The sequence below is a fragment of the Pseudomonas sp. KB_15 genome (genome assembly GCF_052114525.1).
Classification (GTDB): Bacteria; Pseudomonadota; Gammaproteobacteria; order Pseudomonadales; family Pseudomonadaceae; genus Aquipseudomonas.
This window is the reverse complement of record NZ_JBFREX010000001.1, coordinates 112,235-169,355: the sequence shown is the minus strand read 5'-3', so window position 1 is coordinate 169,355 and position 57,121 is coordinate 112,235. Positions and strand designations below refer to the sequence as shown.

At 59.6% G+C, this 57,121-nt stretch carries 51 protein-coding genes (2 of these 51 cut by a window edge); 33 read left to right on the top strand and 18 right to left on the bottom strand.

Annotated elements, in window-relative coordinates; all coding sequences use genetic code 11:
- Positions 1-345, top strand: the 3' end of a protein-coding gene (locus tag AB4Z35_RS00780; RefSeq protein ID WP_442095687.1) for an isocitrate lyase/PEP mutase family protein. It extends 477 nt beyond the left edge of the window; the window shows 345 of its 822 coding nt (coding positions 478-822); the start codon falls outside the window, past its left edge; the stop codon is at positions 343-345.
- Between the two features lie 28 nt (positions 346-373).
- Here AB4Z35_RS00780 and AB4Z35_RS00775 read toward each other — a convergent pair whose 3' ends face one another.
- Positions 374-994: an energy transducer TonB gene (locus AB4Z35_RS00775; RefSeq protein ID WP_442095686.1), complete on the bottom strand. Its 621-nt coding sequence runs from the start codon at positions 992-994 to the stop codon at positions 374-376.
- Between the two features lie 93 nt (positions 995-1,087).
- On the opposite strand from AB4Z35_RS00775, the gene AB4Z35_RS00770 reads away from it, so the two are divergent.
- Positions 1,088-1,870 (top strand): class I SAM-dependent methyltransferase, encoded by a 783-nt coding sequence (locus tag AB4Z35_RS00770; protein WP_007995774.1) that lies wholly within the window; start codon positions 1,088-1,090, stop codon positions 1,868-1,870.
- Positions 1,871-2,008: 138 nt separating this feature from the next.
- On the opposite strand, the gene AB4Z35_RS00765 is transcribed toward AB4Z35_RS00770, so the two are convergent.
- Complete coding sequence (locus AB4Z35_RS00765; RefSeq protein WP_116265094.1) at positions 2,009-2,647, bottom strand: TetR/AcrR family transcriptional regulator; 639 nt, start codon at positions 2,645-2,647, stop codon at positions 2,009-2,011.
- A gap of 93 nt (positions 2,648-2,740) precedes the next feature.
- Between AB4Z35_RS00765 and AB4Z35_RS00760 the strand changes: the two genes are divergently transcribed.
- The 5 genes from AB4Z35_RS00760 to AB4Z35_RS00740 all read left to right on the top strand — a co-directional run bounded on the left by AB4Z35_RS00760 (position 2,741) and on the right by AB4Z35_RS00740 (position 9,380).
- Positions 2,741-3,841 carry an efflux RND transporter periplasmic adaptor subunit gene (locus tag AB4Z35_RS00760; protein ID WP_442095685.1) on the top strand — a complete coding sequence of 367 codons (1,101 nt, stop codon included), beginning with the start codon at positions 2,741-2,743 and terminating at the stop codon, positions 3,839-3,841.
- A gap of 6 nt (positions 3,842-3,847) precedes the next feature.
- Positions 3,848-6,913, top strand: a complete 3,066-nt coding sequence (locus tag AB4Z35_RS00755; RefSeq protein WP_442095684.1) for an efflux RND transporter permease subunit — start codon at positions 3,848-3,850, stop codon at positions 6,911-6,913.
- A gap of 321 nt (positions 6,914-7,234) precedes the next feature.
- On the top strand, positions 7,235-7,540 hold the full coding sequence (locus AB4Z35_RS00750; protein ID WP_442095683.1) for a hypothetical protein: 306 nt from the start codon (positions 7,235-7,237) through the stop codon (positions 7,538-7,540).
- A 76-nt stretch (positions 7,541-7,616) separates the two neighbouring features.
- Positions 7,617-7,892, top strand: a complete 276-nt coding sequence (locus tag AB4Z35_RS00745; protein WP_442095682.1) for a DUF6124 family protein — start codon at positions 7,617-7,619, stop codon at positions 7,890-7,892.
- A 144-nt stretch (positions 7,893-8,036) separates the two neighbouring features.
- Positions 8,037-9,380, top strand: coding sequence for a Fic family protein (locus tag AB4Z35_RS00740; RefSeq protein ID WP_442095681.1), 1,344 nt, complete (start codon positions 8,037-8,039; stop codon positions 9,378-9,380).
- Between the two features lie 50 nt (positions 9,381-9,430).
- Here AB4Z35_RS00740 and AB4Z35_RS00735 read toward each other — a convergent pair whose 3' ends face one another.
- The 4 genes from AB4Z35_RS00735 to plsB form a co-directional block, all read right to left on the bottom strand.
- Positions 9,431-10,120, bottom strand: a complete 690-nt coding sequence (locus AB4Z35_RS00735) for a DUF4197 domain-containing protein (RefSeq protein ID WP_007995770.1) — start codon at positions 10,118-10,120, stop codon at positions 9,431-9,433.
- Between the two features lie 29 nt (positions 10,121-10,149).
- The gene (locus tag AB4Z35_RS00730; RefSeq protein ID WP_442095680.1) at positions 10,150-10,548 is read right to left on the bottom strand and encodes a YbaY family lipoprotein; all 399 of its coding nucleotides are present in this window, start codon (positions 10,546-10,548) and stop codon (positions 10,150-10,152) included.
- 99 nt (positions 10,549-10,647) lie between these two features.
- Positions 10,648-10,989 (bottom strand): YbaY family lipoprotein, encoded by a 342-nt coding sequence (locus AB4Z35_RS00725; RefSeq protein WP_442095679.1) that lies wholly within the window; start codon positions 10,987-10,989, stop codon positions 10,648-10,650.
- A 169-nt stretch (positions 10,990-11,158) separates the two neighbouring features.
- A complete protein-coding gene (plsB, locus tag AB4Z35_RS00720) occupies positions 11,159-13,651 on the bottom strand; it encodes a glycerol-3-phosphate 1-O-acyltransferase PlsB (protein ID WP_442095678.1) in 2,493 nt (830 codons plus the stop codon).
- A gap of 236 nt (positions 13,652-13,887) precedes the next feature.
- Between plsB and AB4Z35_RS00715 the strand changes: the two genes are divergently transcribed.
- Entirely contained in the window at positions 13,888-14,097 is a 210-nt protein-coding gene (locus tag AB4Z35_RS00715; protein WP_007954750.1) for a cold shock domain-containing protein, read from the top strand.
- Between the two features lie 145 nt (positions 14,098-14,242).
- On the opposite strand, the gene AB4Z35_RS00710 is transcribed toward AB4Z35_RS00715, so the two are convergent.
- The 4 genes from AB4Z35_RS00710 to AB4Z35_RS00695 all read right to left on the bottom strand — a co-directional run bounded on the left by AB4Z35_RS00710 (position 14,243) and on the right by AB4Z35_RS00695 (position 19,479).
- Positions 14,243-14,620 carry a hypothetical protein gene (locus AB4Z35_RS00710; RefSeq protein WP_007978418.1) on the bottom strand — a complete coding sequence of 126 codons (378 nt, stop codon included), beginning with the start codon at positions 14,618-14,620 and terminating at the stop codon, positions 14,243-14,245.
- An 84-nt stretch (positions 14,621-14,704) separates the two neighbouring features.
- Entirely contained in the window at positions 14,705-15,514 is an 810-nt protein-coding gene (locus AB4Z35_RS00705; RefSeq protein WP_442095677.1) for a putative RNA methyltransferase, read from the bottom strand.
- Entirely contained in the window at positions 15,514-16,665 is a 1,152-nt protein-coding gene (gene dapE / locus AB4Z35_RS00700) for a succinyl-diaminopimelate desuccinylase (RefSeq protein ID WP_007995764.1), read from the bottom strand. The genes AB4Z35_RS00705 and dapE overlap by 1 nt, the downstream gene beginning before the upstream one ends.
- 222 nt (positions 16,666-16,887) lie before the next feature.
- Positions 16,888-19,479 (bottom strand): glycosyltransferase, encoded by a 2,592-nt coding sequence (locus tag AB4Z35_RS00695; protein ID WP_442095676.1) that lies wholly within the window; start codon positions 19,477-19,479, stop codon positions 16,888-16,890.
- 264 nt (positions 19,480-19,743) lie between these two features.
- Here AB4Z35_RS00695 and tcdA point away from each other — a divergent pair, with 264 nt between their 5' ends.
- Entirely contained in the window at positions 19,744-20,562 is an 819-nt protein-coding gene (gene tcdA, locus AB4Z35_RS00690) for a tRNA cyclic N6-threonylcarbamoyladenosine(37) synthase TcdA (RefSeq protein ID WP_419711775.1), read from the top strand.
- Between the two features lie 104 nt (positions 20,563-20,666).
- On the opposite strand, the gene AB4Z35_RS00685 is transcribed toward tcdA, so the two are convergent.
- The 7 genes from AB4Z35_RS00685 to map form a co-directional block, all read right to left on the bottom strand.
- Positions 20,667-21,071, bottom strand: a complete 405-nt coding sequence (locus tag AB4Z35_RS00685) for a SufE family protein (RefSeq protein WP_008000061.1) — start codon at positions 21,069-21,071, stop codon at positions 20,667-20,669.
- Complete coding sequence (locus AB4Z35_RS00680) at positions 21,068-22,273, bottom strand: aminotransferase class V-fold PLP-dependent enzyme (protein WP_442095675.1); 1,206 nt, start codon at positions 22,271-22,273, stop codon at positions 21,068-21,070. The genes AB4Z35_RS00685 and AB4Z35_RS00680 overlap by 4 nt, the downstream gene beginning before the upstream one ends.
- A 160-nt stretch (positions 22,274-22,433) precedes the next feature.
- Positions 22,434-23,468 (bottom strand): 2,3,4,5-tetrahydropyridine-2,6-dicarboxylate N-succinyltransferase, encoded by a 1,035-nt coding sequence (gene dapD / locus AB4Z35_RS00675; RefSeq protein ID WP_008000057.1) that lies wholly within the window; start codon positions 23,466-23,468, stop codon positions 22,434-22,436.
- Between the two features lie 32 nt (positions 23,469-23,500).
- On the bottom strand, positions 23,501-23,863 hold the full coding sequence (locus AB4Z35_RS00670) for an ArsC family reductase (RefSeq protein ID WP_008000055.1): 363 nt from the start codon (positions 23,861-23,863) through the stop codon (positions 23,501-23,503).
- 367 nt (positions 23,864-24,230) lie between these two features.
- The gene (dapC, locus tag AB4Z35_RS00665; protein WP_442095674.1) at positions 24,231-25,427 is read right to left on the bottom strand and encodes a succinyldiaminopimelate transaminase; all 1,197 of its coding nucleotides are present in this window, start codon (positions 25,425-25,427) and stop codon (positions 24,231-24,233) included.
- Between the two features lie 121 nt (positions 25,428-25,548).
- Positions 25,549-28,251 carry a [protein-PII] uridylyltransferase gene (locus AB4Z35_RS00660; RefSeq protein WP_442095673.1) on the bottom strand — a complete coding sequence of 901 codons (2,703 nt, stop codon included), beginning with the start codon at positions 28,249-28,251 and terminating at the stop codon, positions 25,549-25,551.
- Between the two features lie 41 nt (positions 28,252-28,292).
- Positions 28,293-29,075 (bottom strand): type I methionyl aminopeptidase, encoded by a 783-nt coding sequence (gene map, locus AB4Z35_RS00655; RefSeq protein WP_442095672.1) that lies wholly within the window; start codon positions 29,073-29,075, stop codon positions 28,293-28,295.
- Between the two features lie 371 nt (positions 29,076-29,446).
- Here map and rpsB point away from each other — a divergent pair, with 371 nt between their 5' ends.
- The 23 genes from rpsB to ispD all read left to right on the top strand — a co-directional run bounded on the left by rpsB (position 29,447) and on the right by ispD (position 55,738).
- Positions 29,447-30,184, top strand: a complete 738-nt coding sequence (gene rpsB, locus AB4Z35_RS00650) for a 30S ribosomal protein S2 (protein WP_116262106.1) — start codon at positions 29,447-29,449, stop codon at positions 30,182-30,184.
- 190 nt (positions 30,185-30,374) lie between these two features.
- Positions 30,375-31,238 carry a translation elongation factor Ts gene (gene tsf / locus AB4Z35_RS00645; protein ID WP_008000045.1) on the top strand — a complete coding sequence of 288 codons (864 nt, stop codon included), beginning with the start codon at positions 30,375-30,377 and terminating at the stop codon, positions 31,236-31,238.
- Positions 31,239-31,448: 210 nt separating this feature from the next.
- Positions 31,449-32,192 carry a UMP kinase gene (gene pyrH, locus AB4Z35_RS00640; protein WP_008000043.1) on the top strand — a complete coding sequence of 248 codons (744 nt, stop codon included), beginning with the start codon at positions 31,449-31,451 and terminating at the stop codon, positions 32,190-32,192.
- Positions 32,189-32,746 (top strand): ribosome recycling factor, encoded by a 558-nt coding sequence (gene frr / locus AB4Z35_RS00635; RefSeq protein WP_008000041.1) that lies wholly within the window; start codon positions 32,189-32,191, stop codon positions 32,744-32,746. Before pyrH ends, frr begins: the two co-directional genes overlap by 4 nt.
- A 13-nt stretch (positions 32,747-32,759) precedes the next feature.
- Complete coding sequence (uppS, locus tag AB4Z35_RS00630) at positions 32,760-33,515, top strand: polyprenyl diphosphate synthase (protein ID WP_442095671.1); 756 nt, start codon at positions 32,760-32,762, stop codon at positions 33,513-33,515.
- Positions 33,515-34,321, top strand: a complete 807-nt coding sequence (locus tag AB4Z35_RS00625; protein ID WP_442095670.1) for a phosphatidate cytidylyltransferase — start codon at positions 33,515-33,517, stop codon at positions 34,319-34,321. Before uppS ends, AB4Z35_RS00625 begins: the two co-directional genes overlap by 1 nt.
- Positions 34,318-35,508: a 1-deoxy-D-xylulose-5-phosphate reductoisomerase gene (ispC, locus tag AB4Z35_RS00620; RefSeq protein ID WP_442095669.1), complete on the top strand. Its 1,191-nt coding sequence runs from the start codon at positions 34,318-34,320 to the stop codon at positions 35,506-35,508. Before AB4Z35_RS00625 ends, ispC begins: the two co-directional genes overlap by 4 nt.
- 53 nt (positions 35,509-35,561) lie before the next feature.
- Positions 35,562-36,914 carry a sigma E protease regulator RseP gene (gene rseP / locus AB4Z35_RS00615; protein WP_442095668.1) on the top strand — a complete coding sequence of 451 codons (1,353 nt, stop codon included), beginning with the start codon at positions 35,562-35,564 and terminating at the stop codon, positions 36,912-36,914.
- A gap of 74 nt (positions 36,915-36,988) precedes the next feature.
- The gene (gene bamA, locus AB4Z35_RS00610; protein WP_442095667.1) at positions 36,989-39,364 is read left to right on the top strand and encodes an outer membrane protein assembly factor BamA; all 2,376 of its coding nucleotides are present in this window, start codon (positions 36,989-36,991) and stop codon (positions 39,362-39,364) included.
- Positions 39,365-39,409: 45 nt separating this feature from the next.
- Complete coding sequence (locus tag AB4Z35_RS00605; RefSeq protein ID WP_008000031.1) at positions 39,410-39,913, top strand: OmpH family outer membrane protein; 504 nt, start codon at positions 39,410-39,412, stop codon at positions 39,911-39,913.
- Between the two features lie 3 nt (positions 39,914-39,916).
- Positions 39,917-40,972 (top strand): UDP-3-O-(3-hydroxymyristoyl)glucosamine N-acyltransferase, encoded by a 1,056-nt coding sequence (gene lpxD, locus AB4Z35_RS00600; RefSeq protein WP_108227914.1) that lies wholly within the window; start codon positions 39,917-39,919, stop codon positions 40,970-40,972.
- A gap of 108 nt (positions 40,973-41,080) precedes the next feature.
- Positions 41,081-41,521, top strand: a complete 441-nt coding sequence (gene fabZ / locus AB4Z35_RS00595; RefSeq protein ID WP_007978374.1) for a 3-hydroxyacyl-ACP dehydratase FabZ — start codon at positions 41,081-41,083, stop codon at positions 41,519-41,521.
- Positions 41,518-42,294 (top strand): acyl-ACP--UDP-N-acetylglucosamine O-acyltransferase, encoded by a 777-nt coding sequence (lpxA, locus tag AB4Z35_RS00590; protein WP_008000026.1) that lies wholly within the window; start codon positions 41,518-41,520, stop codon positions 42,292-42,294. The genes fabZ and lpxA overlap by 4 nt, the downstream gene beginning before the upstream one ends.
- Positions 42,295-42,296: 2 nt before the next feature.
- Positions 42,297-43,427 (top strand): lipid-A-disaccharide synthase, encoded by a 1,131-nt coding sequence (lpxB, locus tag AB4Z35_RS00585; RefSeq protein WP_442095666.1) that lies wholly within the window; start codon positions 42,297-42,299, stop codon positions 43,425-43,427.
- A gap of 11 nt (positions 43,428-43,438) precedes the next feature.
- The gene (rnhB, locus tag AB4Z35_RS00580; protein ID WP_008019543.1) at positions 43,439-44,065 is read left to right on the top strand and encodes a ribonuclease HII; all 627 of its coding nucleotides are present in this window, start codon (positions 43,439-43,441) and stop codon (positions 44,063-44,065) included.
- Positions 44,066-44,142: 77 nt separating this feature from the next.
- Complete coding sequence (dnaE, locus tag AB4Z35_RS00575; protein ID WP_442095665.1) at positions 44,143-47,664, top strand: DNA polymerase III subunit alpha; 3,522 nt, start codon at positions 44,143-44,145, stop codon at positions 47,662-47,664.
- A 139-nt stretch (positions 47,665-47,803) separates the two neighbouring features.
- On the top strand, positions 47,804-48,751 hold the full coding sequence (locus AB4Z35_RS00570; protein ID WP_103394434.1) for an acetyl-CoA carboxylase carboxyltransferase subunit alpha: 948 nt from the start codon (positions 47,804-47,806) through the stop codon (positions 48,749-48,751).
- Positions 48,752-48,898: 147 nt separating this feature from the next.
- A complete protein-coding gene (tilS, locus tag AB4Z35_RS00565; RefSeq protein WP_442095664.1) occupies positions 48,899-50,227 on the top strand; it encodes a tRNA lysidine(34) synthetase TilS in 1,329 nt (442 codons plus the stop codon).
- Between the two features lie 274 nt (positions 50,228-50,501).
- The gene (locus tag AB4Z35_RS00560) at positions 50,502-52,133 is read left to right on the top strand and encodes a CTP synthase (RefSeq protein WP_007996939.1); all 1,632 of its coding nucleotides are present in this window, start codon (positions 50,502-50,504) and stop codon (positions 52,131-52,133) included.
- 5 nt (positions 52,134-52,138) lie between these two features.
- On the top strand, positions 52,139-52,984 hold the full coding sequence (gene kdsA, locus AB4Z35_RS00555; protein ID WP_007970708.1) for a 3-deoxy-8-phosphooctulonate synthase: 846 nt from the start codon (positions 52,139-52,141) through the stop codon (positions 52,982-52,984).
- 156 nt (positions 52,985-53,140) lie between these two features.
- Entirely contained in the window at positions 53,141-54,430 is a 1,290-nt protein-coding gene (gene eno / locus AB4Z35_RS00550; RefSeq protein WP_007990244.1) for a phosphopyruvate hydratase, read from the top strand.
- A 325-nt stretch (positions 54,431-54,755) separates the two neighbouring features.
- Complete coding sequence (gene ftsB, locus AB4Z35_RS00545) at positions 54,756-55,034, top strand: cell division protein FtsB (RefSeq protein WP_007970710.1); 279 nt, start codon at positions 54,756-54,758, stop codon at positions 55,032-55,034.
- A complete protein-coding gene (gene ispD, locus AB4Z35_RS00540) occupies positions 55,031-55,738 on the top strand; it encodes a 2-C-methyl-D-erythritol 4-phosphate cytidylyltransferase (protein WP_442095663.1) in 708 nt (235 codons plus the stop codon). The genes ftsB and ispD overlap by 4 nt, the downstream gene beginning before the upstream one ends.
- Positions 55,739-55,916: 178 nt before the next feature.
- On the opposite strand, the gene AB4Z35_RS00535 is transcribed toward ispD, so the two are convergent.
- The gene (locus tag AB4Z35_RS00535; protein ID WP_277535141.1) at positions 55,917-56,813 is read right to left on the bottom strand and encodes a LysR substrate-binding domain-containing protein; all 897 of its coding nucleotides are present in this window, start codon (positions 56,811-56,813) and stop codon (positions 55,917-55,919) included.
- Between the two features lie 106 nt (positions 56,814-56,919).
- Here AB4Z35_RS00535 and AB4Z35_RS00530 point away from each other — a divergent pair, with 106 nt between their 5' ends.
- Positions 56,920-57,121: the 5' end (the start) of an S-(hydroxymethyl)glutathione dehydrogenase/class III alcohol dehydrogenase gene (locus AB4Z35_RS00530; RefSeq protein ID WP_007996933.1), read on the top strand. It continues 911 nt past the right edge of the window; only the first 202 of its 1,113 coding nucleotides appear in the window; its start codon is at positions 56,920-56,922; the stop codon falls past the right edge of the window.

The window sequence follows — 57,121 nt, the reverse complement described above, 5'->3', positions numbered from 1 at the left end:
GGTAATCCCGATCTGGCCGACACCATCCGCCGCTTGCAGGCATTCGCCGAGGCCGGTGCCGACGTGCTCTACGCACCGGGCCTGCGCAGCGCCGAGGATGTATTGGCGGTGGTGCGGGCAGTGGCGCCAAAACCGGTGAATGTGTTGATGTCGGGCGGTTTGAAGCTGACAGTCGCGCAGTTGAGTGAAATGGGCGTCAAGCGCATCAGCGTGGGCTCGGCGCTCGCACTGGCGGCGTATGGCGAATTCTTTCGCGCCGCCGAAGAAATCCAGACATCGGGCACGTTCGGTTTCACGTCCCGGTCGATGCCGTACCAGAAGGCCAATCAGTTCTTCAAAGGCTGAGAGATGCGCAAGAGGGCGCGGCTGAAGATCAGGCGGCGATACGCAGGTTCTGCAGGATGATCGGGCGGGCCCAGCCGTTATCGAAATCGAGTTGTTTCTGTTGTTCCCGCAGTTCTTCTGGCGAGAACGGCGGGAACGGCTTGTCGAGCAGGTCGAGTTCGAACTCGGCGATGGGCAGGTGCAGCGGACGCGGTTGCGGGGCAGGACCGGCTTGCGGCACCGACTGATCGGCATTCAATACGATCGGGCGGACCCAGCCGCTTTCGAAGGCCTGCTGTTTTTGCTGGGCGACGATTTCATCCGCCGGGAACGGTGGGAATGGTTTGTCGGCCAGGTCCATTTCAAATTCGGCAATCGGCAGGAACAGCGGCTCGGGTGGACGTACCTGAATGTCCTTCACATCGCATTCACGCTGGGACACGATGTGCTCCAGCAGCTCGCTGCCGACGGTCGGCTCGACCGGGCTTTCTAGATCGACCGGTGGGAAATTCAGTGATTCAGGCAGCACATCACCCGCCTGTTCGGCCAGCGCCCGGGCAAAGAAATCCTGCCAGATGTGACTGACACCGCTCAGTGCCTGGGTATTTCGCAGGTTGTAGTCGCCGTAGGGCGAGATAAAACCTGTGATTGTGGGTTGAATGTCTGACATTTCTCTCGGTCGACGCTCAGCTCTGGCAAAATGCTCGATAGTTTTGTTATCGGCCGTTTTTGCCGATCATTAATTTTTTGAGCGTGTTTTCCGATGATTGATCAACCCGCGGCCTGCCGCATCCATGTCCAGGCCCTGGACGCGGCTTTCGAGCCACAAGCCGAGCAATGGGCCGAGCGCCTGGGCTTGCCGATGCAAGTGGCGGACGGCGAATTTGCCTTGCAGGTGGGTGACCAGGGTTTGCAGTTGCAACAGCTGGGGCCGGATGCGCCGGGGCCGGTGCGGGTGGACTTCGTCGAGGGCGGCGCGGCCCATCGCCGGTTGTACGGCGGCGGCAGCGGGCAGATGATTGCCAAGGCTGTTGGCGTCGCCCAAGGCGTGCGCCCACGGGTACTGGATGCCACGGCCGGGCTGGGCAAGGATGCGTTCGTGCTGGCCAGCCTCGGTTGCGAGATGAGCCTGATCGAGCGTCAGCCGCTGATTGGTGCCTTGCTGGAGGATGGCCTGGCCCGTGGCGCGGAAGATTTCGACGTGGCGCCGATCGTGGCGCGCATGCGCTTGCTCAAGGGTAACTCGATCGAGGTGATGCGCAATTGGGAAGGCGAACCGCCGCAGGTGATCTATCTCGACCCGATGTTCCCGCACCGTGAGAAAACTGCGTTGGTGAAGAAGGAAATGCGCCTGTTCCGGCCGCTGGTGGGCGATGACCCGGATGCGCCGGCATTGCTCGAAGCCGCGTTGGCCCTGGCCAGCCACCGGGTGGTGGTCAAGCGCCCGCGCAAGGCGCCGTGCATCGACGGGCCGAAGCCGAGCCATGCGCTGGATGGCAAGTCGAGCCGGTACGATATTTATCCGAAGAAGGCTTTGAAGCCTTAAGACCGAGTCGCCTTCATCGCGGGCAAGCCACGCTCCCACAGGTTTTGTGCCGGGTTCAAAATTCGAGTACACCTCGGACCCTGTGGGAGCGGGCTTGCCCGCGAAGGCGTCGGTACAGTCAACGCAATACTGTCAGGCTCACTCAGGCCGATAAGCCCGCATAAACAACCCCACCACTTCCCGCACATGGCTCTCTGCCGCCTCGCCAACCGGCGGCTCGCCGCAGCCATACAGCAAGCGGAAATTCCCGGCGCCCTTGATCAGGCAGAAGAAATGCTCGGCCGCGTTGTGCGGCTTGTCGATGCGCAACACGCCACTTTCATCGATCTTGATCAGCAGGCGCTCCATGCCATGGAGCATGCGTTGCGGCCCGGCCTCGAAGAAGATTTGCGCGAGTTTCGGATCCTGGCTGCCCAGGGTCATCATCAAACGGTGCAGATTCACGGACTCATCACTGTTGATCAACTGATGAAAACCCCGCGCGATGTTCAGCAGCACGGTTTCCACTGCCACACCTTCCGGCAATTCGAAGAACAGCGGTGGCAACTGCTCCTCGCACTTGGCCATCACGGCGGCGGAGAACAGCGTCTCCTTGTCGTTGAAATGGCTATAGACCGTCAGCTTTGACACACCGGCCTCGGCTGCGACGGCATCCATGCTGGTATTGGCATAACCCTTACTCAGAAACAGCGTTTTCGCCGCATCGAGAATTGCCTGGCGCTTGACCAAATCCTTGGGTCTGCCTGGGCCATTGGGTGCTGAAAGATTGTTTGGCATATTCGTTTTTATTACTGGACTGGTGAGTTTGCTATTAATAACATACTGCTCAGTATAATTATTCAAAGCACCATTAGCGAAAGGTCCTTTACCATGTTCCGCTATGCCTTGTCCCTCGCGTTGCCAGTCACCCTGGCTTTTTTATTGTCTGCGTGTGGTCATGAAGAAGCGCCGCCAGTCAGCGTGCGCCCGGCCATGGTGGTCCAGCCAGAGCCTTCGGCGCAGTCCATGGAAAGCTATCCCGGTGAAGTTCGCGCGCGTTATGAGCCGGACCTGGCGTTCCGTATCGGCGGTAAAGTCAGCCGACGACTGGTTGAGGAAGGGCAACGGGTCAAGGCCGATCAACCCTTGGCAGAGCTCGATCCCCAGGACGTGCGCTTGCAGCTGGAGGCCACTCGCGCCCAGGTCGCTGCCGCTGAGGCCAACCTGAACCTGGTGCGTTCCGAGCGTGATCGCTACAAGACCCTGATGGAACGCCAGCTGGTCAGTCGCTCGCAGTACGACAACGCCGAAAACCTCTACCGCTCCGGCGAAGCCCGCCTCAAGCAAATCAAAGCCGAATTCAACGTTTCCAATAACCAGGCCAGCTACGCCGTGTTGCGTGCGCCGCAGGACGGCGTCGTGGCCAAGCGTCTGGTGGAAGTCGGGCAAGTCGTGGCCGCCGGACAAACGGTGTTCACGCTGGCGACCGATGGCGAGCGTGAAGTGTTGATCAGTCTGCCGGAGCAGAATTTCGGCCGCTTCAAGGTCGGTGAACCGGTGACGGTGGAGCTCTGGACCCAGCCCGACCAGCGTTTCGCCGGGCGAATCCGTGAACTGTCGCCGTCAGCCGACCCCAAGTCGCGTACCTTTGCGGCGCGTATCGCCTTCAACACCGGCAACGTTCCTGTCGAACTGGGCCAGAGCGCCCGAGTGTTCGTGCAGGCCGCCGACGTGGTCCCACTGTCCGTTCCACTGTCTGCGCTGACCGCCGAAAACGGCGTGACCTATGTCTGGGTCGTCAGCGCCAACAACACGTTGAAGAGAACCCCGGTGCGCGTTGGTGCCTTCGGCGAGAAAACCGTACCGGTGCTTGAAGGGCTCAACGCCAGCGACTGGGTCGTGGCCGCCGGTGTCCATGTGCTTCTCGAAGGGCAGCAGGTGCGCCCGGTGGATCGTTCCAATCGCGTGGTCAATTTGGCGGACAAGGAGTAAGCCCCGATGCGCTTCAACGTTTCCGAATGGGCGCTGCGTAATCGCCAGATCGTCCTGTTCCTGATGCTGTTGCTGGCCATCGTCGGCGCACTTTCCTACACCAAGCTCGGCCAGAGTGAGGACCCGCCATTCACCTTCAAGGCCATGGTGATTCGCACCAACTGGCCGGGAGCGACTGCCCAGGAAGTCTCGCGCCAGGTCACCGAACGCATCGAAAAGAAACTGATGGAAACCGGCGAGTACGAGCGCATCGTGTCGTTCTCCCGTCCGGGCGAATCCCAGGTGACTTTCATCGCGCGCGACTCTATGCACTCGGTGGAGATCCCGGAGCTCTGGTATCAGGTGCGCAAGAAGATCAGCGACATTCGTCATACCCTGCCGCCGGGGATTCAGGGACCGTTCTTCAACGATGAGTTCGGCACCACCTTCGGCAATATCTACGCCCTGACCGGCGAGGGTTTCGACTACGCCGTGCTCAAGGATTACGCCGACCGCATCCAGATCCAGCTGCAGCGGGTCAAGGATGTGGGCAAGGTCGAACTGCTGGGGTTGCAGGACGAGAAAGTCTGGATCGAACTCTCCAACGTCAAGCTCGCCACCCTCGGCATGCCGCTGGCGGCTGTCCAGCAAGCCCTTGAAGAGCAGAACGCGGTGTCTACGGCGGGTTTCTTCGAAACCAGCAGCGAGCGATTGCAGCTACGGGTGACGGGGAATTTTCAGACGGTCGACGAGATCAAGAACTTCCCGATCCGCGTCGGTGATCGCACCTTCCGCATCTCCGATGTGGCCGACGTACGCCGTGGTTTCAATGATCCACCGGCACCGCGCATGCGCTTCATGGCGCAGGACGCCATTGGCCTGGCGGTGGCGATGAAGGATGGCGGTGACATTCTGGTGCTGGGCAAGGCGCTGGAAGTCGAGTTCGCCCGCATCCAGAAAAACCTCCCTGCCGGCATGCAGCTGCGTAAAGTCTCCGACCAGCCGGCAGCGGTGAAAACCGGTGTTGGCGAGTTCGTGCAAGTGCTGGTCGAGGCGCTGGCCATTGTGTTGCTGGTGAGCTTCTTCTCCCTCGGCGTGCGCACCGGCATGGTGGTGGCGCTGGCGATTCCGCTGGTGCTGGCGATGACATTCGCCTGCATGTATTACCTCGGCATCGGCCTGCACAAGATCTCCCTCGGCGCGCTGGTACTGGCCCTGGGCTTGCTGGTGGACGACGCGATCATCGCCGTGGAAATGATGGCGATAAAGATGGAGCAGGGCTTCGACCGGGTCAAAGCGGCGAGTTATGCCTGGACCAGCACCGCGTTCCCGATGCTCACCGGTACGCTGATCACCGCGGCCGGCTTCCTGCCGATTGCCACGGCGCAATCGGGCACGGGCGAATACACCCGTTCGATCTTCGAGGTGGTCACCATCGCGCTGCTGGCGTCCTGGGTGGCCGCGGTGGTCTTCGTGCCGTACCTGGGGGAAAAACTCCTGCCGGACCTGGCGAAGATTCACGCCGCCAAGCACGGTGCCGGCCAGCCCGATCCGTATGGCACACCGTTCTATCAGCGCGTCCGGCGTCTGGTGGAGTGGTGCGTGCACTGGCGCAAAACCGTGATCCTGGCGACCGTGCTGTTGTTCATTGCCTCTATCGTGCTGTTCAAGTTTGTGCCGCAGCAGTTCTTCCCGGCATCGGGTCGCCTGGAGTTGATGGTCGACCTGAAACTGGCCGAAGGCGCTTCGCTGAGCAACACCGCCGACGAGGTCAAACGTCTCGAAGCGCTGCTCAAGGACAAGGCCGGGATCGACAATTACGTGGCCTATGTCGGTACCGGTTCGCCGCGTTTCTACCTGCCGCTGGATCAGCAACTTCCTGCGGCGAGCTTCGCCCAGTTTGTCGTCCTGGCGAAAACCATCGAAGAACGGGAAACCCTGCGCACCTGGTTGATCTCGACCCTCAACGAGCAATTCCCGGCGCTGCGCTCGCGGGTCACGCGTCTGGAAAACGGTCCGCCGGTTGGCTACCCGGTGCAGTTCCGTGTGACCGGAGAGCACATCGAAGAGGTGCGGGCGCTGGCACGTAAAGTCGCGGCCAAGGTTCGCGAGAACCCGCATGTGGTCAACGTCCACCTTGATTGGGAAGAACCGAGCAAGGTGGTGTACCTGAACATCGATCAGGATCGCGCGCGGGCGCTGGGCGTGAGCACGGCGAACCTGTCGAGGTTCCTGCAAAGCTCCCTGACCGGTTCCAGCGTCAGCCAGTACCGTGAAGACAACGAGTTGATCGAGATCCTGTTGCGCGGCACCTTGCATGAGCGTACCGAGTTGTCGTTGCTGCCGAGCCTGGCGGTGCCGACCGATAACGGGCGCAGTGTCGCGCTGTCGCAGATCGCGACCCTGGAATATGGCTTCGAGGAGGGCATCATCTGGCACCGTAACCGCCTGCCTAACGTGACGGTTCGCGCCGACATCTATGACAAGGAGCAACCGGCGACGCTGGTGCAACAAATCATGCCGACCCTAGATCCGATCCGCGCCGAACTGCCCGACGGCTACTTGCTCGATGTCGGTGGCACGGTGGAAGACTCGGCGCGCGGACAGAACTCGGTGAAGGCCGGCGTGCCGTTGTTCATCGTGGTGGTGTTGACCTTGCTGATGCTGCAACTGCGCAGTTTTTCGCGCACGGCGATGGTGTTTCTGACGGCGCCGCTGGGGTTGATCGGGGTGACGCTGTTTCTGTTGGTGTTTCGCCAGCCGTTCGGTTTCGTGGCGATGCTGGGGACTATCGCCTTGTCGGGGATGATCATGCGTAACTCGGTGATTCTGGTGGATCAGATCGAGCAGGACATTGCTGCTGGTTTGAAGCCTTGGCAGGCGATTATCGAGGCGACGGTGCGGCGGTTTCGGCCGATTGTGTTGACGGCACTGGCGGCTGTTCTGGCGATGATTCCTCTGTCGCGCAGTGTGTTCTTTGGGCCGATGGCGGTGGCGATCATGGGGGGGTTGATCGTTGCTACGGCGTTGACGCTTTTGTTTTTGCCGGCGTTGTATGCGGCTTGGTTTCGGGTCAGGAAGGAGCCGGTTTGACCGGGTACATATCCATTTTTTTGGTTGCGGCGGCTGGCGGTTTCGCCCTTACGGCGACTTACTTTTTTACAAGCGCCTAAAAAAGTAAGCAAAAAACGCTCGCCCCGAACGTACGGCCCCTCGCCTGGGCTCGGGGTTCCTTCGCTCCGGTATTCATCCGGGGGCATCGCCTCCGGTCGGCTTCGCTCGACCTCCTCTCGATGTGTTCGGCTGCGCCGAACGGCGCTGCGCGCCCGCCCCCGGATGAACACCTCCACTCAGCCTCCCGAGGGGGCGGGTGGATCAAGATCAAGAGCTGCAGGCGAGCTAACGCTCGACCTGATGAGTGGTGAGAAGCGGGTGTTCGCAACTCTGCTGTTCTGTAGGAGCTGGCTTGCCAGCGATGGCGGCCTGCCAGCCGACCTGATTCTCTCGGATGCCCACCATCCCTGTGGGAGCGGGCTTGCCCGCGAAGGCGGCCTAACAGCCAATCAATCCATCACAGATGTACCCGATCCAATTGTAGGAGCGAGCCTGCTCGCGATGGCGGCTTATCAGTCAGCAGAGTTTATCGCCCAAGCCAACCATTCAGACCATTCCCACAAGACTTTCAGGTTGCCTGTCGGAAGCACGATCACTAGCCTCTGACGGTCGCTGCCAATTCAGCGACCGGGACTGCAAGCCCGCCAATAGTTTGTTAGGCGCCTACTTTGTGAGCTTCGCAATGATCAAAGACAGTCCTGATCCCTCCGCCTCTGAATCCGAAATACAAGTGTCACGCCGCCCCTGCCCAATTTCCTCCATCCACCCAGGCGTCGACTCCGAAACCCTGCTGGTCCATGCCTATGAAACTCTCGCTTCAGCCAATGTAATGGCAACCGAACTGTCGTCCATCCTGAGCGGCCCAGCCTGCAATCTGGCACTCGGCATTCAGCAGATGATTGTCCTCGCGCAACTATCAGTGAATCGCGTCCTCGATCAGTTGGATCAACAGCAATAGCAATAGGAAGAAGCCCGCTGAACCTGTACCAATCAGTGGGCCCTCATTGTTCCTGCATTTATCTCAGACCCGTCTGATATTGAGGCTCAAGAGCCCAGGTGTTGTACTCAAAACCCGGTTTTATGAATGTTTGAGACAGTGCGTATGAAGAATCCACCCAAGTTGCGGGGACGGACCGACCCGGTGTTTGATCGGCTAGGGCAGTCGCCTCACAAGGAACGCCTCTCGGATTACTTGGCTCTGCTCAAGCCCCTGGACGATCAGGGGCGTTATCTGCCATTCGATGCATTGCGCTACCGCTGGGCGCCGGGTCTGGATTCCAATTTGTGCTGGGCCTTGGTCAAGAAAGCCCGGACGGCGCAGTATTCGAGTCTTTTGCCATTGGGTGATCCGGTGCGGTGGCTGCAATTCGTGCTGACGCCGCTGGCGCAAAAGGCTATTTCCGCGGTAGACCGGCAAACCACTACGGCCGTGTTGGAGTACATGACCAGCCAGATTGGCGAGCGCGCTCATTTCAGCTACTTGCTCAATGATCTGATCGAAGACGAGGCCATCAGCAGCAGCCAGCTTGAAGGTGCAGCCACCACGACACGTGTGGCCAAGGACATGCTCAAGCGTCATCGCCTGCCGCGCACGCCGGACGAGCGAATGGTCATCGGTAATTTCAAGATGATGAACTTCGCCTGGGAGCAGCGTTATGAGCCTCTGAGCGTTGAGTTGATCGCGGCGATGCACCGCGTTGGCGTCGAGGGCATCGATGATCCGCAGTATTCGCCGGGGGTGTTCAGAGGCCGTGATGATGTCGTGGTGCAGGATGGCGAGGGCAACACTGTTCATACGCCGCCCGCAGCAGGCATTGGGTTGCGTTTGCAGTCGCTGGCGGAATGGATCAACCATTCCCATGACAACCTCCATCAAGCGGATTACCTTCATCCTTTGATCAAAGGCATCGCTCTGCATTTTGCCCTGGGGTACGAGCATCCTTTTCGCGATGGAAACGGTCGGGTCGCGCGGGCGCTGTTCTACTGGTTCATGTTCAAAAATGACTTCTCGGGGTTCCGCTACATCGCGATCAGCGTCTTGTTACGCAATGCGCCGGTGAAGTACGGGCGCTCATACCTGGATACCGAGGCGGATGATCTGGATCTGACGTATTTCATCGATTTCCAGTGTTCGGTGGTGCTGCGTGCCGTGGGCAGTTTTACCGAGGCGTATCGGAAAAGTCTGGTTGATGCCGAGTGCTTTGATCGATGGTTGCGGGAAAGTGGTTTTCTCGAGCAACTCACGGAGAATCAGCGAGCCGTGTTTCAAGTGGCCAAGAGCGGAATGGCCAAGGAATTTACCGCGGTCAATGTGAAGGAAAACCTGGGATGCTCTTACAACACGGCATCAGCCACATTGAATGGGCTGGTCGAGTTGAAGTTATTTGAGAAACGGAAGATGGGACAGGAGTGGGTGTTTTTTCTACGACCTGCCTCCGCGACCTGAACCAATGTGGGAGCGAGCAGGCCCACTCCCACAGGGTTTTGTGTTGTGGCTTAGAGCGTGCCGAATACCTTCTTCGCCAAACTGGTCGCCGCAGCCGCCGGGTTCTGGCGGATGGTTTCTTCCTGTTTGCCGATCATCTCAAACAAGCCATTCAACGCCTGCTCGGTGACGTAGTTTTCGACGTTGGCATTCTTTGCATCCACTACGCCCATTGTTGCGGCTTGTCCGGCGAACGAGTTGTACTGCTGGGCCAGGCCGACCTTGTCGGTGGCTTGCTTGACGATCGGCAGGAACTTGGCGCGGATTTGCTCGCGGCTGGTCTTGTTCAGGTATTGGGTGGCCGAGTCGTTGCCGCCGCTGAGGATGCCCTTGGCATCTTCCACGGTCATTTTCTTCACGGCATCGATGAGGATTGGCTGGGCCTGGGTCACGGCGGTTTCCGCCGCCTTGTTCATGCTGGCTTCCAGTTCATCGACCTGATCACCCATGCCGAACTGTTTCATCTTGCTCGCGACCTTGCCCAGTTTGCCCGGCAGTTCGATTTTCACGTCGGGGTTGTTGCTGAAGCCGCCCGGGGTGCCGAGTTGTTTCACGGCCAGTTGCGCGCCTTGGGTCAGTGCGTCCTTGAGTCCGCCAGTGGCGTCTTTCTGCGACAGGTCGCTGAGGGACAGTGCCAGGGCGTTGGCGCAGATCATCAAACCTGCGCACAGGCCGGCAAAACGAAGAGTAGGGCGGAGCATGGCAGCTTCCTTGTTCAAAATAGAGTGAATTAGCGAACGGCGTCGACGCGGATTTTCAGCGGTTGCGGGTCCTCGCCATCAAGACGCACGGCATGGTTTTCGGTGGTGATGAACATCAGCTTGCCATCGACTTCGATGCGCGCGCTGACCGAGTAACGATGACCCGGCTTGACCTGCGCCGGATCGTAACTCAGATGAAACGGCAGTGGCACCTGGCCTTTGACCTGACCTTTCTGTTCGTCGAGGACAATCGCCGGTGCATCGGCCAGGGACACGTCCTGCAAGCTCACGCTCAGGGTAGCGGTGGGCGGCAGGGCGCTGCGTTGCAGGTAAAAAACTTCACCGTCGAGGCTGGCTTTCGGGGCAGGTTGCATGGATTGGCAGGCGCCGAGCAATGCGGCAAGGCCAAGCAGAGAGAGTTTTTTCATGAGGCAAATCCTTGTCATTGGCGCCCGAAGAAGACCGGCGCCAACGACAATTTAACGGATTTTACCGAGGATATCGCCCAACTTGCCTCGGAGGTGTTCTCAGACGAGGCTGACCAGCACTTTCTGCCCTTCTACATGATCGGCACCCAGTTCCACCTGATGTTGTTGAGTGGTGGCGAAGATCAGGCGGTCTTCGTGGGTGATGCTCGCGCTGATTGCATAGGTATGGCCGGGCAGGACATCAGCAAAGCTGTACGTCAGGTTGAAGTTCAGCCCGGTTTTTTCTGCATTGGGAGTGATCTGTACGGCCAGCTCCTTCGCGATGACATCTTGCAAGCTGACATCCAGCAGTCGGACATAAAGAGTCGAGTTAGGCAACAGCCCAATCTTTGGCAGGTAATACACTTTGCCGCTGATGGTCTTTACGGTTTCGTTGTTCATATTGATTTCCTTATCAATTGATCGTCGGTAGTGACGAGTGCCTAGCATAGGATTGAGGTGGCGATTTAAATGTAGGGATATTCCTACTGGCATGGGCGAAAAGGAGGTGGCATGAGTCAGAAGCGTCCTTGCTTCTGCCATGAAACCTCCGCGCAGAGATGTGAGTGAGTCAGAGGGGCGTGACCAGCTCCGCCGCATCTTCACTGCGATGCAACGCCACCTGCCGGATCGACAACCGAATCTCCGCGGGCAGCACTCGTTTGGCCGCGCCTTCGGCCAGTTCACCGAGCAACTCGTGATAGCTCAGCTTGCCCGCTTCATCGCGCTTAAGCACGTCGAGGTCGAGCATGGTCTGGATGAAGTGGCGGAACAGGCTCTTGTCGAAGAATTCCGGGGCGTTCAGGCCATGCAGGATCGACAGGCGCTGGGCCATGACCGTGCACAGGTCTTCCAGTTCTTCGGCGCTGATGCTGTTCTGGCCGCTGTTGAGCAGCAGGGACACGGTCATGTAGAAGCGCTGCAGGGTCTGCGCGATGCTTTTCGACAGCAGGGTCAGCAGCACGAAATGCCGTGAGCTTGGCGCCGGGCGCAGGTACACATCGTTCTCGAAGCGCAGCAGGCCTTGCTCGACGAACGCCTCCAGCCATTGATCGATCACCGCATCCAGTTCGTCCAGCGACCAGCGAATGAACAGCTCCGCTTGCAGGTACGGGTACAGCGCGCGGGTGTAGCGCAGGATCTGTTCGCGACTCATGCGCGAGGCGCTCTGGAAGAAGCTCGCGAGCAGCGCCGGCAGGGCGAAGATGTGCAGCACGTTGTTGCGGTAGTAGGTCATCAGGACGGCATTCTGCTCGTCCAGATACAGAATCTTGCCCAGGGCATCGCTCTGTTCGGACAGCAGGTCCATGTCTTTCACATGCTCGATCAGCGCCCGGCCGTCACCGTCCGGCAAGGTGGTGTGCGGCGAATACGGGACCTTGCGCAGCAGCGCCAGGTACAGATCCAGCACCCGCGCCATGGCGCGGTCGTCCAGGGCCAGGCGGCTGGTGGACAGCAGGGCCAGGGCAACGAGGTTGACCGGGTTGATCGCTGCCGCTTCGTTCAGATGCCGGGCGACCTTCTCGCCGAGGCGGTTGGTGGTTTCGTTGAGCCAGGCGGGTCTGAACTGCGGGCCGAGTTCCTGTTGGCGCCAGTCCGGCTGTTCGCTGTCGAGGAATTCCGCCAGTTTGATCGGCTCGCCGAAGTTCACCGCTACCTGGCCGAAGCGCTGCTTGAGCGCGCCGATGACTTTGAATATGTCGAAGATCGATTCTTTCTTCTTGGCCGCACCGCGCAACTCGCCAAGATAGGTTCGACCTTCCAGTACGCGCTCGTAGCCGATGTACACCGGCACGAACACGATGGGCATGCGCGACGAGCGCAGGAAACTGCGCAGGGTGATCGCCAGCATCCCGGTCTTCGGTTGCAGCATGCGCCCGGTGCGCGAGCGGCCACCCTCGACGAAGTACTCCACGGGGAAACCCTTGGTGAACAGGGTGTGCAGGTATTCGTTGAACACCGAGGTGTAGAGCGGGTTGCCCTTGAAGGTGCGGCGCATGAAGAATGCACCGCCGCGACGCAGCAGGCCGCCGATCACCGGCATGTTGAGGTTGATGCCGGCGGCAATGTGCGGCGGGGTCAGGCCGTTGCGGAACAGTAGATAGGACAGCAGCAGATAGTCGATGTGGCTGCGGTGGCACGGCACGTAGATCACTTCGTGACCCTGGGCGACCTTCTGCACGCCTTCGATGTGGTTGACCTTGATCCCGTCGTAGATCTTGTTCCAGAACCAGCTCAGCACCACTTCCATAAAACGGATCGCAGTGTAGGTGTAGTCCGAGGCGATTTCGTTGCCGTAGCGCAGCGCTTGAGCTTTGGCCTTCTCCGGCGAGATGTTCTCGCGTTCGGCTTCGTCGAGGATCGCTTGTTTGACCTGCGGCTGGTTGAGCAGGCCCTTGACCAGGTTGCGGCGGTGGGAAATGTCCGGGCCGATCACCGCGGCCTTCAGGTTGCGAAAGTGCACCCGCAGGATGCGTTGGGCCATGCGCACAGTGCGCTCGTGACCCTTGTTGTGCTCGATCAGTTCGCGCAGGTGGATCGGCGCGGAAAACTGCACGCGGGTCTTGCGCCCCAGCACAATGACGCTCAGCAAGCGCCGCAGGCGCCCGGTAACGGCCCAGCTGTCGGCGAACAGGAGTTTCCACGGGCTGTTTTCGCTGTCTGGCGACTGACCCCAGAACACGCTGACCGGAATGATCTGTGCATCTTCGGCGGCGTTCTGGCTCAGGGCGCTGACCAGGCGTGTCAGTGTCGGCGGCGCGCCGCGCTTGTCCTGGCGGCCGAGCCAGTCCGGGTCCGGTGTCAGGTAGAAGAACGCGGCGGGTTCCAGCAGGTTGCCCACCGATACTGGCAGCACCGGACGTGGCAGGCCGGCCTTGCTGCACTCGGTGTCGACCACGGCGAGATCGGTCAGCGAAGGGTTTTGCAGGACGTAGAACACCGGACGACTGCGGTCGAGGTTAAGGGTGAACGACGACTGGTTGATCGTCTCGGAGCGAACCCAGAGGTACAACAGTCGGCGCAGGGCGCCAAACACAAGACGGCGGAACGGGGAACGGGTCATACGGCTTCTGCATAAGTGAATAAAACCGAGCGTTTGCTCGGGCGCTGGGTAGTGTGCCGGATTCGTCGAAAATCGGCAAAAAAGCGGCGAAGTAAACTGCTATTGAGAGTTTCAGCGTCTGTCATATACTCGGCGCTCTGTCGCCGTTGCCCTCATGGGACCGGTATGCGCAGGCTGACGTTCCCGAGGCTTTCCTGCGAAAAGCCCGATCAATAATAAAAAGGGAGTATGAACAAATGGCAACACGCGAAACCGGCAACGTGAAGTGGTTCAACGACGCCAAGGGCTACGGCTTCATTCAGCGCGAGGACGGGGTGGACGTGTTCGTGCATTACCGCGCGATTCGCGGCGAAGGGCACCGTTCGCTGACCGAAGGCCAGCAGGTTGAATATGCGGTGGTCGAAGGGCAGAAGGGGTTGCAGGCTGAGGATGTGGTGGGGCTGTAAACCCACTCTTCAGATCACACAAAACCACTGTGGGAGCGGGCTTGCTCGCGAAGAATTCAAGGACGCCGCGCGTTCCCGGAATTGGCGCGTTATCGTTGAAGACCATCGCGAGCAAGCTCGCTCCTACAGGGGCGGTGTTCAGGCCTTAAGCCGTTTTCCAGGTGATCTCTTCTTCACCATCGGCGCTGATGCGAATCCAGCGGTCCGCCGTCTCTTCACCTTCTTCCTCCACCCAGGTTCCCGGCGCGCAACGCACTTCGACGTTCAGCGCGGCAAACGCGGCGCGGGCGCAGGCGATGTCGTCGTCCCATGGGGTCTGGTCGCTTTCCAGGTACAGGCTGTTCCACTTGCCAACGGCTTTTGGCAGCCAGGTCACCGGCACGTTGCCGGCCTTGCACTTGTAGGTCTGGCCCTTCTGGACCCAATCCGAACACGGGCCAAGTGCCGCGCCGAGCCAGGCGGCAATGGCTTTGTGATCGACGTCGGCGTCTTTCAGGTAAATCTCGATATCGGGTTGGCGCATGGATGTCCTCACTGCGTGTCTGAAAAATCCATTCGCGGATTTAGCCGGTCTTGAGCCGTTGCCCAAGACCAAAAATGTTTGAAGTTATTGAAGAACGAAATAATCGTAGCGCATCGACACAGTGACCTCGAATGGCTCGGCCTGCTCGATCACGGCAGCACGGCGCTCGGCACTGGCGCGCCAGCCGTGGGGCGTCATCGCCAGCAGATTGGCACGATCCTGACCGCTGGCGAGTGTCAGCTTGAATTCCAGGGTTTCACTGTGCGCCAGCGCCATGCCTTCCGGCACCAGGTCCAGGTGCTTGTCGTCGATGTACTCGCGGACTTCATCGTACAGCCGCTCGCGCAGTTCCATCAGGTGGCCGCTGGTCGGTCCGACTTTCATCAGGCCGCCGCCGACGCTGAGCAGACGTTTGGCTTCTTCCCAGTCCAGCGGGCTGAAGACGCTGGCGAGGAACTGGCAACTGCCGGAAGCCAACGGCACCCGCGCCATGCTGGCGATCAACCAGGTGAGCTGCGGGTTGCGTTTGCAGGCGCGTTTGACCGCTTCGCGGGAGATGTCCAGGGCATAACCTTCGGCATCCGGCAGCGCCTCGGCGATTTGCGCGGTGTAGTAGCCCTCGCCACAACCGATGTCCAGCCAGCGCTGTGGTGCATAGCTGGCTGCCAGCTCCGCCAGACGCCTGGCCACCGGGGCGTAATGCCCGGCATTCAGGAAGTCGCGGCGGGCTTCGACCATTGCCTGGTTATCCCCAGGGTCGCGGCTGTTCTTGTGCTGCACCGGCAGCAAGTTCAGGTAACCCTGGCGCGCACGGTCGAAACGATGCCCGGCGGGGCAGACCACTCCGTTGTCCACCGCATTGAGCGGTTCGCTGCAGATAGGGCAGGCAAGCATCAGGCGAGCAACTTGATCAGGGTCTGGTAGTAGATTTCGGTCAGCACGTCGAGATCCGCTGCCAGCACGCGCTCGTTGACCTGGTGGATGGTCGCGTTGACCGGGCCCAGCTCAACCACTTGCGTGCCCATGGTCGCGATGAAGCGCCCGTCGGAGGTGCCGCCGCTGGTGGACGCCTTGGTGTCGCGACCGGTGATGTCCTTGATGCTCGACGACACCGCGTCCAGCAGCGCGCCAGGCTCGGTGAGGAACGGCAGACCGGACAAAGCCCAGTCGACGTGCCAGTCAAGGCCATGCTTGTCGAGGATGTCGGCGACGCGCTTTTGCAGGCCTTCGACGGTGGATTCAGTCGAGAAGCGGAAGTTGAATACCGCCACCAGGTCACCCGGGATCACGTTGGTCGCACCGGTGCCGGAGTTGACGTTGGAGATCTGGAAGCTGGTCGGCGGGAAGAAATCGTTGCCGTGGTCCCAGTGCTCGGCGGCAAGTTCCGCCAGGGCTGGAGCGGCGAGGTGGATCGGGTTCTTCGCCAGGTGCGGGTAAGCCACGTGGCCTTGCACACCGCGCACGGTCAGCTTGGCGCCGAGGGAGCCGCGACGGCCGTTCTTGACCACGTCACCGACCAGGGTGGTGCTCGACGGCTCGCCGACGATGCACCAGTCCAGACGCTCCTTGCGCGCTGCCAGGCGTTCGACCACTGCCTTGGTGCCGTGATGCGCCGGACCTTCTTCATCGCTGGTGATCAGGAAGGCGACTTTGCCTTTGTGATTCGGGTAGTCGGCGACGAAACGCTCGGACGCGACGGTCATGGCGGCGAGACTGCCTTTCATGTCGGCGGCGCCACGGCCGCAGAGCATGCCGTGTTCGTCGATCAGCGCGTTGAACGGCTCGATCTGCCAGGCCGTCACCGGGCCGGTCGGGACCACGTCGGTGTGCCCGGCAAAGCACAGCACCGGACCGTCGTCCTGGCCGTGGGTGGCCCAGAAGTTATCCACATCTTCGATGCGCATCGGTTCCAGGGTGAAACCGGCATCGCCCAGGCGCTGCATCATCTGCTTCTGGCAATCGGCGTCGATCGGCGTCACGGACGGACGGCGGATCAGGTCGATGGCGAGTTGGAGGGTCGGCGAAAGGTCGGCATGGGCCGTCATGGAAAACTCCGGAATCTGTAAATGTGTAGGAGCGAGCTTGCTCGCGATGGACGTTAACGATAATGCGTGCGATCTGTGTGACCGCGTTGTCCTTGCGTTTCTCGCGAGCAAGCTCGCTCCTACAGGTATTGGGGTCGGCCCTTGAGCCAAGCCCCGCAAAATGGCGGTTATCTTAAAGCAAAACGGCGACCATTGGCCGCCGTTTAGTGCATCCGCAGAGATTTAGACCGCTGGTGCCGTTTCAGGCTCGGCGGCCGGTTTCGGCAGCGACGACAGGAACGCCATGACCAGCGCCGCGACGTACGGCAGCGACTGCACCAGCAACATGGTGACCCAGAAGCGCATGTCGTTGCTCGGCATGCCGTTGACCAGATAAATCCCCAGCGCCGCGCTCCACAACAGCAGCATGATGAACATCTCCTCCCGGGCTTCCGAAATCGCTACCCAGAAACCATGGTTGTCGGCGTTTTTCGGCGTACGGAAGAACGGAATGCTGCTGGTGAAGAAGCCGTACAGCACCGCTTTGGCGATGGTGTGGGACAGCGCCAGACCGGCCAGCGCCGCGCAGAAGGCATCCTTCAAGTTCACTCCAACCGCACGACGATAGAGGAAGATGATCTTGGCAACCTTGAACACGAACAGCGCCAACGGCGGGATCGCGAAAATCAGCAGCGGTGGATCGACCCGTTGCGGCACGATGATCATTGCCGCCGACCACAACAGCGCACCGACGGTGAAGAAGATGTTCATGCCGTCCGCCACCCACGGCAACCAGCCCGCGAGGAAGTGATAACGCTGGCCACGGGTCAGTTCGGTGTCCTTGCCGCGCAGCAGGCTGGCGGTGTGGCGCTTGATGATCTGAATCGCTCCGTAGGCCCAGCGGAAACGCTGTTTCTTGAAGTCGATGAAGGTATCGGGCATCAGGCCTTTGCCGTAGCTGGTGTGGTAGTACGCTGCCGACAGGCCTTTCTCGAATACGCGCAGGCCCAGCTCGGCGTCTTCGCAGATGCACCAGTCGGCCCAGCCCAGTTCTTCGAGCACCGAGCGACGGGTCATGGTCATGGTGCCATGCTGGATGATCGCGTCACGATCGTTGCGGGTAACCATGCCAATGTGGAAGAAACCTTTGTATTCCGCGTAGCAGAGCTTCTTGAACGTACTTTCGTTCTGGTCGCGGTAATCCTGCGGCGATTGCACCACGGCGATTTTCGGGTCGACGAAGTGCGGCACCATGTGCTTGAGCCAGTTCCGGTCGACGCAGTAGTCCGAGTCGATCACGGCTATGACTTCGGCGTCCTTGGCAGTATGCGGAATCAGGTAGTTCAGCGCGCCGCCCTTGAAACCAGCGAGCGGTGCAACGTGGAAGAACTTGAAGCGCGGGCCGAGGGTTGCGCAGTAGTCGCGCACCGGTTCCCAGACCGCCGGATCCTTGGTGTTGTTGTCGATGATCAGGACTTCGAAATCCGGATAGTCGAGGTTGGCCAGGGCGTTGAGGGTCTGTTTGACCATCTCCGGCGGCTCGTTGTAGCAGGGCACGTGAATCGACACTTTCGGGCGGTAGCTGGAATCGCCTTCCACCGGCAAAAACTCGCGCCGGCGCTTGTGCACCCACACCGCTTCGGCCAGTTCATGGGCTTCGGTCAGCAGCACGATAAACACCCCGAGCGCACCGAGGGCGAGCAAGAAGCCCACCGTCAGGCTGAACCAGGTGCTGTATTGCTGGCTGTAGTCGTAACCGATCCACACCAGCACCGAACCACAGAGGAACGCAATGAAGGTCAGGAAGGTACGGCCGCGCTGGCGCAGGGCCGAGCCGTCGATCATCAGCAGGGTCAGCGACAACAGCGCCAACACTACCGAACCAATGGCCAATACGCGCCATTGCGGAATCGCCACCACCGGGCCTTCGAAGTTGAACTTCTGCTGGCGTGCGGCGTTGAACACGCCCCAGTAGGCGCCGACGGAGCCTTCGTCACTGGCTTTCCACGGCTGGTCAAACGCTTCGATCACGAAGTAGTTGAAGCCCTGGCGGTTGAGCTTGTTGACCAGGGTGCGCAGGTAGATCGCCTGGTCTGCCGGTGAGGCATCGGCGCCACCGCGCATGCGGCCGTTGCTCGGCCAGCCCACTTCGGACAGCAGCAGCGGCTTTTTCGGGAACATCTTTTTCAGGTCGCGGGCGCGATCCAGAACGAACTGCTGGGCCTTGTCCACCGGAATGAATTCCCAGTAAGGCAGGACGTGCGCGGCGATCAGGTCGACGTGTTTGGCCAGTTCCGGGTGCTCTTCCCAAACGTGCCATTGCTCGGACGTGGTCACCGGCACCTTCACGGCAGCGCGGACTCGGTCGAGCATGACGCTCAGTTCGGCAGCGGTGATTTCCTTGCGGAAGATCGCTTCGTTGCCCACCACCACACGAACCACACTGCGTGAGGAGTTGGCGATTTCGATGGCGCGGGTAATTTCCCGTTCGTTGCGTTCCTGGTCCGGGCTGATCCAGATCCCCAGTGTCACCCGCAAGCCGAATTCTTCCGCCAGTTTCGGGATGTCTTGCAGGGTGCCATCGACCGAGTAGATGCGGATGTTATCCGTCAGCTTACTCATGATCTCCAGGTCGCGACGCATTTGATCGTCGGTCGGGTACTGGTCTTTCTGCGGGAACTGGCCCTGCTGGAATGGCGAGTACGAGAAGCCGGAGATCTGTTCAGGCCAGTTGGGGGCGGTGACCGGGCGGTTGATCAGCGCCCAGAAGCCGGTAAACAAGGCCGCGATGGCGAGCACCACGACCAGGTTGAGTCCAAATTTACGCGATGACATAGCTATTTCGGGTTCCAAAGGCTGTGGAACGAGGGAACGGTCGGCGGCCGCAAAGGGGCGCGCATCCTACACCGGGCATTCTCTGGTCGTACAGCAGACAGGGAATTGCCGGACATTGGGCAATCCAAGTCGGTTTAAGTTCTTTCGTTAGAGCCTGTAGGGCAAATCTTTGTTCGATGTAGTTTTCGTGGATGTTGCCCGTTCATAGCGCAATGATGCTCTTGCACGCCGACGGCCCTATAATGCGCGCCGGTTTTTGGGGTAATGGTCATGAGTACAGAAGATCCGCGGTTTGCTGGCATCGCCCGTTTGTATGGCATCGAAGGCCTTGAGCGCCTGAAAGCGGCCCATGTGGCGATCGTGGGCGTCGGTGGCGTCGGTTCCTGGGCGGCGGAAGCCATGGCCCGTTGTGGTGTTGGCGAGATTTCGCTGTTCGATCTGGACGACGTCTGCGTCAGCAACGCCAACCGTCAGTTGCACGCGCTGGACAGCACTGTGGGCAAACCCAAGGTCGAGGTGATGGCCGAGCGTCTGCGCGGGATCAATCCGGACTGCACGGTGCACGCGGTGCCTGACTTCGTCACCCGTGACACCATGGCCGAGTACATCACGCCGAACATCGATTGTGTGATCGACTGCATCGACAGCGTCAACGCCAAGGCTGCGCTGATCGCCTGGTGCAAGCGCCGCAAGATCCAGATCATCACTACCGGTGGTGCGGGCGGGCAGATTGACCCGACGTTGATCCAGGTTTGCGACCTGAATCGAACGTTCAACGATCCGTTGGCGTCGAAAGTGCGTTCCACGCTGCGCCGTGACTACGGTTTCTCGCGCACGGTGACCCGCCATTACAGCGTGCCGTGCGTGTTTTCCACTGAGCAGCTGCGTTATCCGAAACCGGACGGCAGCATTTGCCTGCAGAAGAGTTTTGTCGGTGATGGCGTGAAGCTCGACTGTGCCGGCGGGTTTGGCGCGGTGATGATGGTGACGGCGACCTTCGGCATGGTCGCGGCGACCAAGGCTGTGGACAAGATCGTGGCGGGTGTGCGACGGCCGGCGGATCGGGTCAAGCCTCAGGTTTAAGTGTTGCTGCTGATGGCCCCATCGCGAGCAGGCTCGCTCCCACATTTGGAATGCATACCCCTGTGGGAGCGAGCCTGCTCGCGATGGGCTGCGAAGCGGCCCCGTTACTGCGCCAACTCCCGCATCCGTTGAAGTACCGCATTCAAGCCATTACTGCGGGATTCGGACAACTGCCGCCCCAGCCCCAACTGATTGAACCAGTCCGGCAAATCCACCTGCTGCAACTCGGCCGCGGACAACCCGTTGACCCGCGCCAGCAGCAATGCCACTAACCCGCGAATCAATCGCGCATCGCTGTTGGCACTGAACTGCCAATGGCCATCGCGCAACTCACCCACCAGCCACACTTGGCTTTCACAGCCGTGCACCCGGTTGGCATCACACATCTGCACGTCACTCAACGCTGGCAGGCGCTCGCCCCATTGCATCAGCAGGCGTGCGCGCTGTTCCCAACCGGCAGCTTTCTGAAAGGTTTCGAGCGCCGTGACGGCATCGGCAGGCAGGTTCATCGCAACAGCTCCAGCGCCTGATCCAGGGCTTCAAAGAACCGTTCCAGGTCTTCGGAATCGTTGTACAGCGCCAACGACACCCGAATCGCCCCGGCCAGTTCAAAGCGTTTGAGCAGCGGCATGGCGCAGTGATGACCGGCGCGTACCGCGATCCCTTGTTCGGTCAGCAAATGCGCGAGATCGGCGTTATGCACACCCTTGACGGTAAAACTGGCCAGTGCCACTTGCGGCTTGCCCAGCAGGTGGATGCCGTGACGTGCCTCAAGGCCCTTGAGCAGGCAGGCATGCAACGCCGCTTCATGGGCGGACACGGCGTCCTGATCGAGCCCGGCGAGGTAATCAAGGGTCGCTCCGAGGCCGATCACACTGGCAATCGGCGGCGTCCCGGCCTCAAAGCCCAGTGGTGCCGGGCGAAAGCGGGCGTCGTGGTAGTTGGCGTCCAGCACCATCTCACCGCCGAATTGCCACGGGCGCAGTTGTTGCAGCGCTTCATGGCGTCCGAACAGCACGCCCAGGCCATCGGGCCCGTAGAGTTTGTGGCTGGAGAACACATAAAAATCGCAGCCCAGCGCTTGCACGTCGTGGCGGCCGTGGACCACACCCTGGGCGCCGTCGATCACGGTCAAGGCATTGTACGCCTTGGCCAGTGCCAGCAATTCGGGCAGCGGCTGCCACGCGCCAATCACGTTGGACAGTTGACTGACCGCCAGCAGGCGTGTGCGCGAGCCGATCAAACCGGCAGCGGCTTCAAGGTCGATCACACCGTCGGCATCCAGCGGCAGGATCACCAGTTTCAGGTCGCGACGGTGCGCCAGTTGCTGCCACGGCAACAGGTTGGCGTGATGCTCCAGGGCGCTGATGACAATCTCGTCGCCCGGGTTGAAAAGATGTTCCAGGCCGTAGGCCAGGAGATTCAGCGCGGACGTCGCGCCGTGGGTAAAGATGATCTGCCCACAGTCGCTGGCGTTGAGCCATTGCGCGGCTTTGCGGCGGCTGTCCTCGAACGCCTGGGTGGCGTGGGCGCCGGGCAAATGCTGCGCCCGATGCACGTTGGCCGCGCCGTTGGCGTAGTAGTGCGCCAGGGCATCGAGCAGGGCTTGAGGTTTTTGCGTGGTGGCGGCGTTGTCCAGATAGGTCTGGTCTTGCCGTTGCAGGGCGGCGATGGCTGGAAAATCGACACGCCAGGGAGAGAGAATCATCATGTTATCGGGCCCTGGTGAACATGGGCGGGCGTACGCCGGCCCCCTGTAGGAGCGAGCCTGCTCGCGATGGACGTGAACGATAACGCGCATTATCTGAATAACCGCGTTGCCCTTACGTTTTTCGCGAGCAGGCTCGCTCCTACAGGAAGACGTGTGACGCTTAGTTGTGAGCGTGCAGCGCTTCGTTCAACTCGATGGCCGATTTGTGGGTTTTGCATTCCACGGCACCGGTTTCCGAATTGCGACGGAACAGCAGGTCCGGCTGGCCGGCCAGTTCACGGGCCTTGACCACTTTGACCAGTTGATTGTTTTCGTCCAGCAACGCCACTTTGGTGCCAGCGGTCACGTACAGGCCCGACTCGACGGTGTTGCGGTCGCCCAACGGAATACCGATACCGGCGTTGGCGCCAATCAGGCAGCCTTCGCCGACCTTGATCACGATGTTGCCGCCGCCCGACAGGGTGCCCATGGTCGAGCAGCCGCCGCCCAGGTCCGAACCCTTGCCGACGAATACGCCAGCGGATACGCGGCCTTCGATCATGCCCGGGCCTTCGGTGCCGGCGTTGAAGTTGATGAAGCCTTCGTGCATCACGGTGGTGCCTTCGCCCACGTAAGCGCCCAGGCGCAGACGCGCAGCGTCAGCGATACGCACGCCGGCCGGTACCACGTAGTCGGTCATTTTCGGGAACTTGTCCACCGAGAACACTTCCAGCAGCTCGCCGCGCAGACGGGCTTCGAGTTGCAGCTCGGCCAGTTCGCTCAGGTCGACCGCGCCCTGGCTGGTCCAGGCCACGTTCGGCAGCAGCGGGAAGATGCCGGCCAGGTTCAGGCCGTGTGGCTTGACCAGGCGATGGCTCAGCAGGTGCAGCTTGAGATAAGCCTCAGGGGTGGACGACAGCTGGGTATCTTCAGCCAGCAAGGTGGCAACCAGCGGCTTGTGGCTCTCGGCCAGACGGGTCAGCAGGGCAGCCTGGGCAGCGTCGACGCCTTTGAGGGCTTCGGCCAGTTGCGAGGCCTGGGCGGTGCTGAATGCGATGGCCTGATTACCTTCGGTGTAGCCCAGAATCGGTGCGATAGCAGCGACGACTTCAGCCGATGGCTTGAGTACCGGGGCGGCGTAGAACACTTCCAGCCATGCGCCTTGACGGTTTTGAGTGCCGACGCCGAAGGCCAGGCTGAACAGGGTAGTGGACATGTGTATACCTCTAACAAAATTGAACGGGCTGCTTACTTGAGCGCGGCCGCGTAGATATCTGGCTTGTAGCCAATCAGGGTTCGGTCACCGAGATCGAGCACCGGGCGCTTGATCATCGAGGGTTGTGCAAGCATCAGTTCGATGGCTTTCGTCTGGTCGAGATCGGCTTTGCGTTCGTCGTCGAGCTTGCGAAAGGTCGTGCCTGCACGGTTCAACACCACTTCCCAGCCGTGCTCGTTGCACCATTGGGTCAGGTGTTCACGGTCGATACCGACCGCTTTGTAATCATGAAAGTCATAACCGACAGCGTGTTCATCGAGCCAGGTGCGCGCCTTTTTCATGGTATCGCAGGCTTTGATGCCGAAAAGGTGCAACGTTTTGCTTGAAACGGTCAAGGAATCGCCCCCTTTGCAGGTGCTGAAAATAAAAGGTGACGGATTATGCCATGACCGGACGGTTTCGCGTCGGCTGTGGTCGGCTTTGTATTTGTGTCAGGGCATAGAACCTTGTAGGAGCAAGCTTGCTCGCGATGACCCTGAGAGTGCCGCGGGGTGTCAGGCATGCAGCGTCATCGTTAACGACCATCGTCGGAACACAGCCCGGAGCAAGCTCGCTCCTACAGGGGGTTGTGGTTCAGGCTTGCGACATTAGTTGTACCGCCTGAGACGTCATCACCAGATTGGTGATGACGTGTTGCGTGAAGTGCTGGGTGAGCTTGATTTGAGTGAGGCCAAGCTGGGCCAGGTTAAGTAAACCTCGCGCCTACCGGCGCTGAATAAACGCACGAATCCGTTCGGCAGCCTCGACACACTCCGCCAACGGCGCGACCAAAGCCATACGCACGCGCCCGGCCCCCGGATTGACGCCATCGACATCTCGCGACAGGTAAGAACCTGGTACCACGGTCACGTGTTCCTGTTCGAACAGGTCGCGGCAGAACGCAGCGTCGTCACCGGCCACATTCGGCCACAGGTAGAAACTGCCATCCGGTCGCTGTACGTCCATGACCGGGCTGAGGATTTCCAGTACCGCATCAAATTTCTCGCGATACAACGCACGGTTGGCGCGCACATGCACTTCGTCATTCCACGCGGCAACACTGGCCAGTTGGGTTTGAACCGGCATCGCGCAGCCGTGGTAGGTGCGGTAGAGCAGGAAGCCCTTGAGGATGTCGGCGTCGCCGGCGACAAAACCCGAGCGCAGGCCCGGCAGGTTGGAACGCTTGGACAGGCTGTGGAATACCACGCAACGCTTGAAGTCCTGGCGACCCAGTTCCGCGCAAGCGCTGAGCAGGCCAGGCGGCGGGGTTTGTTCGTCGAAGTACAGTTCGCTGTAGCACTCGTCCGCGGCGATCACGAAGTCGTATTCGTCGGCCAGGGCGATCAGCTTTTTCAGGGTGTCGACCGGAATCAGGGCGCCGGTCGGGTTGCCCGGCGAGCACAGGAACAGGATCTGGCAGCGCTTCCAGATGTCCGGCGAAACGGCGTCGAAATCCGGGTTGAAGCCGTTTTCATCCAGGCACGGCAGGTAATGCGGCTTGGCTCCGGCGAGGAACGCCGCGCCTTCGTAGATCTGGTAGAACGGGTTCGGGCTGACCACCAGCGCGTCATCGCCACGGTTGACCACGGTCTGGGTGAAGGCGAACAGCGCCTCACGGGTGCCGTTGACCGGCAGGACGTTGCGCGCCGGGTCGATCCAGCCGTTGGGCACGCCGAAACGACGCTCGCACCAGGCGGCGATGGCTTCACGCAGCTCCGGGATGCCGAGGGTGGTCGGGTACACCGCCATTTTTTCCAGATTGCTGGCCAGGGCTTCGGCGACGAAGCTTGGCGAACGGTGCTTCGGCTCGCCGATGGACAATGCGATCGGGCGCTTGTCCGGGTTGGGCGTGACGCTGCCGAGCAGGGCGCGGAGCTTTTCGAAGGGGTAGGGCTGGAGCTGGGACAGAGCGTTGTTCATGGGGGGCCTCGTTCAATGTGGGAGCGGGCTTGCTCGCGAAAGCGGTGCGTCAGCAATGTGGATGTCGACTGACACTCCCGATTCGCGAGCAAGCCCGCTCCCACAGGGGGGATTCGTTGATTCAGATACTGATGCGCGACAGTTTGATATCGGGTTCCTGGTTGACGCTCAACTGCTCGACGATTGCATCCTGTAACCGGCTGCACAGCAGTGGGTCGGACAGCGGTTGATTGTTCGCGTCGGTGATGAAGAACACGTCTTCCACGCGCTCGCCGAGGGTGGCGATCTTGGCGTTTTGCAGCGACAGATCGAACTCCAGGAAAATCGTGCCAATCCGCGCCAGCAGGCCCGGGCGGTCGGGCGCCGTGAGTTCCAGCACTGTCACCGGGCGCTGGGCGTCGTTATGGATCGTCACCTGTGGCGCAAAGGCGAAATGCTTGAGCTGGCGCGGCACCCGGCGCTGGATGATGGTCGGGTAGTTGTCCGGGTTGCGCAGGGCTTCAGTCAGGCCGTCGCGGATCTGTTTGACCCGTGCCGGGTTGTCGCCAATCGAGTCGCCGTCGGCGTCGAGCACGATATAGGTGTCGAGGGTGAACTGGCTGCTGGAGGTGATGATCCGGGCGTCGTGAATGTTCAGGTTGAGCTGGTCCATCGCCGCCACAGTCACGGCAAAGAAGTCGTGCTGGTCCGGGGCGTAGATGAAGATCTGCGTGCCGCCTTCAAACTCGCGCTGGGTGGTTTCCTTGATCAGCACCAGTGGCCCGCCGTCGGCCGGTTGCTGGAGGATCGCGTCGCTGTGCCAGGCCACGTCGCCGGCGGTGTGACGCAGGAAATAGTCATCACCCAACTGCGCCCACAGTTGCTCGACATCGTCCGGATCGGTGCCGCCGCGCACCAGGATATCCAGGGCAGCGCTCTGGGTCTGGCGTATCTGCTCTTCACGGTCCACCGGGTTCTCCAGGCCGCGACGCAGGGCGCGCTTGGTTTCGGTGTAGAGCTGGCGCAGCAGGCTGGCACGCCAGGAGTTCCACAGTGTCGGGTTGGTGGCGTTGATGTCGGCGACGGTCAGCACATAGAGGTAGTCGAGGCGGGTTTCGTCGCCGACGATCTGTGCGAAATCGTGGATGACCTGCGGGTCGGACAGGTCCTTGCGCTGGGCGGTGGTCGACATCACCAGGTGGTTTTGCACCAGCCACACGATCAGGCGGCTGTCCCAAACTGGCAGCTGATGGCGCTGGCAAAAGGCCTCGGCATCCACGGCACCGATGTCCGAGTGGTCGCCATGCCGGCCTTTGCCGATGTCGTGGTAGAGACCGGCCATGTAAATCAGCTCGGGTTTGGGCAGCTTGCCCATGAGCTTGCTGGCCAACGGGAATTTTTCCGACACCTGGGTGTACTGCAATTTACGCAGGTGTTTGATCAGGTTCAGTGTGTGCGCGTCGACCGTATAGATGTGGAACAGGTCATGCTGCATCTGCCCGACGATAAAACCGAATTCAGGCAGATAGCGCCCAAGGATGCCGTAACGGTTCATTCGCCGCAGGTTGCGGTGGATGCCGATCTTGCACTTGAACAGTTCGATAAACAGGCTGGTGTTGCGAATATCGTTGCGGAAGTCGTCGTCGATCAGGTGGCGGTTTTCCCGCAGCAGACGAATGGTGTCGGCGCGCACGCCTTTGATTTCCGGCTGCTGGGCCATCAGCACGAAAATCTCGAGCATGGCGAACGGCGTGCGACGGAAGACATTGTCGTTGCGTGCTTCGATGTAGCCGTCATGCAACTGGAAGCGCGAGTTGATCGGCTGCGGTGGCGTTTCGTCTTCCGGTGCGAGGATGACTTCTTCGAAGTGCTGGATAATCAGGTCGCTGAGCTGGGCGATGCTCATCACCACCCGGTAATACTGCTGCATGAAGTTTTCGATGGCTTGCTTGGTGTCGTCGCCTTTGAAGCCCAGCAGCCCGGCAATGGTGCGCTGGTGATCGAACAGCAAGCGGTCTTCGGAGCGGCCAGCCAGCATGTGCAGGGCATAGCGAACCTTCCACAGGAACTCCTGGGAAGAGGCGAGCAGGGCGTTTTCGCTCTCGACCAGGAATCCTTCGCCAGCCAGTGCCCGCAGGTTCAGGGTGCCGTACTCGCGGCGGGCCACCCACAGAATCGTCTGGATATCCCGCAGGCCGCCGGGTGACCCTTTGACGTTGGGTTCCAGGTTGTATTCGGTGTCGTTGTACTTGTGGTGGCGAGCCTTTTGTTCGGCACGCTTGGCCAGGAAGAAGTCCTTGCTCGGCCACATGTGCCCGGTGCTGGTGACGTCCAGCATGCGCTGGCGCAAATGCTCGGGGCCGGCGATGGTACGGCTTTCCATCAGGTTGGTGACAACCGTCAGGTCGGCACGGGCCTCGACGGCGCACTCGTCGACCGAGCGAACGCTCTGACCGACCTCCAGGCCGATGTCCCACAACAGCGTCAGAAAACGCTCGATGGAGTCGCGGAAAACTTCGTGGTCGGCGCTGTCCAGCAGGATCAGCAAATCGATATCGGAGTAAGGATGCAATTCACCTCGGCCGTAGCCGCCGACCGCAACCAGCGCAATGTCGGCGTCTTCGCTCCAGTCGAACTGCTCCCAGGCTTTTTTCAGGATGTTGTCGACGAACCAGGCGCGATCCTCGATCAGCCGGCGAATTTCGCGGCCGCTGCGAAAGCGCGCGTCGAGCACCTCGCGGGCCTGGCGGATCGCCTTCTTGAAGGCCGCGATCGGGCTTGCCTTCAGGGCCAGTTCAGCCTGGAACTGGCCGCGGTCGAAGAGTTCGGGATCCACCTGCGGCATCGATTGGCTTTCCTTTCTATAGGCGATGTACGGTAACGGGATCAGGCCGAAACGCGAGGGATGGTGTCATCGCTGCGCAGGGTGAAGATCTCGTAACCGGTTTCGGTCACCAGCAGGGTGTGTTCCCACTGTGCCGAGAGCTTGCGGTCCTTGGTGATCGCGGTCCAGCCGTCGCCCAGTACCTTGGTGTCGGCCTTGCCCTGGTTGATCATCGGCTCGATGGTGAAGGTCATGCCGGCCTTGAGTTCCATGCCGGTGCCAGCGCGGCCGTAGTGCAGGATCTGCGGCTCTTCGTGGAACACCTTGCCGATACCGTGGCCGCAGAATTCTCGAACCACCGAGAAACCGTTCTTCTCAGCGTGCTTCTGGATGATTTCGCCGATGTCGCCCAGGCGGCAGCCGGGCTTGACGATTTCAATCGCCTTGTACATGCATTCCTGGGTCACCTGGGACAGGCGCTCGGCCCAGACCGGCACGCTGCCGACGTGGAACATGCGGCTGGTGTCGCCGTGGTAACCGTCCTTGATGACGGTGACGTCGATGTTCAGGGTGTCGCCGTCTTTCAGCGGCTTGTCGTTCGGGATGCCGTGGCAGACTACATGGTTGATCGACGTGCAGATCGACTTTGGATAGCCCTTGTAGTTGAGCGGGGCAGGAATGGCCTTCTGCTCGTTGACGATGTAGTCGTGGCAGATCTGGTTCAGTTGATCGGTGGTAACGCCCGGCTTGACGTATTCGGCAATCATTTCCAGCACATCGGCGGCCAGTTTGCCGGCGATACGCATTTTGGCGATATCCTCGGGGGTTTTGAGGGTGACGGTCATACAGGCTCTCTCTGCGCCAGGCGGCGCTTTCTAAACGGAAAGGGCATTGCGCGATCGAACTTCGCGGCCCTGAAAAATGCGATTCTACCAGACGATCAGCGCAAATCTGCGCCTGTGTGCATCGCTTCTCTCTATAGAATGGTGCATTCTTGGCGGATTCCAAGGGATGGAGCAAAGCGCTCGCCAGGATTTCAGAATCCGGGTTCCGTTTTGCCCTGCCTTGTGGTATAAAATGCGCCGCTTTCCGGGGATGTCCCGAAAAGCCTAAATCCACACACGTGTCGACACGATGACCTGGGTGCCTTCAGCTGATGCTGCTGGTTGGTCATTGGGATACGTGGAGGCCAAACCCGACTTATTAAGGAACTATCATGTCCCAAGTCAACATGCGCGATATGCTGAAGGCCGGTGTGCACTTCGGTCACCAGACCCGTTACTGGAACCCGAAAATGGGTAAATACATTTTCGGCGCGCGTAACAAGATCCACATCATCAACCTTGAAAAAACCCTGCCAATGTTCAACGAAGCTCTGACTTTCGTAGAGCGTCTGGCCCAGGGCAAAAACAAGATTCTGTTCGTCGGCACCAAGCGTTCCGCTGGCAAGATCGTTGCTGAAGAAGCAGCACGTTGCGGTTCGCCGTACGTCGATCACCGCTGGTTGGGCGGCATGCTGACCAACTTCAAAACCATCCGTGCTTCCATCAAGCGTCTGCGTGACCTTGAAGTTCAAGCCGAAGACGGTACTTTCGCCAAGCTGACCAAGAAAGAAGCGCTGATGCGCAGTCGTGACCTGGAAAAGCTGGATCGTTCCCTGGGTGGTATCAAGGACATGGGCGGTCTGCCAGACGCTCTGTTCGTCATCGACGTTGATCACGAGCGCATCGCGATCACCGAAGCCAACAAGCTGGGCATCCCGGTTATCGGCGTAGTCGATACCAACAGCAGCCCGGAAGGCGTTGACTACATCATCCCAGGCAACGATGACGCAATCCGCGCTATCCAGCTGTACATGGGTTCGATGGCTGACGCTGTCATCCGCGGTCGCAACAATGTTGCCGGCGGCACCGAAGTATTCGTTGAAGAAGCTCCGGTAGCAGCAGCTGAGTAATTGACGCCTTGGCGTTGACTCAGTAAGCAAAAAGGGGGCTTGGCCCCCTTTTTGCCACCTCGAAAACCATTTGTCGGCGCCCACCGCTCTATCTGTAACGTGCGGCAGCTAACAAGGGTGGTTCGGGAAGAATTGATCGCCCGTTCGATCGGGTGGAATGGTTGAAAACCTATCCAAGAGGATTTTTGAAATGGCAGAGATTACTGCAGCGTTGGTCAAAGAACTGCGCGAGCGTACTGGCGAAGGCATGATGGATTGCAAAAAGGCCTTGACCAAGGCTGGCGGCGACATCGAGAAAGCCATTGATGACATGCGTGCTTCGGGCGCCATCAAGGCTGCCAAGAAAGCCGGCAACGTTGCCGCTGAAGGCGCAATCGCCATCAAGGCTGACGACAAGGCAGCCGTGCTGCTGGAAGTCAACTCGCAGACCGACTTCCTGGCCCTGCAAGATGACTTCAAAAACTTCGTTGCTGCCAGCGTAGAAAAAGCCTTTGACGAAAAACTGACCGACGCAGCTCCGCTGATCGCCGCTCAGGAAGCAGCTCGTGAAGCCCTGGTGGCGAAAGTTGGCGAGAACGTCAACATCCGTCGCCTGGTGCGCGTAGAGGGTGACGTTGTCGGCACCTACCTGCACGGTAACAAGATCGGTGTTGCTGTTGTTCTCAAGGGCGGCGATGTTCAGCTGGCCAAAGAGATCGCCATGCACGTGGCTGCAAGCAACCCTGAGTTCCTGCTGCCATCGCAGGTTTCGCCAGAAGCCATCGAGCGCGAGAAGGGCGTTTTCCTGACCCTGAACGAAGACAAGATGAAAGGCAAGCCAGCTGAAATCGTCGAGAAGATGATCGCCGGCCGTATCACCAAGTTCCTGGCTGAAGCCAGCCTGGTCGAGCAAGCTTTCGTCATGAATCCGGAAGTCACCGTAGGTGCCCTGGCCAAGAAAGCCGGCGCTGAAATCGTTTCCTTCACTTACTTCAAGGTAGGCGAAGGCATCGAGAAGCCAGTGGACAACTTCGCAGAAGAAGTTGCTGCCCAGCTGGCTGCCGCCAAGCAATAAGACGGTTTTTTAACTGTCGCCCAGAAGAGGCTGCCCGCTCACGCGCGCAGCCTCTTTTCAGATGGGGCACCAATTTTTAATTGGTTTCCTTTTGGAACTGGCTTACAAAGCCATGTTCCGATGGCGCTGAAGCAGCGCCAAGCTAGAGTGAGCGCCAGCTTTAAACAGCTCGCAAAGAATTTTTAAAATACGCCGCAGGAGAGATTCGCAATGGCTCAGCAGGGCAGTGGTTATCAGGCTCGCTATAAACGCATTCTACTCAAGCTTAGCGGCGAGGCCCTGATGGGCTCGGAAGAGTTCGGGATCGACCCGAAAGTTCTGGATCGCATGGCATTGGAAGTTGGCCAGCTGGTCGGCATCGGTGTTCAGGTCGGTCTGGTTATCGGTGGTGGCAACCTGTTCCGCGGTGAAGCGCTGAGCAAGGCTGGCATGGACCGGGTCACCGGCGACCACATGGGCATGCTGGCCACTGTGATGAACGCCCTGGCCATGCGCGACGCCCTTGAGCGCGCCAACATTTCGGCCATCGTGATGTCCGCTATTTCCATGGTTGGCGTGACCGATCACTACGATCGCCGCAAGGCCATGCGTCACTTGAACTCCAAGGACGTGGTGATTTTCGCGGCCGGTACCGGCAACCCGTTCTTTACGACGGATTCGGCTGCCTGCCTGCGTGCAATCGAAATCGATGCCGATGTCGTGCTCAAGGCGACCAAGGTCGATGGCGTCTACACCGCTGACCCGTTCAAAGACCCGCATGCCGAGAAGTTCGATCATCTGACCTACGATGAAGTGCTGGATCGCAAGCTGGGTGTGATGGATCTGACGGCCATTTGCCTGTGCCGCGACCACAAGATGCCGCTACGCGTATTTAACATGAACAAGCCCGGCGCCCTGCTGAACATCGTGCATGGCGGCGCTGAAGGAACCCTGATCGAGGAAGGCGAACAATGATCAACGAAATCAAGAAAGACGCTCAAGAGCGCATGCAGAAGTCCGTGGAATCGCTGGCGCACAACTTCGGCCGCATTCGTACCGGCCAGGCGCACCCTAGCATCCTGGAAGGCGTGATGGTGCCGTACTACGGCTCCGACACCCCGATCAAGCAAGTGGCCAACATCACCGTCAAAGATGCCCGTACCCTGCAAGTCGTTGCTTTCGAACGCAACATGCTGGGTGCCGTCGACAAGGCGATCGGTAGCGCGGGTCTGAACCTGAACCCGACCAACCTCGGCGAGCTGCTGTTGATCTCCATGCCTGCCCTGACCGAAGAAACCCGTAAGGGCTTCACCAAGCAGGCGCGTGACGTAGCTGAAGATGCCCGTGTTGCCGTGCGCAACATCCGTCGTGATGCCAACAGCCAGCTCAAGGATCTGGTCAAGGAAAAAGAGATCAGCGAAGACGAAGAGCGTCGCGCGACTGGCGAGATCGACGATTTGACCAAGAAGTTCGTGGCTAAAATCGACGCGGATCTGGCGCAGAAAGAAAAAGACCTGATGGCCGTATAAGAGTCGCGTTTTCATGGATAAGACAAAGCAGACTGCACCGCCCGCGGTGCCGCGCCATGTCGCGATCATCATGGATGGTAACAATCGTTGGGCGAAAAAGCGCTTTATGCCGGGTGTCGCCGGGCATAAAGCGGGTGTGGATGCGGTGCGTGCGGTCATTGAGGTGTGTGCCGAGGCCAAGGTCGAAGTGCTGACCTTGTTCGCCTTTTCCAGCGAGAACTGGCAGCGTCCGGCCGATGAGGTCAGCGCCTTGATGGAGCTGTTCTTCAGGGCGCTGCGTCGTGAGGCCAAGCGCCTCAACGACAACAACATCAGCCTGCGCATCATTGGTGACCGCTCGCGTTTTCATCCCGAGCTGCAGGCTGCCATGCGTGAAGCCGAGGCCATGACGGCTGGTGCCAATCGTTTTATCCTGCAGATCGCCGCCAATTACGGCGGTCAGTGGGATATCGCGCAAGCTGCGCAACGACTGGCGCGAGAGGTTCAGGCTGGACACTTGCGTCCGGAAGACATCACGCCTGATCTGCTGCAGACCTGCCTGGTCACGGGCGACCTGCCGCTGCCGGACCTGTGTATCCGTACCGGTGGCGAGCACCGCATCAGCAACTTCCTGCTCTGGCAGTTGGCCTATGCCGAGTTGTATTTCTCCGACCTGTTCTGGCCGGACTTCAAACACGATGCCATGCGCAATGCGCTGGCCGATTTCGCTTCCCGCCAGCGCCGCTTCGGTAAAACGAGCGAGCAGGTAGAGGCTGGAGCCCGGGTTTAATGCTTAAACAACGAATCATCACTGCACTGATCCTGCTACCGATTGCCCTGTGCGGGTTTTTCCTGCTTGAAGGTTCCGGTTTTGCACTGTTCATCGGATTGGTGGTAACCCTTGGTGCCTGGGAGTGGGCGCGTCTGGCGGGTTTCGCCGGTCAAGCGTTCCGCGTCGGCTATGCCGCTGTGGTCGCTTTGATGCTGTTCCTCATGTACATCCTGCCCGGCCTCGCGCCTTGGGTGTTGGGCGCTTCGGTGCTGTGGTGGACGGTGGCGACGTATCTGGTGCTGACCTATCCGCGTTCGGGCGAGCATTGGTCCAATGCGGCGACCAAGTTGGTGATCGGCCTGTTGATTCTCCTGCCGGCCTGGCAAGGTCTGGTGCAGATCAAGCAATACCCGCTGGGTAACTGGCTGATCATGGCGGTGATGGTTTTGGTCTGGGGTGCCGATGTTGGCGCCTACTTCTCTGGTCGTGCTTTCGGCAAGCGCAAGCTCGCACCGCAGGTCAGTCCGGGCAAAAGCTGGGAAGGCGTGTACGGTGGTCTGGCGCTGAGTCTGGTGATTACCGCAATCGTTGCTCTGGTGCGTGACTGGACGGTGGCCGAGTTGCTCAAAGGTCTGATCGGTGCCGCACTGATCGTGTTCGTTTCGGTGGTGGGCGATCTCACTGAAAGCATGTTCAAGCGTCAATCCGGGATCAAGGACAGCAGCAATCTGCTTCCGGGGCACGGCGGCGTGCTGGATCGTATCGACAGCCTGACGGCAGCGATTCCGGTATTTGCCGTGCTGTTGTGGATGGCGGCACCATGAGCCGCCCGCAACAGATTACCGTTCTGGGTGCGACCGGCTCGATTGGCCTGAGTACGCTCGACGTCATCGCTCGCCATCCTGATCGTTATCAGGTCTTTGCCTTGAGTGGCTTCACTCGCTTGAGTGAATTGCTGGCGTTATGCGTGCGCCATGTCCCGCGATTTGCTGTGGTGCCTGAAGTCGCTGCTGCCCGCACCCTGCAGGATGATTTGCGCGCGGCCGGTCTTTCGACCCGTGTCCTGGTGGGGGAGGAAGGTTTGTGTCAGGTTGCCTCCGATCCGGAAGTCGATACGGTCATGGCGGCCATCGTCGGTGCGGCGGGGTTGCGTCCGACACTGGCGGCGGTCGAGGCTGGCAAAAAGATCCTCCTGGCCAACAAGGAGGCGCTGGTCATGTCCGGCGCGCTGTTCATGCAGGCGGTGCGCAAGAGCGGTTCGGTGTTGCTGCCGATCGATAGTGAGCACAACGCGATTTTTCAGTGCATGCCGCTGGATTATGCCCGTGGCCTTGAGGCGGTCGGTGTACGTCGGATTTTGCTGACGGCTTCCGGCGGTCCGTTCCGGCAGACGCCAATAGCGGAACTGGCGCATGTTTCTCCCGATCAGGCATGTGCTCACCCGAACTGGTCCATGGGGCGAAAAATCTCCGTTGATTCGGCCAGCATGATGAACAAGGGGCTTGAGTTGATCGAGGCCTGCTGGTTGTTCGATGCCAGGCCATCCCAGGTCGAGGTAGTGATTCACCCGCAAAGCGTGATCCATTCGCTGGTCGACTACGTCGATGGTTCTGTCCTGGCGCAGTTGGGTAATCCGGACATGCGCACGCCCATCGCCAATGCCCTGGCCTGGCCGGAGCGGATTGACTCGGGTGTGGCACCGCTGGATCTGTTTACCATTGCACGGCTGGATTTCCAGGCGCCCGATGAGGAGCGTTTCCCTTGCCTGCGTCTGGCCCGTCAAGCGGCCGAAGCGGGTAACAGCGCGCCGGCGATGCTCAATGCGGCGAACGAAGTGGCGGTGGCGGCATTTCTCGACGAACGGATTCGTTACCCGGAAATCGCGAGTATCATCGAAGAAGTACTGAATCTGGAGCCCGTTGTGGCGGTGGATGATCTCGAGGCAGTGTTCACGGCAGACGCGAAGGCGCGATTGCTGGCCGGACAATGGTTGAGCCGTCACGGGCGGTAAATGCTGCGGATAGTTGACCCGGGCAGCAGCGGATAGGATTGCGGAGAAAGTAGATGAGCGCGCTCTATATGATTGTCGGCACCCTGGTCGCTCTGGGTGTGCTGGTCACCTTCCACGAGTTCGGCCATTTTTGGGTCGCGCGTCGCTGTGGGGTCAAAGTGCTGCGCTTCTCCGTAGGCTTCGGCATGCCTTTGCTGCGCTGGCACGACAAGCAAGGCACCGAGTTCGTCGTTGCCGCGATCCCGTTGGGCGGCTACGTCAAAATGCTCGACGAGCGCGAGGGTGAAGTACCACTCGCTCAGCTCGATCAGGCCTTCAATCGCAAATCCGTTCGTCAACGCATTGCCATCGTAGCCGCAGGGCCAATAGCCAACTTCTTGCTGGCATTGGTGTTCTTCTGGGGATTGGCAATGCTCGGCAGCGAGCAGGTGCGTCCGGTCATCGGGGCTGTCGAGTCCGGCAGCATTGCGGCCCGGGCGGGATTGAGCCCTGGCCAGGAAATCGTGGCCATTGATGGTGAGGCGACTTCCGGCTGGGCGGCGGTGAATCTGCAATTGGTTCGTCGCCTGGGCGAAAGCGGCTCGTTGCAGGTAATGGTGCGTGAGCAAGGCTCCACGGCCGATTCTCCTCGTGAGCTTGTGCTGGACAAATGGCTCAAAGGGGCTAACGAGCCCGACCCTATCCATTCGTTGGGCATCCGCCCGTGGCGCCCGGCATTGCCGCCGGTCCTGGCCGAACTCGATCCAAAGGGGCCGGCTCAGGCTGCCGGCCTGAAGACCGGTGACCGGTTGCTGGCGCTCGATGGTCGTACGCTGGATGACTGGCAGCAGGTGGTCGATACCGTCCGTATGCATCCTGATACCAAAATCATGCTGCGGGTTGAGCGTGACGGTGCTCAAATCGACGTCCCGGTGACGCTGGCCGCTCGTGGCGAGAGCAAGTCACCCAGCGGTTACCTGGGGGCAGGGGTGAAGGCTGTCAATTGGCCACCGGAGATGATCCGCGAAGTCAGTTACGGCCCATTGGCAGCGGTTGGCGAGGGGGCTCGGCGCACCTGGACCATGAGCGTGCTGACCCTCGATTCACTGAAGAAAATGTTGTTCGGTGAGCTCTCGGTAAAAAACTTGAGTGGACCGATAACCATTGCTAAAGTGGCGGGCGCTTCGGCCCAGTCGGGTGTCGCTGATTTCCTGAATTTCCTTGCTTATCTGAGTATTAGCCTGGGTGTTCTGAATTTGTTGCCCATTCCGGTACTGGATGGGGGGCATTTGTTGTTTTATCTGATCGAGTGGGCGCGTGGTCGTCCCTTGTCAGATCGGGTGCAAGGTTGGGGGATACAGATCGGTATCAGTTTGGTGATCGGGGTGATGTTGCTTGCTCTGGTCAATGATCTGGGTCGACTGTAACGCTTCGCTGAATTGCGAATCTGCCGCATTTTGCGGCAGTTTGTTTATTGCCAGTTGGAATAAGAAAGGACTTCATGAAACGTCTGCTGCTAACTGCGGTTCTCACCGTATTGATGATCGCCGAAGTTCACGCCGAGTCCTTCACTATCTCTGATATTCGCGTCAATGGCCTCCAGCGGGTCTCCGCGGGTAGCGTCTTTGGTGCTTTGCCGTTGAACGTCGGTGAACAGGCGGATGATCGTCGCCTGGTGGAATCCACTCGTGCGTTGTTCAAAACCGGTTTCTTTCAAGATATCCAGCTGGGCCGCGATGGCAACGTCCTGGTCATCACTGTAGTCGAGCGCCCGTCGGTTGCCAGTATCGAGATCGAAGGCAACAAGGCGATCTCTACCGAAGACCTGATGAAAGGCCTCAAACAATCCGGTCTGGCCGAAGGCGAGATCTTCCAGCGTGCCACCCTTGAAGGTGTGCGTAACGAGCTGCAGCGCCAGTACGTCGCCCAGGGTCGCTACTCGGCTACCGTCGACACCGAAGTGGTGCCGCAGCCGCGTAACCGCGTCGGCCTGAAGGTCAACATCAACGAAGGTACCGTTGCGGCTATCCAGCACATCAACGTGGTGGGCAACACGGTTTTCCCCGATGAAGACCTGATCGACCTGTTCGAACTCAAGACCACCAACTGGTTGTCGTTCTTCAAGAACGACGACAAGTACGCCCGTGAAAAGCTGTCCGGTGACCTGGAGCGCCTGCGTTCCTACTACCTGGACCGTGGCTACATCAACATGGATATCGCTTCGACCCAGGTTTCCATTACCCCGGACAAGAAGCACGTCTACATCACGGTCAACGTCAACGAAGGCGAGAAATACACCGTTCGTGACGTCAAGCTCAGCGGTGACCTGAAAGTCCCTGAAGACCAGGTCAAGTCCCTGCTGCTCGTGCAAAAAGGCCAGGTGTTCTCGCGCAAGCTGATGACCACCACCTCCGAACTGATCACCCGTCGTCTGGGTAACGAAGGTTATACCTTCGCCAACGTCAACGGCGTGCCTCAACCGCACGATGAAGATCACACCGTAGACATCCTGTTCGCGGTCGATCCGGGCAAGCGTGCTTACGTGAACCGCATCAACTTCCGTGGCAACACCAAGTCTGAAGACGAAGTGCTGCGTCGTGAAATGCGTCAGATGGAAGGCGGCTGGGCTTCGACCTACCTGATCGACCAATCCAAGACCCGTCTGGAACGTCTGGGCTTCTTCAAGGAAGTCAACGTTGAGACCCCGGCCGTGCCGGGTGTCGATGACCAGGTAGACGTCAACTACAGCGTTGAAGAGCAAGCCTCCGGTTCGATTACCGCCAGCGTCGGTTTCGCCCAGAGTGCCGGCCTGATCCTCGGTGGTTCGATCACCCAGAACAACTTCCTGGGTACCGGTAACAAGGTCAGCATCGGCTTGACCAAAAGCCAATACCAGACGCGTTACAACTTTGGTTTTGTCGACCCCTACTGGACAGCTGATGGCGTGAGTCTGGGATACAACGCCTTCTACCGCACCACCGACTACAACGACCTCGATGTCGATGTAGCGAGCTACGCTGTCGACAGCCTGGGCGCAGGTGTGAGTGTCGGTTACCCGATCAGCGAAACCTCGCGTCTGACCTTCGGCCTGAACGCACAACAGGACAAGATCAAGACCGGCATTTACACCGTTGACGAGATTTTCGACTTCGTTAACAAGGAAGGCGATCAATACCTGAACTTCAAGGCTTCGGCCGGCTGGTCCGAGTCCACCCTGAACAAGGGCGTGCTCGCAACCCGTGGTCATTCCCAGAGCCTGGTGCTGGAATCCACGGTTCCAGGCAGCGACCTGTCGTTCTTCAAGCTCGACTACCGTGGCCAGCTGTTCCAGCCATTGTCCGAGAACTACACCATGCGCCTGCACACTGAACTGGGTTATGGCGATGGTTATGGTTCGACCGATGGCTTGCCTTTCTATGAAAACTACTATGCTGGTGGTTTCAATTCGGTACGTGGCTTCAAGGACAGCACTCTGGGTCCTCGCAGTACGCCAAGTACCGGCAAGAACCCTGGTACTCAATTCGACCCGGATCAGGATCCACTGCCGTTTGGTGGTAACGTCCTGATTCAGGGTGGTGCGGAAGTATTGTTCCCTCTGCCGTTCGTCAAGGATCAGCGTTCCCTGCGGACCTCTGTATTCTGGGATGTTGGTAACGTATTCGATTCGTCTTGCTCGGATACCACAAACGCCGATGGCACGAAGTCCAATACCAAGTGCAACGACATTAGCCTGAGCAATATGGCCAGTTCTGTTGGTGTAGGTGTGACATGGGTCACTGCACTGGGTCCATTGAGTTTCGCATTGGCCATGCCGGTCAAAAAGCCGGATAACGCTGAGACTCAAGTGTTCCAATTTTCCCTCGGCCAGACGTTCTAAGCGTCTGACCCAAGATAACGACAATGAATTTTGTAGGAGTGCATCGTGCGTAAGTTGACTCAATTGGTTCTCCTGGCCAGCGTACTGGTCGCTGGTCCGGCATTTGCCGACATGAAAATTGCTGTTCTGAACTATCAGATGGCGCTGCTGGAGTCCGACGCGGCCAAGAAATACGCCGTGGATGCCGAGAAGAAATTCGGTCCTCAACTGACCAAGCTCAAGACCCTGGAAAGCAGCGCCAAGGGCATTCAGGACCGCCTGATGGCCGGTGGCGACAAAATGCAGCAGGGCGAGCGCGAGCGTCTGGAGCTTGAATTCAAGCAAAAGGCCCGTGACTTCCAGTTCCAGTCCAAGGAGCTGAACGAAGCCAAAGCCGTTGCCGACCGTGAAATGCTGAAGCAGCTCAAGCCGAAACTGGACAGCGCTGTGGAAGAAGTCATCAAGAAAGGTGCTTATGACCTGGTCTTCGAGCGTGGCGCAGTGATTGATGTCAAGCCTCAGTACGACATCACTCGCCAGGTTATCGAGCGCATGAATCAGCTGAAGTAATCCATGACCGTGACCATTAAGCTCGGCCAGCTGGCCGAGTTCCTCGGCGCCACGCTACGTGGCGACCCCGAGAAAGCAATTACTGGGCTAGCCACCTTGCAGGAGGCTGGCCCAGCTCAGTTGAGCTTTCTCGCAAACCCCCAATACCGTAAGTACCTGGCAGACAGCCAGGCCGCAGCACTGTTGCTGAAGGCCGCTGATGCCGAAGGTTTTGCCGGTAATGCGTTGGTGGTGCCTGATCCGTATCTGGCCTACGCGCGCGTTTCCCACCTGTTCGATCCAAAGCCGAAAGCGGCTGCCGGTATTCATCCGACAGCCGTTGTGGCCGAGGACGCGGTGGTTGACCCGGCTGCGAGTATTGGTGCCTTTGCGGTGATCGAAAGCGCGGCACGTATTGCTGCTGGCGTGACCATCGGTGCGCATTGCTTCATCGGTGCCCGTTGCGAAATTGGCGAAGGCGGCTGGCTTGCCCCGCGGGTCACGCTGTACCACGATGTACGCATCGGCAAGCGTGTGGTCATTCAGTCAGGTGCCGTGCTCGGCGGCGAAGGTTTCGGTTTTGCCAACGAGAAAGGTGTCTGGCAGAAAATTGCCCAGATCGGTGGTGTGTTGGTCGGTGACGATGTGGAGATTGGCGTGAATACCGCTATCGACCGTGGCGCATTGGCCGATACCGTTCTCGGTAATGGTGTGAAGCTCGACAACCAGATCCAGATCGCCCACAACGTTCAGGTCGGTGATCACACCGCCATGGCCGCTTGTGTCGGGATCTCCGGCAGCACCAAAATCGGCAAGCATTGCATGCTCGCTGGCGGTGTAGGGCTGGTGGGGCATATCGAAATTTGCGACAACGTTTTCATCACCGGGATGACCATGGTGACCCACTCGATTACCGAAAAGGGTTCCTATTCTTCCGGTACGGCAATGCAGCCAGCAGCCGAATGGCGCAAAAGCGCGGCTCGCATCCGTCAGCTCGATGACATCGCGCGGCGCCTGCGACAGCTGGAAAAGCGTGTAGGGGAAGTGACCCCTGACGGTAATGCTTCATCAGATGGCTGATACCATTTCCATATCAAGTGTGCACAGCCGCTAGACTGCCTCCTTGATTTGCTAGCGGAGTGTGCGTCAGTCGCGCGCTCCCAATCTTTACATAGGCTTCCCCCCGAAATGATGGACATCAACGAGATTCGCGAATACCTGCCTCACCGTTACCCGTTCCTGCTGGTGGACCGGGTAGTGGAGCTGGATGTTGAAGGCAAGCGCATTCGCGCCTACAAGAATGTCAGCATCAACGAACCGTTCTTCAATGGTCACTTCCCTGCGCATCCAATCATGCCGGGCGTATTGATCATCGAGGCAATGGCTCAGGCTGCCGGGATCCTTGGTTTCAAAATGCTCGACGTGAAACCGGCCGACGGCACCCTCTATTACTTCGTCGGTTCCGACAAGCTGCGTTTCCGCCAGCCGGTTCTGCCAGGCGATCAGTTGATCCTTGAAGCCAAGTTCATCAGCTGCAAGCGTCAGATCTGGAAATTCGAATGCCAGGCTTCGGTCGATGGCAAGCCGGTCTGCTCCGCTGAAATCATCTGTGCGGAACGCAAGCTATGAGTTTGATTGACCCTCGTGCAATCATCGATCCGACAGCCGTTCTGGCTGACGGCGTCGAGGTCGGCCCGTGGTCGATCGTCGGCGCAGGTGTGGAAATCGACGAGGGGACAGTCATCGGGCCACACGTAATCCTCAAGGGCCCGACCCGAATCGGTAAGCACAATCGCATCTACCAGTTTTCCTCGGTGGGTGAAGACACACCTGACCTGAAGTACAAGGGCGAGGAAACCCGCCTGGTGATCGGTGATCACAACGTTATCCGTGAAGGCGTGACGATTCACCGTGGCACCATCCAGGATCGTTCGGAAACGACCCTGGGCGATCACAATCTGATCATGGCCTATGCCCACATCGGCCACGACAGCGTTATCGGCAACCACTGCATCCTGGTGAACAACACCGCACTGGCGGGCCATGTGCATGTGGAAGACTGGGCAATCCTCTCCGGTTTTACCCTGGTTCACCAGTATTGCCACATTGGCGCCCACAGCTTCTCCGGCATGGGGACGGCGATCGGCAAGGATGTTCCAGCGTACGTCACGGTGTTCGGCAACCCTGCCGAGGCCCGTAGCATGAACTTCGAGGGCATGCGCCGTCGGGGCTTCAGCGAAGATGCGATCCACGCGCTGCGCCGTGCCTACAAGGTGGTTTATCGCCAGGGCCTGACCGTGGAGCAGGCGCTTGCCGAACTGGCCGAGCCGTCGGCCCAGTATCCGGAAGTGGCGGTGTTCCGTGACTCCATCCAGTCTTCGACTCGCGGCATCACCCGCTGATCATGGCCAATCTGCGTATTGCGCTGGTAGCGGGTGAGGCTTCCGGTGACATTCTGGGCGCGGGCCTCATGCGCGCGCTCAAGGCGCGTCACCCTGCCGTCGAATTCATTGGTGTTGGCGGTCCGCTGATGCAGGCCGAGGGTCTGACCCCGTACTTCCCGATGGAGCGTCTGTCGGTGATGGGACTGGTGGAAGTCCTGGGCCGCCTGCGCGAGTTGCTGGCGCGGCGCAAAAAACTGGTCGCCGACCTGATCGCCGCGAAGCCCGACGTGTTCATCGGCATCGATGCGCCGGACTTCAACCTCAATATCGAACTCAAACTGCGTCAGGCCGGTATCAAGACCGTGCATTACGTCAGCCCGTCGGTCTGGGCCTGGCGGCAGAAACGCGTGCTGAAGATTCGCGAAGGCTGCGACCTGATGCTCACGCTGTTCCCGTTCGAAGCCAGGTTTTATGAAGAGAAAGGCGTGCCGGTGCGGTTCGTCGGCCATACCCTGGCCGATGCCATTCCACTCGAAGCCGATCGCGCGGCTGCACGGGCCGAGCTCGGTTTGCCCGACGGGCCGCTGGTGGCGTTGATGCCCGGCAGTCGTGGCGGTGAAGTTGGCCGGCTCGGTGCGTTATTTCTCGATACCGCGCAGCGCCTGCGGGCGTTGCGCCCGGGTGTGCGGTTTGTCATGCCTTGCGCCAGTGCGCAACGCCGCGCTCAGCTTGAAGAGCTGTTGGTCGGTCGCGATCTGCCGCTGACCCTGCTCGACGGACAGTCGCATCTGGCCCTGGCAGCGTGCGATGCGGTGTTGATTGCCTCCGGCACCGCGACGCTTGAAGCGTTGCTGTACAAGCGGCCGATGGTGGTCGCCTACCGTCTGGCGCCGCTGACGTTCTGGATTCTCAAACGCATGGTGAAAAGCCCCTACATTTCGTTGCCGAACTTGTTGGCTCAGCGTCTGTTGGTGCCCGAGTTGTTGCAGGACGATGCTACGGTCGAAGCGCTGGCCCAGACGTTGTCACCGTTGATCGAAGGCGGGCAAGAGCAGACCCGTGGCTTTGACGAGATTCACCGGACCCTGCGTCTGGATGCCTCCAACCAGGCGGCGGATGCCGTGCTGAACCTGATCGGCCAAGACAAATGAGTAAAACGAACATGCAGATGGGGCTGGATTTCACCTTGGTCGCTGAAGTCGAAGAGTTGGTTGCCGGCGTCGATGAAGTCGGTCGCGGCCCGCTCTGTGGCGCGGTGGTGACGGCGGCCGTGATCCTCGATCCGAATCGTCCGATTCTGGGCCTGAACGACTCGAAGAAACTCACCGAAGCCCGTCGCGAAAAGCTCTACGACGAAATCTGCGAAAAAGCCCTGAGCTGGTGCATCGCTCGCGCCGAAGTCGAAGAAATCGACGAACTGAACATCCTGCACGCCACCATGCTGGCCATGCAGCGCGCCGTCGCCGGGCTGCACATCCAGCCGAAGCTGGCGATGATCGACGGCAACCGCTGTCCGAAACTGCCGATGCGCTCCGAAGCTGTGGTCAAGGGCGATAGCAAGGTTCCAGCCATCGCCGCCGCATCGATTCTGGCCAAGGTCAGCCGCGATCGCGAAATGGCTGCGTTCGAATTGATCTATCCGGGTTACGGCATTGGCGGGCATAAAGGCTACCCGACACCCGTTCATCTGGAAGCGCTCGCCCGTCTCGGCCCAACCCCGATTCACCGGCGTTCGTTTGCACCGGTGCGGCTGGCGTATGAAGCTCGCGAAGGTTTGATCGAGAGTTAGTCGCAAGGCTGATTTTTTTTACCAAGGCCCGGTACAATCCGGGCCTTGTTGTCTTTACGTTCTCAGACAGGATCACTATGCCGGCTTCATTCGTTCACCTACGCCTGCACACTGAATACTCCCTGGTCGACGGTCTGGTGCGGATCAAACCGCTGGTCAAGACCCTGGTCGGCATGAACATGCCTGCCGTAGCGGTCACCGACCAGAACAACATGTGTTCCCTGGTCAAATTCTATAAAAACGCCATGGGTGCCGGGATCAAGCCGATCTGCGGCGCCGACCTGTGGCTGTCGAACAAGGATCCGGACAACCCGCTGAGCCGGATCAGCCTGCTGGTGATGAACGCCGAAGGCTATCGCAACCTCACCGAACTGATTTCCCGCGGCTTTATCGATGGTCAGCGCAATGGCGCAATCATCATCGAGCGCGAATGGGTCGCTGAAGCCAATGCCGGCCTGATCATGTTGTCGGCGGCCAAAGAGGGCGAGATCGGCCAGGCCATGCTCAGCGGCAACCCGGCGGAAGCGGAAACCCTGGCCCGCGAATGGATGGAAGTGTTTCCGGATCGTTTCTATCTGGAGATCCAGCGTACCAACCGCCCCAACGATGAAGAACAACTGCACGGCGCCGTGGTCCTGGCCGAGAAGCTCGGTGCGCCGCTGGTGGCGACCAACGATGTGCGCTTCATCAAGCAGGAAGACTTCGCCGCCCACGAAACCCGCGTTTGCATCGGTGAGGGCCGTGCCCTCGACGATCCGCGGCGTTCGAAGAATTACAGTGATCAGCAGTACCTCAAAAGCGCCGCGGAAATGGCCGAGCTGTTCAGCGACATTCCAGAAGCGCTGGAAAACACCGTCGAGATCGCCAAGCGCTGCAACATCGAAGTGAAGCTGGGCACGCACTTCCTGCCCAACTTCCCGATCCCCGATGGCATGACCATCGACGAGTACTTCCGCAAGGTGTCCTTCGATGGCCTGGAAGAGCGCCTTGCCGTCCTGCTGCCCAAGGACACCACCGAAGACTACGAAGCCAAGCGTCAGGTCTATGTCGACCGGCTGAATTTCGAGCTGGATATCATCATCCAGATGGGCTTCCCCGGTTACTTCCTGATCGTGATGGACTTTATCCAGTGGGCCAAGAACAACGGCGTGCCGGTAGGTCCTGGCCGTGGGTCGGGTGCCGGATCGCTGGTGGCCTATGTGCAGAAGATCACCGACCTCGACCCGCTGGAATATGACCTGCTGTTCGAACGTTTCCTCAATCCGGAACGGGTATCGATGCCCGACTTCGACGTTGACTTCTGCATGGACGGTCGCGATCGGGTGATCGACTACGTGGCCGAGAAGTACGGCCGCAATGCGGTAAGCCAGATCATCACCTTCGGTTCCATGGCCGCAAAGGCTGTGGTCCGTGACGTGGCGCGGGTGCAGGGAAAGTCTTATGGCCTGGCGGATCGCCTGTCGAAGATGATTCCGTTCGAAGTCGGCATGACCCTGGAAAAGGCCTACGAGCAGGAAGAAATCCTGCGTGACTTCATCAAGGTCGATGAAGAGGCGGCGGAAATCTGGGAGATGGCCCGCAAGCTCGAAGGCGTTGTGCGTAACGTCGGCAAGCACGCCGGTGGTGTGGTTATCGCGCCGACCAAGCTGACCGACTTTTCGCCGATCTATTGCGACGAGGCCGGTGACGGTCTGGTAACCCAGTTCGACAAGGACGACGTCGAGGCGGCCGGCCTGGTGAAATTCGACTTCCTCGGCCTGCGGACCCTGACAATCATCGACTGGGCGCTGAAAACCATCAATCGCGACCGCGCCAAGGTCAACGAGCCGCCGCTGGATATCGCGTTCATCCCGCTGGATGACAAGCCGACCTACACCCTGCTGCAAAAAGCCGAAACCACGGCAGTGTTCCAGCTTGAATCCCGCGGCATGAAAGAGCTGATCAAAAAGCTCAAGCCCGACTGCCTGGAAGACTTGATCGCACTGGTGGCACTGTTCCGTCCGGGCCCGCTGCAATCGGGCATGGTGGACGACTTCATCAACCGTAAACACGGTCGCGCCGAGCTGGCGTATCCGCACTCGGACTACCAGTACGAAGGCCTCAAGCCTGTACTGGCACCGACTTACGGCATCATCCTGTATCAGGAACAGGTGATGCAGATTGCCCAGGTCATGGCCGGTTACACCCTCGGTGGTGCGGACATGCTGCGTCGAGCCATGGGTAAGAAAAAACCCGAGGAAATGGCCAAGCAGCGCGGTGGTTTCATTGAGGGTTGCGCCACCAATAATATCGATGCCGACCTGGCCGGTAACATCTTCGACCTGGTAGAAAAATTCGCCGGTTACGGCTTCAACAAGTCCCACTCCGCCGCCTATGGCCTGGTGTCGTACCAGACCGCGTGGCTGAAGACGCACTACCCGGCGCCGTTCATGGCCGCGGTACTCTCGGCGGATATGCACAACACAGACAAGGTCGTGACCTTGATCGAAGAAGTGCGGACCATGAAGCTGCGTCTCGACGCGCCGGACGTAAACACTTCCGAGTTCAAGTTCACGGTGAACGACGAAGGCCGGATCATTTACGGCCTGGGTGCAATCAAGGGCGTGGGTGAGGGACCGGTCGAGGCGATCACCGAAGCGCGTCTGGCCGGGCCGTTCAAGGATCTGTTCGATTTCTGTGCCCGGGTCGATCTCAAGCGCATCAACAAGCGCACCCTCGACGGTTTGATCCGCAGCGGTGCCCTGGATCGCCTCGGGCCGTATTTCCACGATGAGCAGAAAGCCTACCAGGCCAACATCGACCGTAATCGCGCGGTGCTGCTGACGGCCATGGAAGAAGCGATCAAGGCCGCCGAACAAACCGCGCGCACCCAGGACAGTGGTCACTCCGACCTGTTTGGCGGTCTGTTTGTCGAAGAAGACGCCGATGTCTACGCCAATCACCGCAAGGCCAAGGAACTGACCCTCAAGGAGCGCCTGAAAGGGGAGAAAGATACCCTCGGCCTGTACCTGACCGGTCACCCGATTGACGAATACGAGGGTGAAATCCGTCGCTTCGCCCGCCAGCGCATCATCGATCTGAAACCGGCCCGCGATACCCAGACCGTCGCCGGCATGATCATCGCCTTGCGGGTGATGAAGAACAAAAAGGGCGACAAGATGGGGTTCATCACCCTCGACGACCGCTCCGGACGGATCGAAGCCTCGCTGTTTTCCGAGGCGTTCCATTCTGCGCAGTCGCTGTTGCAGACCGACGCGATGGTGGTGGTCGAAGGCGAGGTCAGCAATGACGACTTCTCCGGTGGCCTGAAGTTGCGGGTCAAGCGGGTGATGAGCATGGAAGATGCGCGGACCAACCTGGCCGAAAGCCTGCGCCTGAAGTTGCACGCCAAGGACCTCAAGGGCGATCAGCTACGCTGGCTGGGTGAGCTGTTGAAGCGTCACCGCGGTGCGTGCCCGATCACCATGGACTACACCAGCCCCGATGCGAAGGCCATGTTGCAGTTCGGCGAAGGCTGGCGGATCGATCCGGCGGATACGTTGATTCAAGCCCTGCGTGACCAGTTCGGGCGAGACAACGTCTTCCTCCAATACCGTTGACCGGCAGGTGATATCAGAACGCCTGCCCGCAACCTGAATTTTTAATCTCGACCTCAACGCGCCTGTCCCTTAAGGTAGGGCGCGAATAGACAACCGGCCGGCCCAAGATCCCTTGGGACTCGACCCAAGACGGACGCCTATGAACCCGAATTTTCTAGATTTCGAACAGCCGATCGCCGACCTGCAAGCCAAGATCGAAGAGTTGCGCTTGGTCGGTAATGACAATTCGCTGAATATCGGCGATGAGATCTCCCGCCTGCAGGACAAGAGCAAAACGCTGACCGAAGACATTTTCGGCAAGCTGACCAGCTGGCAGATCGCACGTCTGGCGCGTCACCCGAAACGTCCGTATACCCTGGACTACATCGAACACATCTTCACCGAGTTCGACGAGTTGCACGGTGACCGCCACTTCTCCGACGACGCTGCGATCGTTGGCGGTATTGCCCGTCTGGACGACCAGCCGGTGATGATCATCGGTCACCAGAAGGGCCGTGAAGTGCGCGAGAAGGTTCGCCGCAACTTCGGCATGCCGCGTCCTGAAGGCTACCGCAAGGCATGCCGTCTGATGGAAATGGCCGAACGTTTCAAAATGCCGATCCTGACCTTCATCGACACCCCGGGCGCTTACCCTGGCATCGACGCCGAAGAGCGTAACCAGAGCGAAGCGATTGCCTGGAACCTGCGAGTCATGGCCCGTCTGAAAACCCCAATCATCGCCACCGTGATCGGTGAGGGTGGTTCCGGTGGTGCACTGGCGATCGGTGTCTGCGACCAGTTGAACATGCTGCAATACTCGACCTACGCGGTGATCTCGCCGGAAGGTTGCGCTTCGATTCTGTGGAAAACTGCCGAGAAAGCACCGGATGCCGCAGAAGCGATGGGCATCACCGCCGAGCGCCTCAAGGGCCTGGGCATCGTGGACAAGGTGATTGGCGAGCCACTGGGCGGCGCGCACCGTGACCCGGCCGCTGCCGCTGCATCGATCCGCGCCGAGCTGAGCTCGCAACTGGCGATGCTGAAGAAGTTCGATAACGACGCGCTGCTAAAGCGCCGCTACGATCGACTGATGAGCTACGGTCTCTGATCTGACGCCGTTTCGGCCAACGACAGAAAACAATGTGGGAGCGGGCTTGCCCGCGAAAGCGATGTAACATTCAACGAATTTGTTGGCTGTTCCGCCGCCTTCGCGGGCAAGCCCGCTCCCACATTTGATTTGTGCAAAGGGAAAGATATGGATCGGCCCGCGATTGACTTGCCTTCCAGGCTTTTGCTGAATCTGAAACCGTGGCGTAACGCTCCGGCTTGGCGCATCGCCCTCTCCGGCGGCCTGGACTCCACCGTCCTGCTGCACCTCCTCGCACATCTCGCAAAAACCGAATCCCTGCCGGCGCTGAGCGCCATCCATGTTCATCACGGCCTTCAAGCTGTGGCCGATGCGTGGCCGGAACATTGTCGTTCTGTGTGCGCTGCGCTGGGCGTCCCGTTGCAGATCGTTCGGGTGCAGGTGCAGCCCGGTGCCAGTCTGGAGCGTGCGGCGCGGGACGCGCGTTATCACGCGTTCACCGAAGTGACCAGGCCCGGTGACGTGCTGCTGACAGCCCAGCACCGCGACGATCAGGCGGAAACCCTGCTGTTTCGATTGTTGCGCGGAGCGGGCGTACGCGGGCTGTCGGGTATGCCGCGTCAGCGCCCGTTGGGCAAGGGCCATCTGCTGCGGCCATTGCTTGATGTCACGCGGGCTGAACTGGAGGCCTATGCCGACGAGCATGGCTTGAGCTGGATCGAAGATCCTTCAAACGAAGATCGGCAGTACTCGCGCAACTACCTGCGCCATCAAGTCTTGCCCGTGCTGGCTCAGCGCTGGCCACAAGCGGTGGCGACCATGGCCCGCAGCGCGGCGCATTTGACTGAAGCGCAGGGGTTGCTCGAAGAGCTGGCCGAAATGGATTTACGTGAGGCCAGTTCTGTCAGTGAATTCGACTGGCTGGGATTGCGGTCCCTTGAACTGGCGCCGCTTGCGCAACTCTCTGATGCCCGGCAGCGCAATGCCTTGAGTCATTGGCTCGAGCCGCTGACCCGCCTGCCGGACACTGACCATTGGTCGGGTTGGGCGAATTTGCGCGACGCCACCGGCGATGCCTGCCCGGTATGGCGGCTGGCCGATGGCGAACTGCATCGGGCGGGCGGGCGGGTCTGGTGGCTGTCCGGCCGCTGGTTGCGCCCTCTGCCCGCCGCCGGGGCGTGGCGGGATCCGGCTTCACCGCTGGCAATTGCGGATAACGGCGTGCTTTCGCTCACCGGGCAGATCCCCGACGGCCCGTTACAGATCCGCTATCGTGAGGGGGGAGAGGTCATGGCTTTGCCAGGCCGCGGCCATCGGGACCTGAAACGTTTGCTCAATGAAAGCGGTGTACCGTCCTTCGTGCGCGGCAGATTGCCGCTGCTCTACAAAGACGGGCAATTGCTGGCGGTAGCGAACCTCAAGGGACTCGATGGCGATGCGATCGGCGACTGGCATTTGCATTGGCAGCCACTGAACGAAGATCAAGGTTTGAGCTGAAAGGGGCTTTCCGGTAGACTACGCTCCCTTCTTGATACAACTTCTGTGGATTCGCCTGAATTGCAGGAGTTGCCGATTACCAAGCAGTCTTTGCTGGGCGATTCCAAAAAATGTGTAGCGAGCAACGAACCGGTGATTCATTTTCCGGTCTGTCCCAACGCGGCGGTTTTTTTGAAAGGTGCACTGTGATTAATGCAGGTGATCGGGGGCTTCGGCCTTCCTTCGCTTTCCCCGGCGGCTCGGACCGCTTTAACGCAGACTTCTAGGGTTTTTCATGACGCGCTACATATTCGTCACGGGCGGTGTTGTTTCTTCATTGGGGAAAGGCATTGCATCGGCATCATTGGCGGCCATCCTGGAGGCGCGGGGACTTAAGGTCACCATGCTGAAGCTGGACCCGTACATCAACGTCGACCCGGGCACCATGAGCCCGTTCCAGCACGGTGAAGTGTTCGTCACACACGACGGCGCCGAGACCGACCTGGACCTGGGTCACTACGAGCGGTTCATCCGCACGACCATGACCCAGAACAACAACTTCACCACCGGCCGTGTCTACGAACACGTCCTGCGCAAAGAGCGCCGTGGTGACTACCTGGGTGCAACCATCCAGGTGATTCCGCACATCACCGACGAAATCAAGCGCCGCATCATCAAGGGTGCTGGCGACGCTGACGTGGCAATGGTCGAGATCGGTGGCACCGTGGGTGACATCGAGTCGCAACCGTTCCTCGAGGCGATCCGCCAACTGCGTTTCGAAGTCGGCGCCAAGCGTGCGATGCTGATGCACCTGACACTGGTGCCGTACATCGCCACTGCCGGCGAAACCAAAACCAAGCCAACCCAGCACTCGGTGAAGGAACTGCGTTCCATCGGCCTGCAACCAGACGTGCTGGTCTGCCGCTCCGACCACCCGATCGACGTGTCGTCCCGTCGCAAGATCGCGCAGTTCACCAACGTTGAAGAGCGTGCGGTGATCGCCCTGGAAGACGCTGACACCATCTACAAGATCCCGGGCATTCTGCATTCTCAGGGCCTGGACGATTTCGTCGTCGAGCGTTTCGGCCTGCAATGCGGTGGTGCCGATCTGTCCGAGTGGGAAGCCGTGGTCGACGCCAAGCTCAACCCCGAGCACGAAGTCACCATCGCCATGGTCGGCAAGTACATGGAGCTGCTGGACGCCTACAAGTCGCTGATCGAAGCGATGAGTCACGCCGGCATCAGCAACCGTACCAAGGTCAACCTGCGCTACATCGATTCCGAAGACATCGAGAACCAGGGCACCGCGCTGCTGGAAGGCGTCGACGCAATCCTGGTGCCTGGCGGCTTCGGTCTGCGTGGTGTCGAAGGCAAGATCACTGCCGTTCAATACGCTCGCGAAAACAAGGTTCCGTACCTGGGTATCTGCCTGGGCATGCAAGTGGCCGTTATCGAGTTCGCCCGTAACGTGATGGGCTGGAAAGACGCCAACTCCACCGAGTTCGATCGTGCAAGCGGTCACCCGGTAGTGGGTCTGATCACCGAGTGGGAAGATGCCACCGGCGCGGTCGAAATCCGTACCGAAGCCTCCGATCTGGGCGGCACCATGCGTCTCGGCGCTCAGGATTGCCTGCTGGAGCCGGGTTCCCTGGTCCACGGTTGCTATGGCAAGGACGTGATTGTCGAGCGTCATCGTCATCGCTACGAAGTGAACAACAACCTGCTGCCGCAAATCATGGAAGCCGGTTTGAAAATCTCCGGTCGTTCCGGGGATGGCGCACTGGTTGAGGTGGTTGAAGCACCGGATCACCCATGGTTCGTCGCTTGCCAGTTCCACCCTGAGTTCACCTCGACGCCACGCGACGGTCACCCGCTGTTCAGCGGTTTCGTCAAGGCCGCGTTGGCTCAACACCAGAAGAAGGCGTAACCCCGATGGCACAGAAGATCATCCGCGTCGGCGACATCGAGATTGCCAACGACAAACCCATGGTGCTGTTCGGCGGCATGAACGTGCTGGAAAGCCGTGACATGGCCATGCAGGTTTGCGAAGAGTATGTGAAGGTCACCGAAAAGCTCGGTATCCCCTACGTGTTCAAGGCCAGTTTCGACAAAGCCAACCGGTCTTCTGTGACCTCCTATCGTGGTCCTGGCCTGGAAGAAGGCATGCGCATCTTCCAGGACATCAAGCAAGCCTTCGGCGTGCCGGTCATCACCGACGTTCACGAGCCTGACCAGGCCGCTGTCGTCGCTGAAGTCTGCGACATCATCCAGTTGCCGGCCTTCCTGTCGCGCCAGACCGACCTCGTGGTCGCGATGGCCAAAACGGGTGCCGTGATCAACATCAAGAAAGCCCAGTTCCTCGCGCCTCAGGAAATGAAACACATCTTGAACAAGTGTGTGGAAGCGGGTAACGATCAGTTGATCCTCTGCGAGCGTGGTTCGAGCTTCGGCTACAACAACCTGGTCGTCGACATGCTTGGCTTCGGCATCATGAAGCAGTTCGAATACCCGGTGTTCTTCGACGTGACCCACGCGCTGCAAATGCCTGGTGGTCGTTCCGATTCCGCTGGCGGTCGTCGCGCCCAGGTCACCGACCTGGCGAAGGCCGGCATGAGTCAGTCGCTGGCCGGCCTGTTCCTGGAGGCCCACCCGGATCCGGACAACGCCAAATGCGACGGTCCTTGCGCCTTGCGCCTGGACAAACTGGAGCCATTCCTGGCCCAGCTCAAAGCTTTGGACGAACTGGTGAAGAGTTTTCCGACGGTAGAAACCGCGTAATCCTCAATTCTCCGGTAAAGTACCGCACGATTTAACGCTCAGGCCCTCGGGCCTGAGCCTTGTCGTCTGCAAGACTGCCCGCTGCACCTCACTTGCCGACGATCAAAGATTTCCTACAGCTGCGTCGTTTTCGTCAACTTTGGAGTGTTTACAACAATGGCTAAAATCGTCGACATCAAAGGTCGTGAAGTTCTCGACTCCCGTGGCAATCCCACCGTGGAAGCGGATGTGCTTCTCGATAACGGCATCATCGGCAGCGCCTGCGCGCCGTCCGGTGCTTCCACTGGCTCGCGTGAAGCGCTCGAGCTGCGTGATGGCGACAAGAGCCGTTACCTGGGCAAGGGTGTTCTGAAGGCCGTAGCCAACATCAACGGTCCAATCAAAGACCTGTTGAAAGGCATGGACCCAAGCGACCAGAAAGCGCTCGATCTGGCAATGATCAAGCTCGACGGTACTGAAAACAAAGGTTCCCTGGGCGCCAACGCGATCCTCGCCGTTTCCCTGGCTGCAGCCAAGGCCGCAGCACAGGACCAGGACCTGCCGCTGTACGCTCACATCGCCAACCTGAACGGCACCCCGGGTGTCTACTCGATGCCGGTTCCGATGATGAACATCATCAACGGCGGCGAGCACGCCGATAACAACGTCGACATCCAGGAATTCATGGTTCAGCCAGTTGGCGCCAAGTCTTTCTCGGAAGGTCTGCGCATGGGCACCGAGATTTTCCACCACCTCAAAGCCGTGCTGAAGGCCCGTGGCCTGAGCACTGCCGTCGGTGACGAAGGTGGTTTCGCTCCGAACCTGGCTTCCAACGAAGACGCTTTGAAAGTGATCTCCGAAGCCGTGGCCAACGCTGGTTACAAGCTGGGCACTGACGTGACCCTGGCTCTGGACTGCGCTGCCAGCGAATTCTACGAAGACGGCAAATACAACCTGTCCGGTGAAGGCCAGGTGTTCACCGCCGAAGGTTTCGCTGACTACCTCAAAGGCCTGACCGAGCGTTACCCGATCATCTCCATCGAAGATGGCCTGGACGAGTCCGACTGGGCTGGCTGGAAAATCCTCACCGACAAGATCGGCGAGAAGACCCAACTGGTAGGCGACGACCTGTTCGTAACCAACACCAAGATCCTGAAAGAAGGCATCGACAAAAAGATCGCCAACTCGATCCTGATCAAGTTCAACCAGATCGGCACCCTGACCGAAACCCTGGAAGCCATCCAGATGGCCAAGGCTGCCGGTTACACCGCCGTGATCTCGCACCGCTCCGGCGAAACCGAAGATTCGACCATTGCCGACCTGGCCGTGGGCACCTCGGCTGGCCAGATCAAGACCGGCTCCCTGTGCCGTTCCGACCGTGTTTCCAAGTACAACCAACTGCTGCGTATCGAAGAGCAGTTGAACGGCAAAGCCAAGTACAACGGTCGCAGCGAGTTCCGCGGTTAATAGGTGCCCTGCCTCACCAATACTGCTCATTTTTGACGGTGTCTGTTGCCGTCATACTGTGTTGCCGCTCCTCGCCATAGCCAGCTATGACTCGTCGCGGCGCCTTGTCTGACGACAACAGCCACTCGTCAAAAAGGATCGTATTGGTAAGGCAAGGCACCGAATGGTAAAAAGACACCGGATTGTGTCGGAAAAATCGCTACAGCGACGTTTTTGCCACTAATCTGATGCCTTATAAGCACAAGCCTGGTTCTTCCAGGCTTCGTGCTATCAGAAGCTTCACGTTTGGCATGGCTGTCTTTTTTCACTGGATACCTGATATTCGATGCGCAGTCCCAATTGGTTGTTCCTCATTCTGCTTTTGTTGCTGGCTGGCCTGCAGTACCGCCTGTGGGTGGGAAATGGCAGTCTGGCGCAAGTGGCCGAGTTGACGCAGCAGATTGCGGATCAGCAAGCTGAGAACCAGGCATTGCTGGAGCGCAACCGGGTAATGGACGCCGAAGTCAGTGAGTTGAAAAAGGGCATGGAGACCGTTGAAGAACGGGCTCGCCATGAGCTGGGCATGGTCAAGGACGGTGAAACCCTTTACCAGTTGGCGCAATGAACCAGACGTTACCGGCCTTCTGGGCCGTGATTCCTGCCGCGGGCGTCGGTGCCCGTATGGCCGCGGACCGTCCCAAGCAATACTTGCAACTGGGCGGGCGCACTATTCTCGAACACAGCCTCGGCTGTTTCCTTGATCATCCTTGCCTGAAAGGCCTGGTGGTCAGTCTTGCTGTTGATGATCCTTATTGGCCGAACCTGGCGTGTGCTGCTGATCCGCGTATTGTCCGGGTCGAGGGCGGCGCCGAGCGCTCCGGGTCGGTGCTCAATGCGCTGCTGCATTTGCACGCACAGGGCGCTGATGATGAGGATTGGGTACTGGTTCACGATGCCGCACGGCCAAACCTCAGTCGCGACGATCTGGACAAGCTGCTGGCTGAGCTGGCTGACGATCCTGTAGGCGGACTGCTCGCGGTGCCGGCGCGGGACACGCTCAAGCGAGTCGACAAGCACGGTCGTGTGGTCGAAACCGTGGATCGCAGTGTGATCTGGCAAGCCTACACGCCGCAGATGTTCCGCCTTGGTGCATTGCATCGCGCACTGGCGGACAGTCTGGTGGCCGATGCCGTTGTTACTGATGAAGCTTCGGCGATGGAGTGGGCCGGCTCGGCACCACGCCTGATCGAAGGGCGGTCCGACAACCTCAAGGTTACGCGTCCTGAAGACCTTGAGTGGTTGCGTCAGCGTTGGGCCAATCGCCGCTGATTGACTTTGTTTCTGCGTCGCCTCCAATCGCGAGCAAGCTCGCTCCCACAGCGAGCGGGGTCGAGCACAAATCTTGTGAACGCCAGTAAACCCTGTGGGAGCGAGCTTGTTCCGGGCGGCGTTCCGACGATAGCGGTAGTACAGATGACCGATATCGTTCTGACACGCCGGCAAACGCCTAGCTTCGATATTCCGGCCGTTCGGCCAACCCTTCCTTCAGGTAGTCCACCAGTTTTCTCACTTTTGGCGACAAATGCCGCTGCTGCGGGTACAACGCCCAAACGGCGGTATTCGGCGGTTGATGCGCTTCCAGCAACGAAATCAACGCGCCGCTCTTCAAATGTTCCAGCACGTAATAGTCCGGTAGCTGACACAGTCCTACGCCTTGTAGCGCGGCGTCCAGTACCGCTTGCCCACTGTTGCAACGCCAGTTTCCCTGCACCCGTTGCGAAAATTCCCGCCCGTTCTGCTCCAGTTGCCAGAGGTCCGAGCTGCCGATGAGGCAGTTGTGACGGCTGAGTTCCGACAGGCTGTGCGGTCGACCATAACGTTCAAGGTAGGACGGCGAGGCGCAGAGAAACATCCGTCGTGGCGCAAGGCGGGTAGCTACCAATCGTGAATCCTGCAAACGCCCGAGGCGGATTGCCAGATCGAGGCCATCGTGCACCAGGTCGAGTTGCCGGTTGGTCAGTTCGATATCGATGCGTAGTTGCGGATACAGCCCCATGAAACGTGTCACCAGCGGCACGATGAAGCGTTCGCCATAAGCCACGGCACAGGTCATGCGCAGCATGCCCTTGGGTTCGCTGGTCAAGTCGCCGACCGCTCGCAATGCTTCTTCCCGCCCATCCTGCAAGCGCTGACAATGTTGCAGGAAGGTTTGTCCGGCTTCGGTCAGCGTGACCCGGCGGGTACTGCGGTAGAGCAAACGGGTTTGCAGGCGCTCTTCAAGGCGGACGATTTGTCGGCTGACGTGGGAGGAGGAAACGCCCAGGCGTTCCGCAGCCGCGGTGAACTGGCTGTATTCGGCGACGGCGACGAATTCGTCTATGCCTTCCCAGCGGTTTTCGGACATTGGGGATTATCCCTGTGTGGCAATAATATTTTGCATTTGTCTCGATTATTCATCTTGTGGCCGTGTATTACACTCACTTACTCGTTTTTATTCACTGGAGAATCCCATGATCAAGTCGCGCGCCGCCGTTGCCTTCGAGGCCAAGAAACCTCTGGAGATCGTTGAAGTCGATGTCGCCATGCCCAAGGCCGGCGAAGTGTTGCTGCGCGTGGTGGCCTCCGGTGTCTGCCATACCGATGCCTACACCTTGTCCGGCGCTGATCCGGAAGGCATCTTCCCGTCGATCCTCGGTCACGAAGGTGGGGCGA

Bases quoted from the DNA above. Each gene is read 5' to 3' on its own strand.
- AB4Z35_RS00770 (WP_007995774.1), top strand. From the start codon at position 1,088: ATGATTGATCAACCCGCGGCCTGCCGCATCCATGTCCAGGCCCTGGAC.
- map (WP_442095672.1), bottom strand. From the start codon at position 29,075: ATGACCGTCACCCTCAAAACCCCCGAGGATATCGCCAAAATGCGTATC.
- fabZ (WP_007978374.1), top strand. From the start codon at position 41,081: ATGATGGACATCAACGAGATTCGCGAATACCTGCCTCACCGTTACCCG.
- rpsB (WP_116262106.1), top strand. From the start codon at position 29,447: ATGTCCCAAGTCAACATGCGCGATATGCTGAAGGCCGGTGTGCACTTC.
- rnhB (WP_008019543.1), top strand. From the start codon at position 43,439: ATGCAGATGGGGCTGGATTTCACCTTGGTCGCTGAAGTCGAAGAGTTG.
- AB4Z35_RS00705 (WP_442095677.1), bottom strand. From the start codon at position 15,514: ATGCTTGCCTGCCCTATCTGCAGCGAACCGCTCAATGCGGTGGACAAC.
- dapE (WP_007995764.1), bottom strand. From the start codon at position 16,665: ATGACGGCCCATGCCGACCTTTCGCCGACCCTCCAACTCGCCATCGAC.
- AB4Z35_RS00745 (WP_442095682.1), top strand. From the start codon at position 7,617: ATGATCAAAGACAGTCCTGATCCCTCCGCCTCTGAATCCGAAATACAA.
- AB4Z35_RS00765 (WP_116265094.1), bottom strand. From the start codon at position 2,647: ATGCCAAACAATCTTTCAGCACCCAATGGCCCAGGCAGACCCAAGGAT.
- rseP (WP_442095668.1), top strand. From the start codon at position 35,562: ATGAGCGCGCTCTATATGATTGTCGGCACCCTGGTCGCTCTGGGTGTG.
- frr (WP_008000041.1), top strand. From the start codon at position 32,189: ATGATCAACGAAATCAAGAAAGACGCTCAAGAGCGCATGCAGAAGTCC.
- AB4Z35_RS00560 (WP_007996939.1), top strand. From the start codon at position 50,502: ATGACGCGCTACATATTCGTCACGGGCGGTGTTGTTTCTTCATTGGGG.
- AB4Z35_RS00735 (WP_007995770.1), bottom strand. From the start codon at position 10,120: ATGCTCCGCCCTACTCTTCGTTTTGCCGGCCTGTGCGCAGGTTTGATG.
- uppS (WP_442095671.1), top strand. From the start codon at position 32,760: ATGGATAAGACAAAGCAGACTGCACCGCCCGCGGTGCCGCGCCATGTC.
- AB4Z35_RS00755 (WP_442095684.1), top strand. From the start codon at position 3,848: ATGCGCTTCAACGTTTCCGAATGGGCGCTGCGTAATCGCCAGATCGTC.
- AB4Z35_RS00715 (WP_007954750.1), top strand. From the start codon at position 13,888: ATGGCAACACGCGAAACCGGCAACGTGAAGTGGTTCAACGACGCCAAG.
- AB4Z35_RS00570 (WP_103394434.1), top strand. From the start codon at position 47,804: ATGAACCCGAATTTTCTAGATTTCGAACAGCCGATCGCCGACCTGCAA.
- AB4Z35_RS00775 (WP_442095686.1), bottom strand. From the start codon at position 994: ATGTCAGACATTCAACCCACAATCACAGGTTTTATCTCGCCCTACGGC.
- AB4Z35_RS00535 (WP_277535141.1), bottom strand. From the start codon at position 56,813: ATGTCCGAAAACCGCTGGGAAGGCATAGACGAATTCGTCGCCGTCGCC.
- tilS (WP_442095664.1), top strand. From the start codon at position 48,899: ATGGATCGGCCCGCGATTGACTTGCCTTCCAGGCTTTTGCTGAATCTG.
- tcdA (WP_419711775.1), top strand. From the start codon at position 19,744: ATGGTCATGAGTACAGAAGATCCGCGGTTTGCTGGCATCGCCCGTTTG.
- ispC (WP_442095669.1), top strand. From the start codon at position 34,318: ATGAGCCGCCCGCAACAGATTACCGTTCTGGGTGCGACCGGCTCGATT.
- lpxA (WP_008000026.1), top strand. From the start codon at position 41,518: ATGAGTTTGATTGACCCTCGTGCAATCATCGATCCGACAGCCGTTCTG.
- AB4Z35_RS00625 (WP_442095670.1), top strand. From the start codon at position 33,515: ATGCTTAAACAACGAATCATCACTGCACTGATCCTGCTACCGATTGCC.
- bamA (WP_442095667.1), top strand. From the start codon at position 36,989: ATGAAACGTCTGCTGCTAACTGCGGTTCTCACCGTATTGATGATCGCC.
- AB4Z35_RS00760 (WP_442095685.1), top strand. From the start codon at position 2,741: ATGTTCCGCTATGCCTTGTCCCTCGCGTTGCCAGTCACCCTGGCTTTT.
- AB4Z35_RS00685 (WP_008000061.1), bottom strand. From the start codon at position 21,071: ATGAACCTGCCTGCCGATGCCGTCACGGCGCTCGAAACCTTTCAGAAA.
- dapD (WP_008000057.1), bottom strand. From the start codon at position 23,468: ATGTCCACTACCCTGTTCAGCCTGGCCTTCGGCGTCGGCACTCAAAAC.
- AB4Z35_RS00680 (WP_442095675.1), bottom strand. From the start codon at position 22,273: ATGATGATTCTCTCTCCCTGGCGTGTCGATTTTCCAGCCATCGCCGCC.
- pyrH (WP_008000043.1), top strand. From the start codon at position 31,449: ATGGCTCAGCAGGGCAGTGGTTATCAGGCTCGCTATAAACGCATTCTA.
- AB4Z35_RS00730 (WP_442095680.1), bottom strand. From the start codon at position 10,548: ATGAAAAAACTCTCTCTGCTTGGCCTTGCCGCATTGCTCGGCGCCTGC.
- dapC (WP_442095674.1), bottom strand. From the start codon at position 25,427: ATGAACAACGCTCTGTCCCAGCTCCAGCCCTACCCCTTCGAAAAGCTC.
- AB4Z35_RS00740 (WP_442095681.1), top strand. From the start codon at position 8,037: ATGAAGAATCCACCCAAGTTGCGGGGACGGACCGACCCGGTGTTTGAT.
- tsf (WP_008000045.1), top strand. From the start codon at position 30,375: ATGGCAGAGATTACTGCAGCGTTGGTCAAAGAACTGCGCGAGCGTACT.
- ispD (WP_442095663.1), top strand. From the start codon at position 55,031: ATGAACCAGACGTTACCGGCCTTCTGGGCCGTGATTCCTGCCGCGGGC.
- plsB (WP_442095678.1), bottom strand. From the start codon at position 13,651: ATGACCCGTTCCCCGTTCCGCCGTCTTGTGTTTGGCGCCCTGCGCCGA.
- lpxB (WP_442095666.1), top strand. From the start codon at position 42,297: ATGGCCAATCTGCGTATTGCGCTGGTAGCGGGTGAGGCTTCCGGTGAC.
- AB4Z35_RS00725 (WP_442095679.1), bottom strand. From the start codon at position 10,989: ATGAACAACGAAACCGTAAAGACCATCAGCGGCAAAGTGTATTACCTG.
- ftsB (WP_007970710.1), top strand. From the start codon at position 54,756: ATGCGCAGTCCCAATTGGTTGTTCCTCATTCTGCTTTTGTTGCTGGCT.
- dnaE (WP_442095665.1), top strand. From the start codon at position 44,143: ATGCCGGCTTCATTCGTTCACCTACGCCTGCACACTGAATACTCCCTG.
- AB4Z35_RS00710 (WP_007978418.1), bottom strand. From the start codon at position 14,620: ATGCGCCAACCCGATATCGAGATTTACCTGAAAGACGCCGACGTCGAT.
- eno (WP_007990244.1), top strand. From the start codon at position 53,141: ATGGCTAAAATCGTCGACATCAAAGGTCGTGAAGTTCTCGACTCCCGT.
- lpxD (WP_108227914.1), top strand. From the start codon at position 39,917: ATGACCGTGACCATTAAGCTCGGCCAGCTGGCCGAGTTCCTCGGCGCC.
- AB4Z35_RS00750 (WP_442095683.1), top strand. From the start codon at position 7,235: ATGAGTGGTGAGAAGCGGGTGTTCGCAACTCTGCTGTTCTGTAGGAGC.
- AB4Z35_RS00660 (WP_442095673.1), bottom strand. From the start codon at position 28,251: ATGCCGCAGGTGGATCCCGAACTCTTCGACCGCGGCCAGTTCCAGGCT.
- kdsA (WP_007970708.1), top strand. From the start codon at position 52,139: ATGGCACAGAAGATCATCCGCGTCGGCGACATCGAGATTGCCAACGAC.
- AB4Z35_RS00695 (WP_442095676.1), bottom strand. From the start codon at position 19,479: ATGTCATCGCGTAAATTTGGACTCAACCTGGTCGTGGTGCTCGCCATC.